General features: G+C 66.5%; 50 protein-coding genes and 1 pseudogene (1 of these 51 running past the window's edge). 29 read left to right on the top strand and 22 right to left on the bottom strand.

The annotated features are described in order from the left end of the window. On the bottom strand, positions 1–618 hold the 5' portion of the coding sequence (locus HAV18_RS21130) for an ABC transporter permease (RefSeq protein ID WP_166959782.1). The gene continues 228 nt to the left of window position 1, outside the view; the window shows 618 of its 846 coding nt (coding positions 1–618); it begins with the start codon at positions 616–618; its stop codon lies off the left edge, out of view. Between the two features lie 573 nt (positions 619–1191). On the opposite strand from HAV18_RS21130, the gene HAV18_RS21125 reads away from it, so the two are divergent. Then, positions 1192–1644 (top strand): GNAT family N-acetyltransferase, encoded by a 453-nt coding sequence (locus HAV18_RS21125; protein WP_166959306.1) that lies wholly within the window; start codon positions 1192–1194, stop codon positions 1642–1644. Positions 1645–1659: 15 nt separating this feature from the next. After that, positions 1660–2667 carry an AraC family transcriptional regulator gene (locus tag HAV18_RS21120; RefSeq protein WP_166959304.1) on the top strand — a complete coding sequence of 336 codons (1008 nt, stop codon included), beginning with the start codon at positions 1660–1662 and terminating at the stop codon, positions 2665–2667. A gap of 293 nt (positions 2668–2960) precedes the next feature. Here HAV18_RS21120 and HAV18_RS21115 read toward each other — a convergent pair whose 3' ends face one another. The 3 genes from HAV18_RS21115 to HAV18_RS21105 form a co-directional block, all read right to left on the bottom strand. After that, a complete protein-coding gene (locus tag HAV18_RS21115; protein ID WP_166959302.1) occupies positions 2961–3797 on the bottom strand; it encodes a M48 family metallopeptidase in 837 nt (278 codons plus the stop codon). Between the two features lie 528 nt (positions 3798–4325). Then, entirely contained in the window at positions 4326–5531 is a 1206-nt protein-coding gene (locus HAV18_RS21110; protein ID WP_166959300.1) for an MFS transporter, read from the bottom strand. Continuing rightward, positions 5528–5893, bottom strand: a complete 366-nt coding sequence (locus HAV18_RS21105; RefSeq protein ID WP_166959298.1) for a RidA family protein — start codon at positions 5891–5893, stop codon at positions 5528–5530. The genes HAV18_RS21110 and HAV18_RS21105 overlap by 4 nt, the downstream gene beginning before the upstream one ends. Before the next feature lie 133 nt (positions 5894–6026). On the opposite strand from HAV18_RS21105, the gene HAV18_RS21100 reads away from it, so the two are divergent. From HAV18_RS21100 to HAV18_RS21060, 9 genes and pseudogenes are all read left to right on the top strand, one after another. Beyond that, a complete protein-coding gene (locus HAV18_RS21100; RefSeq protein ID WP_166959296.1) occupies positions 6027–6845 on the top strand; it encodes a TrmB family transcriptional regulator in 819 nt (272 codons plus the stop codon). Positions 6846–6932: 87 nt separating this feature from the next. After that, a complete protein-coding gene (locus HAV18_RS21095) occupies positions 6933–7790 on the top strand; it encodes a PhzF family phenazine biosynthesis protein (protein WP_166959294.1) in 858 nt (285 codons plus the stop codon). Positions 7791–8042: 252 nt separating this feature from the next. Next, positions 8043–8720, top strand: a complete 678-nt coding sequence (locus HAV18_RS21090) for a hypothetical protein (protein WP_166959292.1) — start codon at positions 8043–8045, stop codon at positions 8718–8720. Positions 8721–9531: 811 nt separating this feature from the next. After that, positions 9532–9927, top strand: coding sequence for a hypothetical protein (locus HAV18_RS21085; RefSeq protein WP_166959290.1), 396 nt, complete (start codon positions 9532–9534; stop codon positions 9925–9927). A gap of 13 nt (positions 9928–9940) precedes the next feature. Continuing rightward, positions 9941–10618, top strand: a complete 678-nt coding sequence (locus HAV18_RS21080; protein WP_166959288.1) for an NUDIX hydrolase — start codon at positions 9941–9943, stop codon at positions 10616–10618. 181 nt (positions 10619–10799) lie between these two features. After that, positions 10800–10904, top strand: a pseudogene (locus HAV18_RS21075) (IS5/IS1182 family transposase); the annotation flags it as partial. 465 nt (positions 10905–11369) lie between these two features. Then, complete coding sequence (rbsK, locus tag HAV18_RS21070) at positions 11370–12296, top strand: ribokinase (RefSeq protein WP_166959286.1); 927 nt, start codon at positions 11370–11372, stop codon at positions 12294–12296. Between the two features lie 41 nt (positions 12297–12337). Beyond that, the gene (gene fucP / locus HAV18_RS21065; protein ID WP_166959284.1) at positions 12338–13711 is read left to right on the top strand and encodes an L-fucose:H+ symporter permease; all 1374 of its coding nucleotides are present in this window, start codon (positions 12338–12340) and stop codon (positions 13709–13711) included. 2 nt (positions 13712–13713) lie between these two features. After that, positions 13714–14766, top strand: coding sequence for an aldose 1-epimerase family protein (locus tag HAV18_RS21060; RefSeq protein WP_166959282.1), 1053 nt, complete (start codon positions 13714–13716; stop codon positions 14764–14766). A gap of 34 nt (positions 14767–14800) precedes the next feature. Here HAV18_RS21060 and deoR read toward each other — a convergent pair whose 3' ends face one another. Next, positions 14801–15571 carry a DNA-binding transcriptional repressor DeoR gene (deoR, locus tag HAV18_RS21055; protein ID WP_166959280.1) on the bottom strand — a complete coding sequence of 257 codons (771 nt, stop codon included), beginning with the start codon at positions 15569–15571 and terminating at the stop codon, positions 14801–14803. Positions 15572–15717: 146 nt separating this feature from the next. Between deoR and deoC the strand changes: the two genes are divergently transcribed. After that, a complete protein-coding gene (deoC, locus tag HAV18_RS21050; RefSeq protein ID WP_166959278.1) occupies positions 15718–16398 on the top strand; it encodes a deoxyribose-phosphate aldolase in 681 nt (226 codons plus the stop codon). Positions 16399–16492: 94 nt separating this feature from the next. Continuing rightward, positions 16493–17017 carry a DUF3592 domain-containing protein gene (locus HAV18_RS21045; RefSeq protein ID WP_166959276.1) on the top strand — a complete coding sequence of 175 codons (525 nt, stop codon included), beginning with the start codon at positions 16493–16495 and terminating at the stop codon, positions 17015–17017. 50 nt (positions 17018–17067) lie between these two features. Here the strand turns inward: HAV18_RS21045 and HAV18_RS21040 are convergent, their stop codons facing one another. Next, positions 17068–17979, bottom strand: a complete 912-nt coding sequence (locus HAV18_RS21040) for a LysR family transcriptional regulator (RefSeq protein WP_166959274.1) — start codon at positions 17977–17979, stop codon at positions 17068–17070. 141 nt (positions 17980–18120) lie between these two features. Here HAV18_RS21040 and HAV18_RS21035 point away from each other — a divergent pair, with 141 nt between their 5' ends. The 3 genes from HAV18_RS21035 to HAV18_RS21025 all read left to right on the top strand — a co-directional run bounded on the left by HAV18_RS21035 (position 18121) and on the right by HAV18_RS21025 (position 20588). Next, positions 18121–19332 (top strand): MFS transporter, encoded by a 1212-nt coding sequence (locus HAV18_RS21035; protein ID WP_407062435.1) that lies wholly within the window; start codon positions 18121–18123, stop codon positions 19330–19332. Between the two features lie 13 nt (positions 19333–19345). Next, positions 19346–19645, top strand: coding sequence for a helix-turn-helix transcriptional regulator (locus HAV18_RS21030; protein ID WP_166959272.1), 300 nt, complete (start codon positions 19346–19348; stop codon positions 19643–19645). A 76-nt stretch (positions 19646–19721) separates the two neighbouring features. Then, a complete protein-coding gene (locus HAV18_RS21025) occupies positions 19722–20588 on the top strand; it encodes a DUF2071 domain-containing protein (protein WP_166959270.1) in 867 nt (288 codons plus the stop codon). Positions 20589–20624: 36 nt separating this feature from the next. On the opposite strand, the gene HAV18_RS21020 is transcribed toward HAV18_RS21025, so the two are convergent. Then, entirely contained in the window at positions 20625–21551 is a 927-nt protein-coding gene (locus HAV18_RS21020; RefSeq protein ID WP_208102073.1) for an ATP-binding protein, read from the bottom strand. Between the two features lie 26 nt (positions 21552–21577). Beyond that, positions 21578–22486: a DMT family transporter gene (locus tag HAV18_RS21015; protein ID WP_166959266.1), complete on the bottom strand. Its 909-nt coding sequence runs from the start codon at positions 22484–22486 to the stop codon at positions 21578–21580. A gap of 90 nt (positions 22487–22576) precedes the next feature. Here HAV18_RS21015 and HAV18_RS21010 point away from each other — a divergent pair, with 90 nt between their 5' ends. Both HAV18_RS21010 and HAV18_RS21005 read left to right on the top strand, forming a co-directional pair. Beyond that, positions 22577–23377 carry a helix-turn-helix transcriptional regulator gene (locus HAV18_RS21010; RefSeq protein ID WP_166959264.1) on the top strand — a complete coding sequence of 267 codons (801 nt, stop codon included), beginning with the start codon at positions 22577–22579 and terminating at the stop codon, positions 23375–23377. 48 nt (positions 23378–23425) lie between these two features. Next, a complete protein-coding gene (locus HAV18_RS21005; protein ID WP_166959262.1) occupies positions 23426–24541 on the top strand; it encodes a hypothetical protein in 1116 nt (371 codons plus the stop codon). Between the two features lie 9 nt (positions 24542–24550). On the opposite strand, the gene HAV18_RS21000 is transcribed toward HAV18_RS21005, so the two are convergent. Both HAV18_RS21000 and HAV18_RS20995 read right to left on the bottom strand, forming a co-directional pair. Continuing rightward, positions 24551–25036, bottom strand: coding sequence for a DUF1772 domain-containing protein (locus HAV18_RS21000; protein ID WP_166959260.1), 486 nt, complete (start codon positions 25034–25036; stop codon positions 24551–24553). After that, positions 25033–25863: an NAD(P)H-binding protein gene (locus HAV18_RS20995; RefSeq protein WP_166959258.1), complete on the bottom strand. Its 831-nt coding sequence runs from the start codon at positions 25861–25863 to the stop codon at positions 25033–25035. Before HAV18_RS20995 ends, HAV18_RS21000 begins: the two co-directional genes overlap by 4 nt. Positions 25864–25958: 95 nt before the next feature. On the opposite strand from HAV18_RS20995, the gene HAV18_RS20990 reads away from it, so the two are divergent. The 8 genes from HAV18_RS20990 (at position 25959) to HAV18_RS20955 (ending at position 38947) form a co-directional block, all read left to right on the top strand. After that, entirely contained in the window at positions 25959–26624 is a 666-nt protein-coding gene (locus tag HAV18_RS20990; RefSeq protein WP_166959256.1) for a TetR/AcrR family transcriptional regulator, read from the top strand. 725 nt (positions 26625–27349) lie between these two features. Next, entirely contained in the window at positions 27350–29005 is a 1656-nt protein-coding gene (locus HAV18_RS20985) for an AMP-binding protein (RefSeq protein WP_166959254.1), read from the top strand. Further along, positions 29002–29889, top strand: a complete 888-nt coding sequence (locus HAV18_RS20980; RefSeq protein ID WP_166959253.1) for a hypothetical protein — start codon at positions 29002–29004, stop codon at positions 29887–29889. The genes HAV18_RS20985 and HAV18_RS20980 overlap by 4 nt, the downstream gene beginning before the upstream one ends. Next, positions 29868–30998: a 3-oxoacyl-ACP synthase III family protein gene (locus tag HAV18_RS20975; RefSeq protein ID WP_166959776.1), complete on the top strand. Its 1131-nt coding sequence runs from the start codon at positions 29868–29870 to the stop codon at positions 30996–30998. Before HAV18_RS20980 ends, HAV18_RS20975 begins: the two co-directional genes overlap by 22 nt. Next, entirely contained in the window at positions 30995–31993 is a 999-nt protein-coding gene (locus HAV18_RS20970; protein WP_166959251.1) for a ketoacyl-ACP synthase III, read from the top strand. Before HAV18_RS20975 ends, HAV18_RS20970 begins: the two co-directional genes overlap by 4 nt. A gap of 5 nt (positions 31994–31998) precedes the next feature. Continuing rightward, on the top strand, positions 31999–32895 hold the full coding sequence (locus tag HAV18_RS20965) for an MBL fold metallo-hydrolase (RefSeq protein ID WP_166959249.1): 897 nt from the start codon (positions 31999–32001) through the stop codon (positions 32893–32895). An 89-nt stretch (positions 32896–32984) separates the two neighbouring features. Further along, positions 32985–36803, top strand: coding sequence for an AMP-binding protein (locus HAV18_RS20960; protein ID WP_166959247.1), 3819 nt, complete (start codon positions 32985–32987; stop codon positions 36801–36803). Positions 36804–36814: 11 nt separating this feature from the next. Continuing rightward, positions 36815–38947: a hypothetical protein gene (locus HAV18_RS20955; RefSeq protein WP_166959245.1), complete on the top strand. Its 2133-nt coding sequence runs from the start codon at positions 36815–36817 to the stop codon at positions 38945–38947. A 141-nt stretch (positions 38948–39088) separates the two neighbouring features. Here HAV18_RS20955 and HAV18_RS20950 read toward each other — a convergent pair whose 3' ends face one another. Further along, on the bottom strand, positions 39089–41026 hold the full coding sequence (locus tag HAV18_RS20950; RefSeq protein ID WP_166959773.1) for a collagenase: 1938 nt from the start codon (positions 41024–41026) through the stop codon (positions 39089–39091). Positions 41027–41137: 111 nt separating this feature from the next. Beyond that, positions 41138–41365, bottom strand: coding sequence for a hypothetical protein (locus HAV18_RS20945; RefSeq protein ID WP_208102052.1), 228 nt, complete (start codon positions 41363–41365; stop codon positions 41138–41140). 44 nt (positions 41366–41409) lie between these two features. Between HAV18_RS20945 and HAV18_RS20940 the strand changes: the two genes are divergently transcribed. Next, the gene (locus tag HAV18_RS20940) at positions 41410–41685 is read left to right on the top strand and encodes a hypothetical protein (protein ID WP_166959243.1); all 276 of its coding nucleotides are present in this window, start codon (positions 41410–41412) and stop codon (positions 41683–41685) included. Positions 41686–41870: 185 nt separating this feature from the next. On the opposite strand, the gene HAV18_RS20935 is transcribed toward HAV18_RS20940, so the two are convergent. The 4 genes from HAV18_RS20935 to HAV18_RS20920 all read right to left on the bottom strand — a co-directional run bounded on the left by HAV18_RS20935 (position 41871) and on the right by HAV18_RS20920 (position 47505). After that, the gene (locus HAV18_RS20935; RefSeq protein WP_166959241.1) at positions 41871–42725 is read right to left on the bottom strand and encodes a 3-hydroxybutyryl-CoA dehydrogenase; all 855 of its coding nucleotides are present in this window, start codon (positions 42723–42725) and stop codon (positions 41871–41873) included. A gap of 37 nt (positions 42726–42762) precedes the next feature. After that, positions 42763–43956, bottom strand: coding sequence for a beta-ketothiolase BktB (gene bktB, locus HAV18_RS20930; RefSeq protein ID WP_166959239.1), 1194 nt, complete (start codon positions 43954–43956; stop codon positions 42763–42765). A 48-nt stretch (positions 43957–44004) separates the two neighbouring features. Then, positions 44005–45633 (bottom strand): electron transfer flavoprotein-ubiquinone oxidoreductase, encoded by a 1629-nt coding sequence (locus HAV18_RS20925; RefSeq protein WP_407062437.1) that lies wholly within the window; start codon positions 45631–45633, stop codon positions 44005–44007. A gap of 81 nt (positions 45634–45714) precedes the next feature. Further along, positions 45715–47505 (bottom strand): acyl-CoA dehydrogenase, encoded by a 1791-nt coding sequence (locus tag HAV18_RS20920; RefSeq protein WP_166959235.1) that lies wholly within the window; start codon positions 47503–47505, stop codon positions 45715–45717. A gap of 790 nt (positions 47506–48295) precedes the next feature. Here HAV18_RS20920 and HAV18_RS20915 point away from each other — a divergent pair. Then, positions 48296–48583, top strand: a complete 288-nt coding sequence (locus HAV18_RS20915) for a hypothetical protein (RefSeq protein ID WP_166959233.1) — start codon at positions 48296–48298, stop codon at positions 48581–48583. Between the two features lie 236 nt (positions 48584–48819). Here the strand turns inward: HAV18_RS20915 and HAV18_RS20910 are convergent, their stop codons facing one another. Then, positions 48820–49818: a S9 family peptidase gene (locus HAV18_RS20910; protein ID WP_166959231.1), complete on the bottom strand. Its 999-nt coding sequence runs from the start codon at positions 49816–49818 to the stop codon at positions 48820–48822. Positions 49819–50065: 247 nt separating this feature from the next. Beyond that, positions 50066–52315 carry a TonB-dependent siderophore receptor gene (locus HAV18_RS20905; protein WP_243771742.1) on the bottom strand — a complete coding sequence of 750 codons (2250 nt, stop codon included), beginning with the start codon at positions 52313–52315 and terminating at the stop codon, positions 50066–50068. A gap of 302 nt (positions 52316–52617) precedes the next feature. On the opposite strand from HAV18_RS20905, the gene HAV18_RS20900 reads away from it, so the two are divergent. After that, positions 52618–53325: a FadR/GntR family transcriptional regulator gene (locus HAV18_RS20900; RefSeq protein WP_166959229.1), complete on the top strand. Its 708-nt coding sequence runs from the start codon at positions 52618–52620 to the stop codon at positions 53323–53325. Between the two features lie 13 nt (positions 53326–53338). On the opposite strand, the gene HAV18_RS20895 is transcribed toward HAV18_RS20900, so the two are convergent. The 4 genes from HAV18_RS20895 to HAV18_RS20880 form a co-directional block, all read right to left on the bottom strand. Continuing rightward, positions 53339–54361, bottom strand: coding sequence for a methyltransferase (locus HAV18_RS20895; protein WP_166959227.1), 1023 nt, complete (start codon positions 54359–54361; stop codon positions 53339–53341). Between the two features lie 77 nt (positions 54362–54438). Then, entirely contained in the window at positions 54439–55539 is a 1101-nt protein-coding gene (locus HAV18_RS20890) for a 3-dehydroquinate synthase II family protein (protein ID WP_166959225.1), read from the bottom strand. A 49-nt stretch (positions 55540–55588) separates the two neighbouring features. Beyond that, a complete protein-coding gene (locus HAV18_RS20885) occupies positions 55589–56653 on the bottom strand; it encodes a 3-dehydroquinate synthase II family protein (protein ID WP_166959223.1) in 1065 nt (354 codons plus the stop codon). Between the two features lie 53 nt (positions 56654–56706). Then, the gene (locus HAV18_RS20880; RefSeq protein WP_166959221.1) at positions 56707–57507 is read right to left on the bottom strand and encodes a 2-amino-3,7-dideoxy-D-threo-hept-6-ulosonate synthase; all 801 of its coding nucleotides are present in this window, start codon (positions 57505–57507) and stop codon (positions 56707–56709) included. Positions 57508–57671: the final 164 nt, after the last annotated feature.

Here is a 57671-nt window from a genome sequence, read left to right as displayed (position 1 = left end):
CCCTGTTCCGGCCATGATGCCCGGACGGCAGCACGGCACGACGACATGGGCCAGTGCCGCCGACTTGTCAGCCCCGAGGTCGTAGGCCGCCTCGACCAGCCGCCAGTCGAAATCGTCGAGCGCGGCGAAGATCGGCACGACCATGAACGGCGTGAAGGCATAGACCAGGCCGATCAGCGTCGCGAGATCGGTATAGAGCAATCCGAGCGGGCCATGCATCAGGCCGGCGCCGGACAACAACCGGTTCAGAAGGCCATCGTCCGCAATGACGATGATCAACCCGTACATCTGGACGACGACGCAGGTCCAGAACGGGATCGTGATCAGGATCAGCAACATGGCCTTCCACTTCGGGGAGCGCGTCGCAATGAACAGCGCTGTCGGGAATCCAATCAGGAGACAACCCGCGGTGGTCAGGACGGCCATGATCATCGACCGGGCGAAAATGGCGAGATAGCCCCACTGAAGGACGCGCGCCCCATCCCAGTCCCGATCGAAGACAATCCGCTCGTATGCCCGGACAGTGAAGTCGCCCCACGACACGCCGCCGAAGTCGCGCGGCGCACTGAGCGACACAACCGCCAGGACGATCACGGGAAGGACGACGCCCACCAGCATGACGAGCGCCGTCGGGTTGGCCATCGGCCGCCACGACTTCAGTAGATTGAGCATGGAGACTTGGCGCACTGCCAACGACCTCAAATCATTCAGTTCGATTGGCAAGAAGCGTACCAAATCGACAGCCTCATTTATAGTCGGCGCATGTGCCGATTACGCCAATGTGTTACCCCTGTGCGCCATCATCATTATAAATTTGCGATACTGCATTTTTTTAGGAATTATTGCATATATCGAAATTTCCGATCTCGCGCCTTGCCGAAATCGCCGCCCCGGCATTTTAAGGCTGCCGATCACCGGGCTGAAATGACTGAATACGGCGCACCGGGCCATGCGCGGACACCGAGCCGGTAATCCGTGGCGCGCGATGTAGCCACCTGGCTCGCGATGCCGGATCGCACGCCTGGAAAGCAAGGGTTCCGACTGTGCCAACCGACCAGGGCGAACCGCCAGCGACACGACTTCGGCCGGCTCGAAAATCCTCAATCGTGGAGGGTTTGCAAAAATCGTGAGATAGTTGCGCAGTTTTTTGGCACGCAAATTTCACATAACGAGAAGAGAGGCAATAAAAACATGACCATTGCTGAGAAGCTGAAATACCGCCCGATGACCGAGCGAGATGTCGGCGCCTTTTATGATGTGCGATTCTCCGTGCGCGAGAATAGAATTCACCCCCACCAAGTCCATCTTCTGAACCGCGACCTCCTGATCGAGAAGATCAGGCAGGGAGGCGGCTGGATCTGTGAGCATGGTGACGAGGCAGTCGGGATCTGCCTGCCGGTCATCACTGAAAAGCCTTTCATCTCCGCCTTGTTCGTGTCACCGCGATTCCATGGCGCGGGCATCGGCCGCGAGCTGCTCGCCCGTGCGCTGACGTGGTTGAAGGACAAGGGCGTGGATCAGGTCACGCTTGTGACCGATCCCGGCTCGCGCGCCGATGGCTTTTACCAGCGTCTGGGCTGGAAGCGTGGCGATCTGGACGAGTACGGGTGTCAGGTCGTGTTTACAAAGTTGTTGGGGAACTAGAATCCAAGGGATCGAATGAAGCCGGTAGCCGACGCGGTTCGCCGCACTGCTGCACAATGTCCAGCGCCACTGCACACCATCTTCATCACGCTCGACTTGATGAAGCGCATGGGCGTTCCGGTCGACGTCGTGCTGAAAGGCACCGGCATTTCTCCATCAGACATCGAACGACCCGGCGCAATGGTGACGCATGCCCAGGAAATGGTTCTGTTCGCGAATGCGCTCGAGGCGACCGGCAACAGCGCGATCGGACTGCATATCGGCCATGCGATCCCGGTGACGTCGTACGGCCTGCGTGGCCACGCGATGCTGGTGAGCCCAACGTTGGGCGCCGCGCTGCGCCTGGGCTTCGAGCACCCGCTGCTCGGTATCAGCTATTTCAGAATACGGGTGACCACGGCGGGCGAGACCGCGAGAATCACGGTGGGCGGCTATACCTATCGCACCGATCTGCTCGTCGTCAATACCGACATGGTATTTACGGCGGTACGCCGACAGATACGCGACCTGATCGGATGCAATCCCGATTTCTCGAAAATAGGGTTTGTCTATCCCGAGCCGCCACACGCAGAGTCTTACTCGGAATATTTCGACTGCCCGATCGAGTTCGACGCCGACGAGAACTACCTCGAATTGAGTGCATCGACGCTGGAAATCGCGCTTCCGCTCGCACATCCACTCGAATTCGAAACGGCAAGGAAGGCGTGCGCCAAACGTGAATTTGAACTGGCGCACTGGGTTCCCTCCGACCTCATCGGGCGGCTGCTCGGCCTGATGTATGAGGACCCCACGTGCCAGGATGTCGCGGAACTATCTCAAAAACTCGGCATTTCGATGCGGAGCCTGCAGCGAAAGCTTCAGGAAATGGGCACGTCGTTTAGTGCTTTGTACGATATTGTCCGCCAGGACCTGACGTCGCGATATCTATCGGAAAGGGAATACACGGTGAAGGAGATAGCCGCGAGACTGGGGTACAAGAATACCTCCGCGTTCAGCCGGGCGATGAGGCGCTGGTCGAAATAAACCGGCTCGCGCGCAACGCGGCGAGCGGACGGTCCGGTGTCGGCATGCGCCCGCCTGCCGGCCACGGCGCGATCAACGTACTGGCCTGCAAGGCGGCCAGCACGTCATCGCGACGCCGGTCGTCGATCGCTTGCCCGATAGCTTGTTGGCCCACGTGAAGGGCACTGTGACGGCGGCGAAGGCCGCCGGCGTCATGGACGATACGTGGGCCTTGCCCCGCTCCATCGGGATCGACACGGCATCAGGATCGCCCGACGGGCCGGCAAACACGCTTTCAGCCGCAAGCCGCGCGACTACCGTTGCCCGGCCGGCAACTTCATGTCGAAGGTCGGTTCGCCGTCGCCCGCATATTTCGACCACGTATTGATTGCGGAGACACGTCGCGTCAGGCGCGGATGCGTTCTGCAAATCTCGACGATAAACCCGGAAATCTCGGGCACGCTGCCCTCTTGCGCGGCGAACGCATCGGCGTTCATGGAGTCGTTCAGCCGCTGACAGCCACATCCAAGCATTTGCAATGCGCTTCGAGATGCGCGGGCATCTTTCGACAGATACGCGCCGATGCTGTCGCAGGTGTACTCTCTCGCGCGCGAATAGGCCTTACCCAGAAATGGAACGATGTGCGCCGGCAGTTTAATGAAATTCATCCACGGGTTCAGGTGTCCGGCAGCATGATGTCCGATTTCATGGCCGATCACGAAGCGCACCTGCGCATTATTGTTTGCCTGCACGAGTGCCGATGTCAGAAAGACGTAACGACCGCCCAGGATGCGTCGGGCAAACGCATTGAACAATCCATTCGAATTGTAGATAAACGTTTTCGGCGTCTCGCCCAGCCCGATCTCCTTCGCTCCCGCCTCCACCATCGCGTAAATCTCGGGAAACTGGGACGGGCCAAGCAGCACCATGTTCCCGAACGCGATCGCGCGATACATCACACCGGCCACCCAGCGGAACGCCACGAACGCAACGGCGTATCCGACGTACAGATGGACCGTCGCGCCAAATTTCGGATGACCCCAGTAGTCCCACACCAGTTCCGCGATCGCCACCCACAGAATGACTCCGATCACCATCATGATCCAGTGATAGACATTTTCCTTTTTGTTGCGAAGCTCTCTCACGTTCATTGCAATTCCCTTTTTTATGCTTCAACTCCGGTCTTTTCGATTTCCGGTGACGCGTACCCGATGATGTCCCGGCGTTCGCCATCGACATCTTTCCTCGGTTGCGCTTCCCCCCGCGGTACGGGCCTATTTTGATTCGCTTCCCGCGATCCGGCAATGACACGCCCCTGCGATCGACCGACAGCCGCCGCATTCGACTATGCCTCGCACAATTGCCACGCGTGAATTCGCAACGGGCACGCCATCCTCACGCCGGCGATCTGCGGGCAGTACGGATGCATGTATGCGGACAGCGTAGCCGTCCGGTCGCCGCGCGGAATCGAATGGAAGCCGTTCGCCGTGCGAGCCGGCGCGCCTGTCGTCGGATTCGAGATACGCGCGCCCGTGCGCGACTGCCTGACCCGGCGCCGGCCTGTCCGCCGGCGTCGCAGGCAGGTGAATGGCGGGAGCGGCTCGCCGCCGATCGACGAAGCACCCGATCATGCGCGAAAAAGGGAGGTCCGGCGCGATCGCGTACGAACGTCCGCGCGCTCAACCGGCGGACGTCGGCTCGTTCCGCGCCGCGACGCCCGCCGCCGCGGACCCGATCCACCCGGCCGCCGCGATGGCCGCCGCCGTCACGATCATCATCGCGCCCCACCCGACCCGCGCGTTGAGCACCCCTGCCGCCACGGCACCGCCGGCGCCGGCCGCGTAGTACAGCGTCAGGTACGCGGCGCTCAATGCGCCGGCCCGCGCCGGCTGGATCGCGACGACACGCGTCTGGTTCGCGACCTGTGCGGCAAAGCAGCCGGCATCGAACAAGGCCAGCCCGACAGCCAGCCATCCGGGACGACCGAGCGCAACGCCGAGCAGCAAGGTCGACACGGCCGAGACGAAAAGTCCGCCCCGGATGACCGCGCGATCGCCGAATCGATCGGCGAGTTTTCCGGCCACGCGCGTCACGCCGAGGCCCAGCACGCCCGCGAGACTGTACGCACCGATCGCGGCGGCACCCAGGCCATACGGCGGCTCGGCCAGGCGAAGCGCGAGCCCCACCCAGACCAGGTTGAACGCGAAGAACCAGAGCATGCCGGCGCAGGTACGGCGCCTCAACTGCGCACTGTCGCGCAGCAACCGTGGAATGGCACCGATCGCGTTCGCCCGGCCGGGCACCCTCTCCGGCCGGCCGCCGGGCAACAGCACCGCCCCACCGATGGCGGCCAGCGCAACGCATCCGGCCAGCACAAGCAATGCGCCGCGCCAGCCGCACCATTGCGACAACACGCCGCCCACGAAACGGCTCAGCAGGATCCCGGCGGAAATGCCCGCCGACACGGCCCCCATCGCCACGCCGCGCCGTTGCGGATCTGCATGTTTGCCGGCGACGGCGCTGCATTGCGCCGCCACCGTGGTTGCCGCGCCCACCAGAAAAAAGCCGGCGTCGAGCGCGAGCGGCCCGGGCGACAACGACGCGCACGCCAGCAACAACGCGAGCGCGCCCATCTGCATCGAGACGAGCACGCGCGGACTGAAGCGGTCAACCAGCGGTACCAGCCATGCAAGGCCGACCAGATAACCGAGCATCGTCACGGAGGCGAGCGCCGCCATGCGCGACGCCGCCACGCCGAACTCGCTCGCGATGGCCGACAGCGACGGCTGCAACGCATAGCCGTTGGCGATCGCCACGCCCGCCGCCACTGCAAGCACCGCCGTCGCGGTGCGGGACAGCGGCACGCGGTTGCCGGCAACGGTCATGCCGTGGTCCTGACCGCGATCGCCTCGACTTCGACGAGGATCTCCGGATCGACGAACGGAAGCGCATGCACCAGCGAAAACGCCGGCCGGATATCGCCGTAGATCTCCCCGTGCGCGCGTGCCGCGGCTTCCCAGTTGTCGAAGTCCGCGACCACCAGGCGGCTCTGGACGACGTCCGACAACGAGAACCCGCTGTCCGCGAGCACACGGTCGATCGTCGCCAGCGCATCGCGTGTCTGCGCGTACACGTCCGCGCCTTTGCCGGCCGTCCCCGAAATGTAGATGGTGTTGTCGACGACCACCGCGCGCGAGTAGCCGACCTTGGGCTCCCACGGGGAGCCGGTGCTGATCCGTTTTCTCATCTTGAAGATCTCTCCAGTCAGGTTGAGAAGCATCGCCTACTACTTGGGTAGTAAGTTCGAGCGATTGTATACTACTCCGGTAGTTAATCAAGAAGCCCCAGGCAGGTCGTCGTGGGCGCAGGAGCCGAAACACATGAGCGAAAACACGGAGCTGATCACGTCGTTGATCCGGCTTGGATTCACCCAGTACGAGGCGCAGGCCTACGCGGCTCTCGTCGGGCAGGCTGCGCTGACGGGCGCGGAAGTCGGCCGGCGCGCCGGCATGCCGCCATCGAAGATCTATGAAACCCTGGGTCGCCTGGAAACGCGCGGTGCGGTGCTCGTCAACCGGTCCGAACCCGTCCGCTATGCGGCCGTGCCCCACCGGTCGTTGCTCGAGGATTTGCGCACGCGCTTCAATGCGGATCTTGAACTGGCCGCAGACGCGCTCGACCGGCTGCCGGTTCAACAGGAGCCTGGGCTCGTCTGGTCGTTGAGCGGGCGGGAAGCGATCGCCAGCGCGTTCGCGCGCGTCATCGTCAATGCGAAAACACAGATTTTCGCGGGTGTCTGGGACGAAGAGATCGACGACCTGGGGCCGCTGCTCGAGGCCGCCGCGGCACGGGGCGTCGACACGCACGTGGCGATTTACGGCAATCGCACGCTCAACGGGCCGCGCCACTACGACATGGCCAAATGCGGAGCGAGCGCGAGGCTGAGGCTGTCCGGCCGCCGGCTCGCCGTCGTCGTGGCGGACAACACCGAGGCAGTGGTGGCTGAATTCGGCGATCACTCGCTTGATCACGCTACCTTGACGACCAATCCGGTCATTGCACTGCTTGCCGTCGAGTACATCAAGGCGGACGTGAGCGGGCGCGTGTTGATCGACGCAATGAGTCCGGCGGAGTACAGGAAACTCCTCAAGCATCCCGACATGCAGGCGATGCTTGCGCCGCTCGACAAGCCGAGCTGACCCATGCGACCCTGCGCGGCTGCCGGCGCATCGAGCCGCGCGCACTTCACCCAGGTACGGTAATCACCATCCTCACGCGAGCGTCCAATGACCGCCTATGCCTTCCGCCTGCTCAATGTATTCGCCGAATCGACGTTCGGCGGCAACCCGCTTTGCGTATTCGAGGATGCGCGCGGCATGGACGACGCGACCATGCGGGCGCTCGCCGTGCAGTTCAACCTGTCCGAAACGACCTTCGTGCTGCCGTCGGAGCGCGCGCATGCGCGGGTTCGCATCTTCACGCCGGGCTACGAGATGGCCTTTGCAGGCCATCCGACGCTCGGCACAGCGCATGTCGTGCGCGACCTGCTGGGTGCGGACGACGCTCTCGCACTCGAATTCAAGGCCGGCGTGGTCGACGTCAACGCGCACGACGACGTGTGGACGTTTACCGCGCCGCATGCCGGCATGCCGAAGACGGCGGCATGCGAATTGTCCGATACCCGTATGGCGGCGCTGCTGGGGCTGACGGAAGACGATCTGCTCGCATCGCCGATCTGGGTCGACACCGGCGCCGATCAATTGCTCGTCGCGCTCAAAGATCCCGACGCCGTGCGCCGCGCGCAGCCCGACAGCGCGGGCCTCGACATCTGGCCGACCAGCAGCCTCGGCCGCAAGACCGCGTATGTGTTCGCGTTCGATGCCGAGCGTCCGGGCACGGTGGTGTCGCGCTACTTCTTCGTGAAGCAAGGCAGCGTATCGGAAGACCCGGGGACGGGATCGGCCTGCGCGAATCTGGGCGGGTGGCTGCTTGCGATGAACCGCGACCTGCCTGCCGCGTTTCAGGTCGAGCAAGGTGAAGCCGTCGGCCGGCCTTGCCTGCTGCGATTGTCGGTCAGTGCAAGCGGGAAGATCGGTGTCGGTGGGCGCGTGATCGAACTCGGGCGCGGCGTCGTCAACGTATAGACGCGCGAGGCGGAAACATCGCCGCGATTTTCACCATCGCGATGCGCGCGAGCAACCCGTTGCGATGACGAATCGGCCGCTACCGTCCGGCAACCGCCGGATCGGAAATGCGGTGCGGCCGCCCCGCCCGCCACGCCGCGATATGCTGACGACACGGTCCGCAGCTATTGCCGGATCGATACGCCGCCAGCACTGCACACGCCGCCGCGTTTGCTATGCTGCGCGCATCGCCAGCCCGAGCCGATCGCCGACATGAACGCCCCCGCCCCCGACCTCGCCCGCACGCTGCGCGCGTCCTGCGACGCCTGCTTCGGCACGGCCACCGTCTGGCCGCTCGTCGAGCGCGCGTATGGCGAGCCGCAACGCCACTACCACACGCTCGCGCACCTGGCCGAGCTGTTCGCGCATCTCGCACCATTCCGCGCGGAACCGCTGTGGCCGGTGATCGAGCTCACGGTATGGGCGCACGACTTCGTGTACGCGACGACGCTGCCCGATTATGCGGACAACGAAGCACTCAGCGCGCAATGGCTCGTGCAGGTCACGAACGCGCACTGCAGCGCATCCTGGTTGCGTGCGCACGCATCGCACGTGTCCGTTGCACACGATCTCGTGCTCGCGACGAAGTCGCACCGGCTGCCCGATGCATTCGCGTCCGCCCCCGACCTCCAGCGCGCCGGGCGGATTTTTCTCGATGCCGATCTCGCGATCCTCGCGGCTGCGCCCGATCGGCTGCACGAATACGACCGCGCAATCGCACGCGAGTGGGCGCAGGATCCCGATGCGCCGTCGGCTGCGTTCCGCACGGGCCGCAGGCAGGCGCTCGAACATCTGCGCGCGCAGGCCCCGCTGTTTCAATCGGCGGAATTCGCGGCGCTTACACCGCGCGCGCAGCGCAATCTCGATGCACTGATCGACGCGTACGCGTAAGCGCCGGGCAAGAACACGCGAACGCGCCTGTCTAGCCACCGCCGGGTCGGTCGAGCCGACCCGACACGCCCGGCGACCCTACGCGCCAGGGCGGCATGACTGCCTGCAGTAGCCCCCCGCAGCACCGGGGTCTCGCCTCGTCGCCGTCATACGGCATCACACGATAAAACGGCAGAAATCTCGATCTCCCGGAAAGCCCCCCGCGCCAGGCGCGGCGGTCGCCCCCTCCTGCGCGGCTCGGCGGACTACCCGCGAAGCTGTCAGATCGCGTTGCCGTTCCCCCCTTCGGCCCCCATCGTGACGCCCAAGCCAAAGGCCACGCGACGAGCGGCGGACCATCATTTTTTCGCGGCCAGCGTGAAGGCCACGAAAGAATTCCGGCGCGACGCATACGAGCTGGCCGATGCGCCCCGCTGCTAGCGGCATGCGCAACCTGCCGATTCATCCGGAGCGATTGCATAAATCGAGCGTGAGGACGAAGTGGCCGTCATGTTGATGACCTCGGGCAATGCGAACAGATTGCGGACGCACGAGGTTCTCCACGCGACTACCCGCAAGTCATAACAGAGACACCGAACCGGACTGTCATGCGTCAGCGCCAGCCGACCGCGGTCCCGCCCGATTTATGCAACAACGCCCCTGATCGGGGCAGCCTGGTTGTAGCGTCACGCCGTAATGGGATGTAATGGATTTGCTGTACGCGGCGGGATACTTATATCGGGCGCGGTATTTCACGCGTCGCGTCTAAAACCGATGTCACAGGAGCAATTAGATGGTTGCGCGCTGAAACAGGCCTTGTGCGAAGAACGGTGTGATTGCCTATCAGGAAAGCAAAACCATGTGGGCTGCCATCGGGTCACAGACCGACGTCACGCCGCCCCTCCTGAGCGACAGGATTTCCACCGCGCAGGGGCAAAACGGTTCCGCGATCGTCGCTAGGAATGACGCCGGCCAGTGGCGCATCTACGGCATTCATGTCGGTGGCCGTGCGGCCGCCAACATCGGCTGTCGAAGCAACGAGACGGTCAGGGCCAACATGGTGGGCTGGATCGATGGCCGGACGGCCGGTGATTTTGCCACCATCGCCGACGAGTGGATGCGGCGCCGGAATTGGCCTGAGTCCGGGCGCTCGCGAAGCAATGCGCTGTACCAGTCATGCCGCGCGACGCCGGTTGCGCACCGGGCGGCATTTCAATTCAGATCATAAATTGAGGGCGATCATGACTTCTGATCCGGTAGTTACGTACGATGAGGATGGTATGTCCGCTGCAAAGGCCAAACCTCCTGCTTATGCTGTCTTGTACGACAAGGTCGGTACATTTCTTATAGCCTGGAAACGGACGAGGGCATACTATTTTTTAAGTGAAAATGGACAAACGGTCAATTACAACGGAATTGATTTGACCCAAAAAAAGGGCGGCGGACTGAATGCGCTGCCTGGCGGTGCAAACGACGAAGGCGATACGGAGAAGTGCGCCAGGCGCGAATTCCTGGAAGAGACCGGCGTTAGCTTGCCGCCGATTGACGGATCTGACGGGATAAGAACACATTCCTTCGAAAACGATTTGTATTCCGCCGCATATTTTCGTGTGAAGGTTGGGGACGTAGCGAGCGCGTACACTGCGATCTCGTCGAAATCCATGCCAAATTCAAATAAGATCGTTGCCCAAATAATCAACGAAAAATATACGAAGCGATCGCAGGTCATGAATTATGTCAAGAATGAAAATATTTCACCGTGGCCGGAGGACAATGAGCTCGATTCAGTTGCCTGCTGGAATATCCAGAATGTAAATCAGTGGGCGGAGATTAAATCGTGGAAAGGGAATCAAACAATAGGCTGGTATTACGAGATACTCAAATATTTACGTGTCGACATCTTCCGCTTGACCGTTTAGGTACGTGACCTTGCGCGCGTTTGCCGTGCGCTCGGGTCTGGCGGCACTGGGCTGGCGTAGCGTTGTTGCATCAATCGGGTGGGCATGCCGCTGGCTGACGTTGACGCACAACAGCCCGGTCCGGCGGACCTGTCAACACTTCGGGTTCCTGCGCAAATTCTCGATTTCCGGTTTCGAGAAGATGCACAGGGGCACAAGCAAGACGTGCGAGCCGAGGGCCCGGTACCGTGTGAGGAACTGGCCGGCACACAACGCCAACCTGATCAATCGAGGTAACGTCACGGTGTGAATCGATGAAGCCGTCCTTGGCATCCCCCGCCGAGTCGATCGCATTGCCTGAGGCCGTCTACATGACGGCCACTTCGCCCTCACACTCGATTCATGCCACAGCTCCGCTTTGCGCTGATGGCGTATCGGCTTGCCGCCCCGTACTTCTTCCACGATCCGCCGCCGAATTCCGGGAATCACGTCTTTCACGAACGGGCGATCACAACCGCCGCGTTCGAGGGCATGCTCGTCACCCCTGTTTTGCCTGGCAGCTCGCCGATTGTCGCGAGGCCGACAGCGAAACAACCTGCGGCGATCACCGCGCAGCCCGTTCCGCACCCATATTGCGCCTCCCCTTCCCCACCAGGCGCAACCTTCCTAACTTCATATGATTGCATTTTCACACTGAATGTGATTTTATTATCACATTGTGCATGCCGCCACCCACGCGTGCAGCGCACCCCATACCAAGGAAGAGACGCAGATGGAGACAATCGCCGTCATCGGCAGCAACATGGTCGACCTCGTGACCTACGTCGCACGCATGCCCGCCCGGGGCGAAACGCTCGAGGCGCCGAATTTCGAGCTCGGCTGCGGCGGCAAGGGGGCGAACCAGGCGGTCGCGGCCGCCCGCCTCGGCGCGCGCGTCGTGATGGTCACGAAGGTCGGCGACGACGTATTCGCCGACAACACGATCCGCAACTTCGAGCGCGAAGGCATCGACACCACGCACGTGCGCAAGGTCGCCGGCGTGCCGAGCGGCGTCGCGCCGATCTTCGTCGAACCCGATTCGAGCAACAGCATCCTGATCGTCAAGGGCGCGAACCGCCACCTGACGCCGGCCGACATCGATGCGGCCGCGCCGCAGCTCGCCGAATGCGCACTGATCGTGCTGCAGCTCGAGATCGAGCTCGACACCGTCTATCACGCGATCGAATTCGGCGCGCGCCACGGCATCCCCGTGCTGCTGAACCCCGCGCCCGCGGTGGCCGATCTCGATTTCGAGCGGATCCGCACCGTCGAATTCTTCGTGCCGAACGAAACCGAGCTCGCGATCGTGTCGGGCATGCCGGTCGATTCGTTCGACACCGCAGCGCGTGCCGCCGAAGCGCTGGTCGCGCGCGGGCTGAAGCACGTGCTCGTCACGCTCGGCAGCAACGGTTCGCTGCTGGTTTCGCGCGACGGCGTGCGGCACGTGCCCGGCGTGCCGGTCGACGCGCGTGACACGACGGGCGCCGGCGATGCGTATATCGGCTGCTTCGCGCGCTGCTACGCCGCGTCGCGCGACGCGCTCGACGCGATGCGTTACGCGTCCGCGTACGCCGCGCATTCGGTCACGGGCCTCGGCACGCAGAAGTCGTACGCCGACACCGCGACCTTCGAACGCTTCCTCCGCGACGCCGGCATCTGAACGGCGCCTTCATCGACGAGACAATTGGGAAGGAGACACCCATGAGCCGAGCCAGGATCGAACACACCCCCGACGGCTATTACCTGAACCGCACGCCGCTCTTCGCATTCACGCTGCTGTGCTGCCTGTTCGCGCTGTGGGGCACCGCCGCGAACCTGAACGACGTGCTGATCGCGCAATTCAAGAAGTCGTTCTTCCTGTCCGATTTCGAATCGGCATTCGTGCAGTCCGCGTTCTATCTCGGCTACTTCTTCCTCGCGATTCCGGCCGCGACCGTCGTGAAGAAGTTCAGCTACAAGACGACGATCCTCGTCGGCCTGCTGCTCTACACGACCGGCTGCCTGCTGTTCTTCCCGGCCGCGTCGATGGCGAAATACGGGATGTTCCTCGTCGCGCTGTTCGTGATCGCGGCGGGCCTGTCGTTCCTCGAAACCGCGTCGAACTCGTATTCGACGCTGATGGGCCCGCGCGACACCAGCACGCGCCGGCTGAACATCTCGCAGACGTTCTATCCGTTCGGCGCGATGGCCGGCGTCTACATGGGCAGCTTGCTGATCTTCAAGGAAGGCGATGCGTCGCATGCGCAGCTCGCGGCGATGTCGGCGGCCGAAGCCCACGTGCACCAGCTCGCGATGATCCAGGCCACGCTCGAACCGTACAAGTGGCTGATCGTCGTGCTCGTCGCCGTGTTCATCGTGTTCGCGTTGACACCGTATCCGGCGTGCAAGGGCAACGGCCCGAGCGCGGCCACGCACAAGATCGACGCGCGCGGCACGCTCGCGCGCCTGTTCGGCAACCGGCGCTTCGTCGCGGGCGTGGTCGCGCAGTTCCTGTATGTCGGCGCGCAGGTCGGCGTGTGGAGCTTCACGATCCGGCTCGCGATGCAGATCGGCGGCCTCACCGAGCGCGGCGCGTCGCACTACCTGCTCGCGACGTTCTTCGCGTTCTTCGTCGGCAAGCTGATCGCCACGCTCGTGATGAAGCGCGTCGGCCCGGCCAAGGTGCTGATCGTCTACGGCATCCTGTGCATCGCGCTGCTCGCGTACACGATCAGCGTGCACAACATCACGGCCGTCTATGCGGCCGTGGGCGTGAGCGTGTTCCTCGGCCCGTGCTGGCCGACCATCTACGGCCTCACGATCGACGGGCTCGGCAAGGACACCGAATACGGCGGCTCGATCCTCGTGATGAGCATCGTCGGCGGCGCGGTCGTGCCGCTGATCCAGGGGCTGATCTCCGATCACACGGGCGGCAACATGCAGCTCGCATTCGTCGTGCCGCTCGCGTGCTTCGTCGTGATCGTCTACTACGGCTTCTACTGCCTGCGCCACCTGCCGGCCGCGACGCCCGACGCAGCCGCCGACGGCCACGCGCCCGCGCGCTACGCCGCCACGCGCAACACGTCGGGAGCATGAGCATGCGAGGCGAGATCGAACTGCGGCGCGACGACTTCCGCGACACGCCGCGCACGCTGTACCGCACCGACGGCGTGACCGTCACCGCGTTCGCGTATCCGTCCGGCGTCGAGGCGCTGAAGCTCGAGAACCGGCGCGGCCACCTCGTCGTGCTGCCGTATCTCGGCCAGATGATCTGGGCCGCCGCGTTCGACGGCCGCGACCTGACGATGAAGCACATGTTCCGGCAACCGAAACGCGCATCATCGATCATCGATACCTACGGCTGCTTCATGTTCCACAGCGGGTTGCTGCGCAACGGCTGCCCGGGGCCGGACGACACGCACGCGCTGCACGGCGAGATGCCGTGCGCGCCGATGGATCGCGCGAGCCTCGTCGTCGACGCGGATGCACGCGGTGCGATCGTCGAAGTGACCGGCGAGTACGAATACGTGCAGGGTTTCGGCAGCCACTATGCGGCGCGTCCGTCGGTGCAGCTCGCCGAGCACGATGCGCAGATGACGATCGCGATGGACGTGACGAATCTCGGCGGCGCGCCGATGGACCTGATGTACATGGCGCACCTGAACTACGCGTACGTGCCGGGCGGGCGTTTCGTGCAGTCGCTGTCGCACGGCGGGCTGCGGCTGCGCGACAGCGTGCCCGCGCACGTGAAGCCGACCGCCGCATGGCGCGACTACACGGCCACGCTCGCGCGCGAGCCGGAGCGGCTTCAGATGCTAGATGCGCCCGCGCTGTACGACCCGGAGATCGTGTTCTTCATGAACGGTGCGGAAACGGATGCCAACGGCGTCGCGCATTTCCGGCTCGAGCATCCGGATGGCGGCGCATTCCACACCGCGTACCGCCCCGAGCAATTCCCGCATGCGACGCGCTGGATCCTGCACAACGCGGACCAGCAGGTCGCCGCGTTCGCGCTGCCGTCGACCTGCGAGCCGGAGGGTTATCAGGCCGAACGCCGCAAGGGCCATGTCGCGACACTCGCGCCGGGCGCGACGCGCCGCTTCGAAGTCGTCACCGGCTACCTGAGCGCGGCGGAAGCACGCAATGCTTGATGCGATGCAAAGCGCGATGCCCGCCCGCGCGGCGTCAGGTCACGAGCGCGATCCCGTGTTCGCGGATCGTCGTTTCGTAGCGGCGGCTCAGTTGCCCGTCCGAGATCACGTAGTTGAAGTCGGTCAGTTCGGCGAAATAGGCCGCGCGCACTTCGTCGAACTTCGTGTGGTCGACGAGCAGGAAGCGGTTCTGCGCACGCTCCATCACCTTCTTCTTTGCGTCGACTTCGTGGAAGTTGAAGCAGGTCACGCCGCAACGGTCGCTCACGCCGGCCGCGGAGATGAACGCCTTCGACACGCGCACCGTGTCGAGGATGCCCGTCTCGGCCACCGACTCGAACACCATGTTCTTGCGGTGGTACGCGCCGCCGCACAGGATCACGCTGCAATGCGGCTTCTGCTGCAGCTTCGCGAACACGTTCAGCGAATTGCAGACCGCGGTGAATTCGAGGTCGTCCGGAATGAAGTCGACGACGAACGGCGTGGTCGAGCCGCAGTCGACGAAGATCGTGTCGCCGGTCGTCACGAACTGCGCGGCCAGCTTGCCGATGCGCCGCTTCTCCTCGGTCTGCCGGTTGTTCTCGGCGCTGACCACGTACTCGCCGATATCGCTGCGCTGCGCGGCGAAATGGCGGGTCACGTAGCCGCCGATCAGGCTGAGGCCGTGCGGGTTGTCCGCGAGATCGCGGCGGATCGTCATTTCCGATACGCCGAACAGCTCGGCGACTTCCTTCAGATGAATCGCGTTCTGCCCTTGCAGCACGTTCATCAGTGTCTTGATTCGTTCGCCCTTCTTCGTTTCCATGCCAGTATCCTGCGTGCGCGCCGCATCCGTCGCTTGTCGTGCCGGGCGCGCGGGCCCGGCCGGAATGTCGTATTTGTAACAAACCGATGTGAAAACATCAACTTTACGTGTGCCCTTCCGGCACGCGATCCGTGGAGTCCTGAAACATGCCGCTTTCCAACGCCCAACTCGCTCAAACCATCGATCACACGCTGCTCGCGCCCGACGCGAGCGACGCGCAGATCCGCGACCTCTGCCGCCAGGCGGCCGAGCATCGTTTTTACTCGGTCTGCGTGAATTCGGCGAACGTGCCGCTCGCCGCGCGCGAGCTGTCCGGTACCGGCGTGCTCGTCTGTGCCGTGGTCGGGTTTCCGCTCGGCGCGGGGCTGTCGGCCGCCAAGGCATTCGAAGCCACCGCCGCGATCGCGGCGGGCGCCGGCGAGATCGACATGGTGATCAACATCGGCGCGCTGAAGAGCGGCCGCGCCGACGACGTGAAGGCCGACATCGAAGCCGTGCACCGCGCCTGCGGTGCGGTGCCGCTCAAGGTGATCCTCGAAACGGGGCTGCTGACCGACGACGAGAAGGTGCGCGTGTGCGAGATGTGCCGCGACCTCGGTGTCGCGTTCGTGAAGACGTCGACCGGGTTCGGCCACGGCGGCGCGACGCTCGCGGATGTCGCGCTGATGCGCCGCACGGTCGGCCCCGTGCTCGGCGTGAAGGCATCGGGCGGCGTGCGCGACCGCGCGGCCGCGCTGGCGATGATCGAGGCCGGCGCGACGCGGCTCGGCACGAGCTCGGGCGTGGCGATCGTCACCGATCAGGGCAGCAGCGAGTCGGCGTATTGACGACGCGGACTACCGACGGCCGCGCTGATGCGGCCGCGGTGGTACGCTTGGCGCTCCCGCGCGCCGGTTCGTGCGCCGCTCCTTCGCCCGTCCGATGAGAACGTTCTCCGTCTGGTTGAGATCCGGCTTCCTGCTCGCGATCGGCATCGCGGTCGTGCTGTGGGGCGGCTTCACGTTGACCGATGCCGTGATCCTGCGACGCGCGCAGGCATGGCCGCGCGTGCCGGCGACCATCGAGCAATGCACGGCGACGCTGCAATACGGCCGGCACTCCGCGTACTGGGAAGTCAGCGCGCGGTTCCGCTACGGCGCCGGACGAGAATATTCCACCGTGTGGCAGCCCGCCGATGCGCTGACGGACGAGCACGACCCGACGCCTGCGCGCGTCGACGCGCAGACGGACACGTATTGCGGCGCGCTCGCGCAGGACGGGCTGCGCGTGTCGCCGGCCTTTCCCGGCATCGCGCGCCTCAATGGCGCGGTGATGTCGGACGAATGGGAATTCAGGCTGATGCTGGGCGCGGGGCTGCTGCTTGCCGGGCTGCTCAACGGCTTCGCCGGCATCTGGCTGCTGCGCAATGGCGATCCGCCGCCGCGGCGCCTGTTCTCGCGAGAATAGCGCGGCGATCGACGCACGGTGGCCGTCCACCCGCTGCCTTGGCCGGTCGATCAACCACCGGGCGCCAGCCCCGCGATCCGTTCGCGCAGCCGTGGCGCAACGAAATCGAGGAATGCGCGCAGCTTCAGCGGCATCGGCGCCTGCCCCTTGTGCACCAGGCTGACCGGCAGCGGTTGCGATTCGAACGTGTCGAGCACCACCTCCAGCGTGCGATCGCGCACCGCCTGCGCAACCTGGTACGACAACACGCGGATCAGCCCGACGCCGAGCACGGCTGCATCGATGGCCGCCTCGGCCGTATTCACCGCGAAGCGCGAGTGCACGGGCACCGTCAGCTCGCCCTTCTCGCCATCGAACACCCACGCGCGCCGCGACGCCAGCACCTCGAACGTGATGCATTGATGCCGCGCCAGATCGGCCGGTTCGACGGGTGTGCCATGCGCCGCCAGGTAAGCCGGGCTTGCGCAGATCACGCGGCGCACGCTGCCGACGCGGGTCGCCATGAAGCTGCTGTCGGGCAACTCGCCGATCCGCAGCGCAACGTCGATCTGCTCTTCCATCAGGTGGGTGACACGGTCGGTCAGCACCAGCCGCACGTCGATCTCGGGATACTGCGCGAGAAACGCAGCCACCACCGGCACGACATGCAGACGCCCGAACACGATCGGCGCCGTGACGATCAGTTCGCCACGCGGCGCAGCGTATTCGCCGGTGGCGGCGCGCTCGGTTTCCGCGATGTCGTCAAGGATGCGCCGGCAACCCGCGACATAGGACTCGCCCGCCTCGGTCAACGACAGTTGACGCGTCGTGCGATGCAGCAGCCGTGTATTCAGGTAGGACTCGAGCTCGGCGACCTTGCGGCTCACGGTCGCCAGCGGAATGCCGAGCTGGCGCGCGGCAGCCGACATGCTACCGGCATCGATCACCGCCACCAGCAGGGACATCGACTCGAGGCGGTTCATGTTGCCTCTCGAATTTCGGAAAGATGATTCCAGATTCTGGTGGATTATCTTTTCCAGAGCAAGGACGTACGCTGCTTTCACGTCGTCCCGCCGGCCGCCTCCGCAGCCGGCGGTGGCGGATCGCCATGAAAGGAGCCTGCCATGAACGAATTGCCCCTCGCCTCCGGCATGCCGCCCGTCGCGGCCACCGCAGAGCATGCCGCCGCGTCGCGCGGCAGGATCGTCGCGATGGCCGCCATTGCCGGCGCGGTCGTGACCAACATCTATTGCACGCAACCGATCCTGCCGCTGATCGCGCGGGATCTGCATGCCGACCCGGCGACGGCCGACCTCGTGGCCGGCGCGGCGCTGCTCGGCTTCGCAACCGGGCTGGCGCTGCTGCTGCCGCTCGGCGATCGCTACGACCGACGCAAGCTGGTGCTCGGCCAGATCGTGCTGGCTTTCGCGTTCGCGGTGGCATCCGCGCTCGCGCCGGGGGTCTGGGCGCTGATCGGCGCCGCATTCGGGCTCGGCGTGGTCAGCTGCGTGCCCCAGCAACTGGTACCGTTCGCGGCCGCGATGTCGGCGGCCGGCGAACGCGGACGCAATGTCGGCACGGTCGTCACCGGCATCATGGTCGGCATCCTGCTCGGCCGCGCGGTCAGCGGCCTGATCGCCGCGCACGCCGGCTGGCGCGCGGTGTACGGCGTCGAGGCTGCCGCGATGGTGCCGGTTGGAGTCGCCGCCGCGTGGCTGCTGCCGCGCGGCGTGCCGAGCACCACGCTGCCGTATGGCCGGCTGCTCGCGTCGCTCTGGACGCTGGCGCGCGCGCATCGCCCGATCCGTGAATCGATGACCGTACAAGCGCTGCTGTGGGCCGCGTTCAATGCATTCTGGGTCAATCTCGCGGCGCTGCTTGCCGACGGCCCGTGGCATCTCGGCAGTGCGTGGGCCGGCGGCTTCGGCATCATCGGCGCGGCAGGCGCGCTGGCCGCCACGATCGGTGGCCGGGCGTCGGATCGCATCGGCACGCGGCGCGTGATCGGCCTGGGCATCGCGATCGTTACCGTCTCCTACCTGATCCTCGCCGGCGCCGGCAGTTCGCTCGCGCTGCTCGTGATCGGCGTGGTGGTGCTCGACATCGGCGTGCAGGCCGGTCTGGTCGCGAACCAGACACGCGCGTTCGCCGCCGATCCGAACGCACAGGGCCGCATCAACAGCCTCTACATGACCGCAACGTTCGTCGGCGGTGCGCTCGGCGCGATTGTCAGCGGTGCGCTGATGGCCCGCGTCGGCTGGCCTGGCGTGGTCGCGTTCGGCATCGCGGCCGGGCTCGCCGCCGCGCTCGTGCATCGCTGCGGGGGGCGGCGCTGAGCCGGCGCGCACCATGGTCGACGACACGCTCGCCCACAAGGCGCTTGCGCATCCGTTCCGGCGGGACGTGCTGCGCTGGCTGAAGTCGCCCGACAGGCTTCCGGGTGACGTACGCCTGCACGCGTGCCACGGCGTGCCGCTCTCGGCGATTGTGGCGCGCAGCGGGTTGTCGCAATCGACCGTGTCGGCACACATCGCCGTGCTGCGCGAGGCCGGCCTGATCGTGGCGACGACGGTCGGCCAGTGGCGCTTCGTCGCCCGCGACGACTCGGCCATCGCGGCGTTCGTCGCGCGGGCCGCGCGCGATCTCTGACCGGCAAAGGCAGGCACTGACAGATTCGACAGGGGCGCCGCGATACCGCTTCCGCCCGCTCCGCGACATCGGCACAATGCCGCTCATGCGCCAAGACAACGCCTTCGTGTACCCATCCGCCGGCCCCATCGGCCGCCTCGCCAACCGGCTCGTCGCGAACCGCCCGCTGCTGCGCACCCGCCGCGCGCTGCTGTCGCGGCTGCCGTTCCTGCAGCTCGCTAGCGACGTCGAGAACGTCGTGTACTGCACGTGGCTCGTCGAGGTTGCCGCCGTCGCGCACCTGGTGCCGCGCGGCGTCACGCTCGCGAGCCGCGACGGCCGCACGCCGTTCACGATCCTCACCTATGCGCACCGCCATTTCGGCCCGCGTATCGCGGGCCCGCTGCGACGCCTGTTCCCGTCGCCGCTGCAAAGCAACTGGCGGCTTTACGTCGATGCGCTGCCGGGTGGCGTACCGGCCGATCGCACGGTGCTGTTCGTGAAGAACGTGTTCGATCATCCGCTCTATGCGCTCGGCAGCCGGCTCTTCAGCGACGCGCTGCCGTCGCATCTTGCCGCGCGCTTCACGCATGCCGCGCAGGACGGACGTTATCGAACGCTGCTGTCCGGCGGGACAGGGAGCGCGCCTGATTTTCACTGCTCGGCGGGCGTGTCGAGCGACTACGCGCTCCCCGCGGCATTCGCGCCGTTCTTCGGAAGCTGGCGCAATGCCGTCGCTTACCTGTCGCTGCAGCACGCGGCCGTCGCGCATGTCGCGGACTGCGACGGCCTCGCCCATGCGTCGATCGACCTGCCGATCGACATCGATGCGGTCCGGCCGCTGAAACCGGTCGAACCGGTGGGCGGCGGCGAGTTCCTCGCGCGCATCGGCGCGACCGGCGAACCGCTGTGCTTCGTCGTGCCGGATGTCGCGTTTCGCGTGTTGTCGGAACGGGTGTTGTAACGCCCTGCTCAACCCGCTCGCCGCGCGCGTGCGCGTTCATTTTTCATCCGCGTCAGGTTCGTCCGCCAGCCGCCCGATGTAATCCCGCACGAACTGCGCAGCAATCCGCCCCGACCGCGCACCGCGCTCCAGCGCCCACTGCAGCGCCGGTTCGCGCGCCGCGCGGATCTGCTCCGCATCGAACCCGGCTTCGACGAGCCGGCTTTCGACGACGGCCAGATACGCATCCTGCGTGAACCCGTAGAACGTCACCCAGATCCCGAAGCGTTCGGACAACGAGATCTTCTCCTCCACCGCGTCGCCCGGATGCAGCTCGCCGTTCTCCGCGCGCGACACATTCGCGTTGTCGCTCGCCTGCTCGGGCATCAGGTGGCGGCGATTCGACGTCGCGTACACGAGCACGTTCGACAGGTCGCTCGCGACCGAGCCGTCGAGCACCGTCTTCAGTTCCTTGTAACCGGTCTCGCCTGCCTCGAACGACAGGTCGTCGCAGAACACGATGTACCGCTCGGGCCGCGCCCGCACCAGCTCGACGATCGCCGGCAGGTCGCTCAACTGCTCCTTGCCGACTTCGATCAACCGCAGCCCGTGCGGCGCAAATGCGTGCAGGCACGCCTTCACGATCGACGACTTCCCGGTGCCGCGCGCACCGGTCAGCAGCACGTGATTGGCCGCGAACCCGCGCACGAACCGCCGCGTGTTCCGTTCGACGATCGCCACCTGACGCTCGACGTTGCGCAGCGCCTCGAACGCAATCAGCGCAGGCGCGGCGACCGGTTCGAGCGGCGCCATCCGCGGCCCGCCGCCGAAACCGCGCCAGCGGAATGCAACGGCCGCGTCGAAATCGACGGCCGCCGGCCGGCCGGTGCCCGCGAGCGCTTCGAGCGCGGTCGCGATCCGTTCGAGCTGATGCGCGAGCGCCGGCCCCTCGACGGATGCGCACGCATCCGGCAGCGCGGCCATCAGGTTCTGCAGGTCGCGATCGCCGCTCATTGCCGCACCCCTTGCGACGCACTCGCCTGAAACGGAAACCGCTGTGCGATCGCCACGCCGACGAGCGCCACGCCGCCGCCGATGAGGTGATACAGCCGCAGCGATTCGCCGAGCAGCACGATCGCGCCGCCGGCCGTCATCAACGGCAGCAGGTTCATGAACATCGCGCAACGGCTCGGGCCGAGCAGCCGCACGCCCTGCATCCACAGATACGGCAGCACCACCGACGCCAGCACGCCGGCATACAGGATCAACGGCACGCTCGCGCGCGTCGGCCACGCCGCCTGCGCGGGCAGGCGCAGCAGCATCGGCACCATGAAGACGAGCGCGGCGAGCGCCTGCACGTAGGTCGACTGCCACGCCGGCAGCGCACCGATGCGCCAGCGCTTGAGCAGCACGCCGTACAGCGCATACGCGGCCGAGGCGGCCAGCATCAGCAGGTCGCCCGTATGCACGCCACGCGCGGCGATCGTCGTCGGGTGCCCCTCGGCGATCAGGTAGACGACGCCCGCGAGCGACAGCACCCCGCCGCCGACCATGCCGGCGCCAGGCGGATCGCCGAGCAGCAGCGAGCTGAGCAGCATCGTCATCAGCGGCACGAGTGCCGTGATGATCGCCATGTTGGTCGCGCTCGTCGTCTTCGCGGCCTCGTAGGACAGGCTCTGGAACAGCGCCATCGCGAGAAAGCCGAGCACCGCGAGCTTCGGCAGGTGCGCGACGAGCGCCGCACGGTTGCGCCACGCGGGGCGCAACGTGAACACGCTCATCAGCGCGACGGCGAGCAGCAGCCGGTAGAACGTGATCGCCGACGGGTCGATCGTCGACGCGGACAGCTTCGACACGACCACGTTGCCGGCCCACAGCGCGATCGCGCAGAAGGGAAACAGAAAAGGAGGCTTGTTCATCGCGTTTGACGGATTAATATCGTGACAGGGTGCAGGCGTGAATCGGAACGCCATCGTGCCCGCCCGCCCAACTGCCTGTCTCACGCCAAAATGTCAGGACTTATCGCCAATCGGACACTCGTGCCCACCCCGCCGCTTGCGCACCTGCGCTACGAATCGACGCCGATGCCCGTGTCGGCAATGGCGGCGGCGTACCCGCACGGCACGTCGATCGCGACGCACAGCCATCGCCGCGCGCAACTGCTCTATGCGATCGAGGGCGTGATGCACGTGCAGTCCGAAGGTGCGTCGTGGGTCGTGCCGCCGACGCGCGGCGTGTGGCTCGAAGCCGGCCTCGACCATACGGTGCAGATGAGCGGCGACGTGCAGATGCGCACCGTGTTCGTCGAACCGGGCACGGTCGAGCACCTGCCCGCGCGCAGTTGCGTGGTGGAAGTGCATCCGCTGCTGCGCGAGCTGATCCTCGCCGCGGTCGACGTACCGCTCGACTACGCGCCGGGCTCGCGCCACGACCACCTGATGCACCTGCTGCTCGCCGAGGTGACGGTCGCGCCGCTGCTGCCGCTGTACCTGCCGTGGCCGCACGACGCACGGCTGCGGACGATCTGCGACACGCTCGTCGCCGCGCCCGACGATCCGCGCACGATCGCCGAATGGGCCGACCGGCTCGGCCTGTCGGTCCGTACGCTGCATCGCGCGTTCCGGCGCGAGACGGGGCTCAGCTTCCGCCGCTGGCGGGAGCAGGCGCGACTGCTGCTCGCGCTCAAGCGCCTCGCGCACGGCGAGAAAGTGCTGACCGTCGCGATGGATCACGGCTACAGCAGCCAGAGCGCGTTCTCCGCGATGTTCAAGCGGCATTTCGGCGTGTCGCCGTCGGCGTTTTACGCGTAGCGCGTGGTCGGGCGCGCCACGGGCGCCGTGGGCGATAGAATCGCGGCCATGAACACGATCAGCCCGCACCGTTCGTCAGCATCGACGCACGCAATCCAGACCGTCGATACGCTCGCGTGGGAACACGCGCCGATCGTCGACATCTGCGCCGTTCAGGCCGACTACGGCCCTTTGCTCGTGTTGACGGCGGACGGCTCGCTGCACGGCGTCGATCTCGATACGCGGCATCGCACGGGGCTCTGTCCGGTGCCGTTGCCGCCGCTCCCGCCTGCGACGGGTCACACGGCGTTCGGCACGGCCGCTTATCGCCTGCACGCGTCACCTGACGGCCGATACGCGGCGATCGTGACCGACTACGGGCGGCACGGCCTCGTCGTCGACGTCGCCACCGGCAAGCCGACGATGCAGCTCGACGGCGGCGACTACTACGCGCATACCGTCCCGTTCAGCGCATGCTTCCTTCGCCATCGCGATCGCACGATCTTCGTGCACCGCACCGCATGGAACCGGCTCGACGCGGCCGACCCGGCCACCGGCGCATCGCTGACCCCGCGCGACATCGCGCCGTACGCCAACCACGACCGGCCCGCGCATTACCTCGACTACTTCCACGGCCGGCTCGTGCCGAGCCCTGACGGCAGCCGGCTGTTCGAGGACGGATGGGTATGGCACCCCGTTTCGATCCCGCGCGCATGGTCGGTCGATGCCTGGCTCGACGCCAACCCCTTCGAAAGCGAGGACGGCGCATCGGTGGTCAGCCTGACCCAGCGCGACGACTGGGACACACCTGCCTGCTGGATCGACAACCGGCACGTCGCGTACTGGGGGCTTGCCGACTGGGACGAGGATGAATTCGCCGAAACCGGGCAGGATGCCGGCGTGCGCATCCTGGATGTGAACGAAGCCCTGCAGTCGCACGACCGGCGCATCCCGATGGCGACCGAACCCGAGCGGATCGGCGACCTGTTCAGCGACGGCGCATCGCTGTACGTCGCCACGCCCGCCGGCACGACGATCTGGAGCCTGGCGTCGGGCACGCCGCTCGGGGCGCTTCCTGGCTTCATCGCCCGGCGGCACGATCCGGTACGCGGTGCGCTGATCGCCTTCGACGCCGGTACGATCGCCGAATACCGGTTGCCCGCGCAGGCCGCGCGCACCGCATGACGCACGGCGCTACCGCGCCGCAATCCCCACGATGAAAAACACGCATGCGGCGGCCGACGCCACCGTGCGCACGTGATTCCACATCGTCCAGTCGTGCACGTAGCGCGTCCACAGCGCGGCGCCATGGGCGGTCGACGGATCGGCCGCGGCGAGCGCATCGTTGAGCGGCACGTTGACGGCCATCGTCACCGCGAACATGCCGAACACGTACAGCACGCCGCCCGCGACCGCCGCCATCGCGCCCGGCTGGTCGCGATCGAGCAGCGCGAGCACGACCAGTGCCAGCGCCATCAGCGTCGTCACGAGGAACAGCGGCATGAACGGCGAACGCACGATGTCGACGTTGATCGCGTTCATCGCGGCCACGCCGGCATGCGGCGCGATCCGTCCGAGCGACGTCATCACGAACGTCGAGAACGCGAAGTACACGCCGGCCATCAGCCCGCAGCCGATGGCCGAGCCCCACAGCAACGCGGGCGTCACGAACGCGATCATGATCGTGCGCTCCACACGCCGGTCGCGGCCGTCGCACGCGCATAGTCGGCGAAGTCGCGGGCCGGGCGCCCGAGCGTCGCTTCGATGCCGTGCGTTACCGCGCTGTTGCGCCCGTCGAGCACCACGCTGAACAGATCGTCGAGCAGCGCGACGACCGGCTCCGGTACGCCGACCTCGCGCAATCCGGCCACGAACGCATCGGCCGGAATCTCGCGATAAACGACCGGCCGGCCAGCGGCCCGTGCGATTTCGCCGACCGCTTCGGCGAACGTCAGCGCGCGCGGGCCCGTGACCTCGATCACGCGGTTCGCGAAGCGCGCGTCGGTGAGCGCGGCCACCGCGACGTCCGCGATGTCGTCCGCATCGACGAACGGCTCGCGCACCGCGCCGGCCGGCAGCGCGACTTCGCCGGCCAGCACGCCGTCGATCAGGTAGCCCTCGGAGAAGTTCTGGTTGAACCAGCTCGCGCGCACCACGCCCCAGCCCACGCCCGACGCCTGCAGCGCGGCCTCGGCGGCCTGCGCACGGGGCTCGCCGCGCCCGGACAGCAGCACGACGCGCTCGACGCCGCTTTCCCGCGCAAGCCGCGCGAAGTCGGCGATCGCGTCCACTGCGCCCTCGACCGCCAGATCGGGCTGGTAGGTCACGTACGCGGCCGACACGCCATCAAGTGCCGCAGGCCACGTCGCGGGCTCCGTCCAGTCGAAGCGAACGGCCGACGTGCGCGACACGGGCCGGGTCGCGATGCCGCGCGCGCGCAGCCGTGCTTCGACGCGGGCGCCCGTCTTGCCCGAACCGCCGACGATGAGGGTGGGAAGTGCCGACATGACCGTCTCCTTTGACTAAAATGCGAGAGTGTCTCGCGTTTCAGAAAACACGATAGACTCTCGCATTAGCAAGGTCAAGTTTTTCCGGAGGCGGCATGGGCCGACATAAATCGGGGCAGAACGACGAGCCCGACGCGGCGGCAGCGGATGCGCCGGCGCGCGCGCGGCTGGTGCCGACGCAGCAACGCAGCCGCGAGCGGTTCGAGCGCATCCTCGCGTGCGCGTCGGAGGTGATGATCGAGAAAGGCTGCGACGCGTTCCGGATGAGCGACATCGTCGAACGCACGGGCATCTCGTTCGGTTCGCTGTACCAGTACTTTCCGGACAAGGCGGCCGTGATCGGCACGCTCGCGGAGCGCTACAACGAAGCCGGGCACGACTGCGTGCGGCGCGACCTCGCCGCGATGAAGACGCTCGACGACCTGCACGCCACGCTCGCCCGCATCACGGACAGCTATTACCGGATGTTCGCGGACGAGCCGCTGATGCGCGACATCTGGCGGGCCACGCAGGCCGACCGCGCGCTGCAGGCCCTCGACCAGGCGGACGGCGAGTTTCTGGCGGGGCTGTTGGCGAGTGCGTTGCAGGATCTCGCGCCGGCAGTGCCCGGCGCGCAGTTGGCGGCGTTCTCGGAATTGACGATGGTATTGATCGCCGCGGCGGTGCGACATGCGATCGAGTTGCCGCCGAAGGCGGCGCGCAGGATTCTCGCGATGTTCAAACGAACATTGCCGGAGAATCTATCCGTGCTTGACAGCTAGGATGCGCCCGAATCCTCGAATGGCGAATATCCGACTCCCCGTCTGAAACAAAATATTCGTTAATACAATCAAAAGAAACCATATGGGCGCAACCCGAGACCCCGGCGCCCGTATCCCTGACTCTCCATCCAAATCGACCCAAGCCCTGCTGCTCCTCGGAGTGCAGGTCTTGCTCCTTTTCGCACGGGCAATCCGCTTCGTGGAGCGACGTGCGTTTCGCCCCGGTGAACTTCGCGGCGCTTTATTCAGCGCCCCGGCAGCCAGGCTCCACCGGAGTCAATAAATTGCGAGATGATTTACCGAAATCGATTAATTCACAAAATACCGATGATTAATGGAATCGATTTCAGTCAATAATTACAATCAGCCGTCAATTTTTCCATTTACTTTTCAATATCGCCTCCGCTAAGCTTGCGGCAAGCATTTTTAGACACCCATCCAATTGATCGATTAATTTCAAATTCAAATGGATTTGCATTAAACCGGTCAATTATTGTTTATTTAGAAAATGAAATGAGACGGTATACCTCCATAAAAGCCGGCCAGCCATCACCTGACTGACCGGGCTCTCCGTGCGTCGCTCGGCGACAGGTGCCTGCCGCTCCGACCACATCTCTTTGGCATCGCGATTCAGGCTGCGCGGCCGGGCCCGATGATGGGCCCCGGCCGCGCAGCACCGCACCGCCTTCGCGAACTTCGAACTCACACTCTTGCGAGCGTTGACGATGGACGACTTTTGCCGCGCGAATTTGCCCCCTGCCGAGGATTGGCCGACGTTTGTCTTCGAGTTGCCGGGGCTGCAGTTTCCGCCGTTTCTCAATTGCGCCGCCGCGCTGCTGGATACCGCAGTCGAGGAACGGGGCTGGGGCGATCGCGTGGCGATCACGACCGAGTCGGGCATCACGTGGTCGTATCGCGAATTGCGCGATGCCGCCAACCGGATCGCCAACATGCTGGTCCGCGATGCGGGCCTCGTGACCGGCAACCGGGTGCTGTTGCACGGCGCCAATCACCCGATGCTGGCCGCCGCGTGGTTCGGCGTGGTCAAGGCCGGCGGCGTGGCCGTCGCAACGATGCCGAAGCTGCGCGCGGGCGAACTGTCGACCATCATCGGGCGGGCCCGGGTCACGCACGTCATCTGCGAGGCCGGGCTGTCCGCCGAGCTCGACGCGGCGATGGCGCGCATGCAGTGGCGCGGCGAAGTGCGGCGCTACGAGACGGACGACACGCATCCGAACGCTCGCTGGCTCGCCGGCTATCCGGCGGCATTCGCGGCTGCCGAAACGCGCGCGGACGATCCTTGCCTGATCGCGTTCACGTCGGGAACGACCGGGGAACCGAAGGCCACCGTCCATTTTCATCGCGACGTGATGGCGGCCTGCCACTGCTTTCCGCAGCACGTGCTGAGGCCTACGGCCGATGACGTCTTCTGCGGATCGCCGCCGCTCGCGTTCACGTTCGGCCTCGGCGCGCTGCTGCTGTTTCCGGTCAGCGTCGGTGCGAGCGTCGTGCTGTTGCCGAAAGCGGGCCCGGAACAGTTGCTGGCCGCGGTCGAGCGGCATCGGGTCAGCATCCTGTTTACGGCGCCGGCGGCCTATCGGGCCATGCTCGACCATCTCGACACGCGTGACGTGTCGTCCCTGCGCAAATGCGTGTCGGCCGGTGAGGCGCTCCCGCCATGGACGCGCGATGCATGGCAGATCCGCACCGGCCTGCACCTGATCGACGGCATCGGGTCGACCGAGATGCTGCACATCTTTGCGTCGACGGGCGACGCCGGCGCGAAGGACGGCGCGATCGGCAAGGCGGTGCCCGGTTACCGCGTTGCCGTCGTGGACGAGCACGGCCACTGCCTGCCGCCCTACGAGATCGGCTACCTGGCCGTGCAGGGGCCGACCGGATGCCGCTACCTGAACGACGCGCGGCAACGCGACTACGTCAAGCACGGCTGGAACCTGACGGGCGACAGCGCCTACCTGGACGAGGACGGCTATCTGTTCTACCAGGCGCGCGCGGACGACATGATCATCACCTCCGGCTACACGGTGTCGCCCGGCGAAGTGGAGCAGGCGCTGCTGCGCCATCCCGATATCGCCGAATGCGGCGTCGTCGGACAGATCGACGAATGGGGCGGCACGCTCATCTGCGCGCATGTGGTGCTGCGCCCCGGTGTCGACGGCTCGGACGCATTGACGACGCAGTTGCAGCAGCATGTGAAGAGCGTGATTGCGCCGTACAAGTGTCCGCATCGCGTGGCCTATCACGCCGCCGGTTTGCCACGCAACGAATCGGGCAAATTGCGTCGCGCCGTGCTCCGTCAGGCGGGTCATGGCGCGCTGTGCCCTCTGAATCAAGCAGTCCTTAACGAGCATACGCTATGAAAATTCTCGGCGCCGCGGCGGCCATTCCGGACCCCGCGACCACCGCGCAATCCTGCGCGAACGACTACGCGGTCAAGGCGGCCAGGCAAGCGCTGCAGCAAGCCGGTTGCCTGCCGTCGGAACTGGATCTGATCGTCAGCCTGTCGATTTCTCCCAGCCGGATGGCGGACTCGCCGTCGATCGCCGGGCCACGGCTGGCGCACCCGGTGCAGCGCGACCTGCGTGCGCGACATGCGGCCGTGTTCGATCTGCTCGACGCGGACTGGACGCTCGCACTCGATCTCGCACAAAGCCACTGCCGGCAGCTCGGCTATCGGCGCGCGCTTGTCATTCGTGCGGAAGCGCTCGCGGACGTCGAACAGGTGGCCACGAGCGGCTTCGCCGACGGTGCAGGGGCGATCGTGCTGACGCCGTCCGGCCATGACCGTGCTTATGCGAGCCGCTACGCGGACCTCGACTCGCCCCCGTTCGCGACACTCGACGCACTTGCGCCCCGGCGCGTGAACGGCGGCCTGTCGCTGGCCCGCTTCGAGAGCCGGTTCGATCGCGCCACCGGTCGATTCGACGCCGAACCGGCCAATGCGGCCGCGGCGGTCAACGCGATGCTCGACGCGGCGCAAAGCCGCATCGACCGGCGCGCCGCCACGCTGTTCTGCGAATCGTGGCTGAGCGGATGGACATCGATCGCCACCAACGTGGGTCGTGATTTCCACGTCGATGTCGTCGCCGGTTCGACGGACGTCCCGAACCCGTTCCAGCTGCCCGCGTGGCTCGCGTCGCGCGTCGCAGATTCGATTTCGTTGCGTGACGATGAACGTACGGTGATCGCCATGACACTGGATCCGTTCAGGCCGCGCATCGCCTGCAGCACGATGGAGGTCTGACGGTGCACAACGTCCGAATCGCAAGTCTCGCCTGCCGCCTGCCGGCACGCCAGGTACCCAACGACGATCCCGTCTTCGCGGGCGTCGAACCCATTCCGTCGGAATGGTGGCAATTCTGGGGCATCGAATCGCGCTACATGATCGATCCCGATGCCGGCGAATCCGAGCTGGCGCTGGCCGAGCGCACGGCCCGCGACGCCCTCGCCCGTGCCGGCGTGGAACCCGCCGAACTCGACCTGGTGCTGTTCAACATGACGTCGCCGTTCGTGTCGCTCGCCGACGGCCGGCGCCGTTTCGCGCCGCGGCTGTCGCGCGCGCTGCGCGACCGGCTCGGCGCCACGCGCGCGCTCGACGCCGATATCGAGATGGAATGCGCGAGCTTCGTGCTGCAACTGCAGCTCGCCGCCAACCTCATCAAGCAAGGGCGCGTGAAGCGGGCGCTGGTGTGCTCGTCGGAGCGCATGTCGGCGGTGGTCGACTACACCAGCAAATCGTCGACGAACTTCGGCGACGGCGCGGCCGCAGCCGTGCTCGTCGCGGCGCCGGCCGACCCCGATGGCGCCGATTGGCTGGATGCCGCGTATCACAGCGACGCCACCCGCTACGACCTCGTGACGATGCAGTGGCGCAACGCGCAGGCCGCGGCCGACGACGACGCGGCAACCAGCACCGATAACCCGTTCGGCGTGTATTTCACGCTCAAGCCCGAAGCGCAGGAGGCCATCTCGCGCTTCATGCCGGTGGCCATTCCCGATATCGTCGAGCGCCTGCTGCACCGGAGCGGCACCGGCATCGCCGACGTCGATGCGATGGTGTTCCACCAGCCGTCCGCGCTGCTCGTGCGCGCATGGGCGCAGCGCCTCGGGCTCAAGCCGGATCAATACGTGATTCGCGTGGCCGATTGCGCGTGCCTCGTGTCGGCCGCCGTGCCGTTTGCGCTGGCCGAGTCGATCCGGCAAGGCGTGATCCGGCCGGGATCGTTGGTCGTGATTGCCGGCGCGGGCGCGGGCTGGGGCTTCGGTGCGCAATTGTGGCGCTGGGGCGAAACCGTCGTGTCCGATGCGGGCGATGCGGTCGCCCCCGTGACGGAACAGGAGGGTCAGGCATGAGCGCCCGCCTCGTCATCGCCGGGTTCGGCCATGCGCTGCCGGAGCGGATCGTCGGCAACGACGAAGTCGCCGGCATGATCGACACCAGCGACGCGTTCATTCGCGAGCGCACCGGCGTCGTCGCGCGACGCTATCTCGGCCCCGATCAACATCTGGCGGATCTCGCATGCCCGGCCGCGGAACGCGCAATGGCCGACGCGGGCGTGACGGCACACGACGTCGACCTGCTGATCGTCAATACGCTGTCGCCCGATCATCACGATCCGTCGCAGGCGTGCTACATCCAGCCCCGGCTCGGCTTGCGGGAGGTGCCGTGCTTCGATATCCGCGCGCAATGCAGCGGCGGCCTCTACGGGATCGAGATCGCGCGCCACTTCCTCGCGAGCGGCCTGTATCGCAACGTGCTGCTGATCTGCGCCGAGGCCCTGTCGCGGCGGATCGACACGAGCAACGCCGGCCGCAACCTGTCGATCCTGCTGAGCGACGGCGCCGCCGCGCTGCTGCTGCAGGCGACGGACGACCCGGCGCACGGGCTGATCGACCTGACGCTCGGCGCCGACGGCACCCAGTTCGACCTGCTCAGCACCGAAGCGCCCGGCGCGCGACGCCCGCACTTCATCGACGCAGACGACATCGCGGCCGGCCGCCACCACTTCCGGATGAAAGGCGCGCCGATGTTCGAGGACGCGACGCGGCGCATCGTCGACTCGTGCCGGCAGATGCTCGACAAGCACCGACTGACGATCGGGGATATCGGGCTGGTCGTGCCGCACCAGCCGAACCTGCGCATCCTCGACGCGGTCATCGAGCGACTCGGGCTGCCCCGCGAGCGCTGCATGATCTCCGTCGACCAGCTCGGCAACATGGCGAGCGCGGCGTTTCCGGTTGCGCTCTCCCTCGCGCGCGAGCAAGGCCGCATGCCGGCCGGGCAGCTCAACCTCCTCGTGACCTACGGCGCCGGCGCGACATGGGCCTGTGCGCTCTATCGGAGCTGAACGACATGCTGAACGCATCTCCCGGGTGGATCGATTCGCGGCTGGCCCTCGTCGGCACGGCCGACGTGCCGCTGTACGTGATCGTCAATGACGAGGCCGCGACGCTGATCGAGGGCGGCCTGAGCGGCATGACGGCGCTCGTATGGCAGCAGCTTCACGATCTGCTAAGGGACTTCGGCGGCATCCGGCATTTGCGCTACTGGCTGATCACCCACTCGCACTACGACCATTGCAGCCTGCTGATGACGCTCAAGTCGCGCATGCCGTGGCTCCATGTATCCGGTTCGCCCGACGCGTTCGATGCGTTCCAGAGCCCGTCGGCCTGCCGCACCATCCGTCAGCTCGACGCGCACGCGTCACGGTCGTGGGCGCCCGCCGTCGACGCCGATTTCACCGAGTTGTCCGACCTGCCGTTCTACCCGGTCAATCCGGGCGCACAGCTCGATATCGGCGCCGGGATGCAGATCCGCACGATCGCGCTGCCGGGCCACAGCCGCTGCCAGTTCGGCTACTACTGCCCGCAGCTGGACATCGGTTTCGTGTCGGATGCGCTCGGCGAGTTTCACGGCGCCACGCACTGGCTGCCGCTGGTCTTTCAGGATCTGTTTGCGTATCGGCACTCGCTGGACGTCATCGAGCAGCTGCATGCGCCGAGGCTTGCCTTGGGGCACCACGGCATCCTCACCGGCGAGCTCGCCCGATCGGCCGCGCGGCATGCGCGTGCGTGTCTCGATGCGCGCGAGGCCGACGCACGTGCGGTTCGCGGCAACGCCGCCGCCACGCAGGAACTGGCCCGCCAGTGGACGGCCCGTTACGCGGCAAGAAGCGAAAAGGTCGTGCCAAGCTTCCTGCATCTCAAAAGCATGACGCACATGATCGACCTGTTCCATCGCGCCGAATAGCCGTACCCGGATGTCCGCCGCGGCAACGCACGGGCGCCGGCCGGCGCCAGGCCGCTGCTCGCTGTTTTCATTCCTCTTCCGACGACATCATGACCACTGCGACCTTGCCGACTACGCTCAGCGAATTGCTTCAGAACCGGGCCGCCACACTCGGCGACAAAACCGCCTACGTGTTCCTGAGCGGGCCGCCCGAGCAGGAACGGGCCGAATCGATGACCTTCGCGGCGCTCGACGCACGCGCCCGCCGGGTCGCCGCGCTGCTGCGTCAGAACGCGGTCGACATCGGCGACCGGGTACTGCTGCTGTGCCGGCCGGGGCTCGATTACGTCAGCGCCTTCATGGGATGCCTGTATGCGGGCGCGATCGCGGTGCCCGCCTACCCGCCGCGCAACAGGCAGCACATGGTGCGGATCGCCGGCATCGTCGAGAACGCGGGCGCGAACACGATCCTGTGCTCGGCCGAGGACCATGCGCGCTGCACGACCTGGCTCGCCGATACCGACGCGTCCGGCAGCACACTGCTCGACGTCGGCGGCGCGCAGGCGCTGGCTCCCGTGGATTCGCCCGCCGCCGTGCAGCCGTCCCACATCGCGTTTCTGCAATACACGTCGGGCACCACCGGCAGCCCCAAGGGCGTGATGGTGTCGCACGGCAACCTGATGCACAACCTGGGACTGATGCGCGAATGGCTCGCCTATGACGAGTCGAGCACGATCGTCAGCTGGCTGCCGCCGTATCACGACATGGGCCTGATCAGCGTGATCCTGACGTCGCTCTATGGCGGCTTCCGTAGCGTGCTGATGGCCCCCGAACGCTTCATCCAGCATCCGTACCTGTGGCTTCGTGCGATCAGCCAGCACCGCGCGGACCTGACGGGCGCGCCCGATTTCGCGTACCGGATGTGCTGCCGGCGGATCTCCGACGAACAGCTGGCGACGCTCGACCTGTCGTGCCTGCGGGTCGCCTACAACGGCGCCGAGTCGGTGCGCGCCAGCACCCTGACGGATTTTGCGCAGCGCTTCGCGGCAGCAGGCTTCGCCGCCGACGGTTTCCTGCCGTGCTACGGGCTCGCGGAGGGCACGCTGTACGTCGCCGGCTGCACGGAGAAGCATCCGGTCCGCACGCTGTGCGTCGACCAGGCCGCGCTCCAGCGGCAATCGGTGGTGTTGCGCAGCGCGTTCCTCGGCGTGTCGCCGCAGCCGCTGGATCGCCCCGGCGAGCGGGTCCTGGTCAGCGTGGGCCGCACCGACGGCGAACAACAGGTGATCGTGCGCGACCTGGAAACCAACGCGCGATGCGACGGCCGGACCATCGGCGAAATCTGCGTGGCCGGCCCGAGCGTCGCCGCCGGCTACTGGCGTCTGGACGAGCAGACGCATGCGACCTTCACGCACACGCTGGCCGGCGACCGCAATCAGGCGTTCATGCGCACCGGCGATCTCGGCTTCATTCTGGATGACGAACTGTACGTCACCGGCCGGCTCAAGGACATGGTGATTCTCGCCGGCCGCAACTACTACTCGGAAGACATCGAGTACGCGCTGATCGTCGGCGTGCCGGAACTGGTGCCGAACGGTTGCGCGGCCTTCATGGACGATCAGGTCGACGCGGAGCGCCTGATCGTCGTGGCGGAGGTCGAGCGCACGCAGCGCAAGGGCAATCTCGACAGCTTCATCGACGCGATTCGCGAGGCGATCTGGAACCGCCTCGACATCGGCCCGAGCCGGATCGTGCTGGTATCGCCCGGCAGCGTGCCGAAGACGTCGAGCGGCAAGGTGCGCCGCAGCACGTGCCGCACGCAGCTGCACGATGGCGCGCTGACGATCCTCGCGCAGTGGGACGTCGAGGGCAGCACGCAAACGCCGGCACCCGACTCTCGGCAGCCCGCGCGCCCGGCAGCCGATGTCGACAAGCCGGCGGCCAACGATCGCCGGCGCGATGACGGCGCCACCGTCGACGAACTGAACGACTGGCTCAGGCACTACGCCCGCACGCGGATCGATTCACGAACCATCGACGAGCGACGCACCATTCCGCCGCACATCGTGCTCGATTTCGGGAACCGGGGCCTGCTCGGCATGCCGATCGATCGTTCGCATGGCGGCCTCGGCCTTGGCCAGCGCGACATGTCGCGCGTGTATGCGCAACTGGCCGCGATCGATTCGACGCTGGCTTTTTTTGTCGCCCTGAACAACACGCTCGGCATCGTGCCGATCATGCAGCATGCGCAGCAGCCGTTGCGCGAGGAACTGCTGCCGAGCCTCGCGAGCGGCCGGATGCTCGCCGCATTCGCGATCACGGAGCCGGCCGCGGGCTCGCATGTGCGTGCGATCGCCTCCCGCGCGCAGCGCATCGAGTCCGGCGACTGGCTGGTCACCGGAACCAAGCGCTGGAGCGGCTCGTCCGCGTGGGCGGGGATCATCAACGTGTTCGCGAAGCAGGCCGACGGCGCGGGGATGGTCGGCCTGGCGGTGCGACCCGGCACGCCGGGCGTGCGGATCGGCGCCGAGGAGCTGACGATGGGCGTGCGCGGCATGATCCAGAATTCGCTGCATCTGGATCAGGCGCGGATCAGCGACGCGTACCGGCTCGGCGACATCGGGCAAGGGATGTCCGTGGCACAGCACGCGATGAACATTGCGCGCCTCGGCATCGCTGCCGTCTGCGTGGGCGGAATGAAACGCTGTGCGCAGCTGATGCATCGCTACGGGGCGCGGCGCGAGGTCGGCACCGGGCTCCTGCTGGACAATCCGTTGAGCCGCCTGCGCCTGGGCGAGCTGCGGAACCGCATCGACGCGCTCGACGCGCTGGTCGGGCACCTGGCCACCGAACTGGACCTCGGCGTCGCGCTGCCTGAAGACTGCCTGCTGATTGCGAAGATTCTCGGCTCCGAGCTGCTGTCGCAATCCGCCGACGAGCTGATGCAGTTCCTGGGCGGCCGCGGCTACATCGAGACCAACTTCGCGCCGCAGATCTTCCGCGACGCGCGCCTGACCCGCATCTTCGAGGGGCCGACCGAAACGCTGCTGGTTCACCTCGGCAGCCGCCTGCTCAACGGGAGCGACGATCTGCCGCGCTATCTGGAAAGTGCGCTGGGCGCCGGCGTGCTAGCCACGGAACTGCGCGAGCTGGGCGCACAGCTGTCGCAGGAAGGGCTCGCCAATGCGGCGAAACTCGGCGGCGCCGCGCATGCCGCCGTCTGGGTCAATTACTGGCTCGGCACGGTCGCACAATGGGGATTGCTGCTGGCGGTAATCGAACGTGCGGCTGCGCAGCAGCGCATCGGTGACGGCGCGCTGCGCTGGGCGCAGAGCCGGTACGAACTCGCGATCGAAGCGGCGCAGCGGCAGGTCGGCCTGCGATCCGCACTGTCCACGTCGGTGGAATTGAACGACTGGGCAGCGCACATCGGGTTCGAGATCGGCTCGATCGAGCAAACGATCCCGGGCGCAAGCCAACACGTCGATCCGTTGCTGGACCCCAATGGCGACGCGTATTCGGCCTCCCGCGCGCCCGACGCGCCGGCCGGCGAAGACACCGCTTCGGCGGCGGCCCCGATCGTGAGCGAGCCGGCGAGCCTCATCGATCGCCAGCATATTCATGCCGTCGAACAATGGCTCATCGCGTGGCTCGGCGAGCGCCTCAAGCACCGCAAGCTTCGCTTGACGCGCGAGTCGACGTTCGCCGAGATCGGCTTCGACTCGATCCTCGCCGTCGAAATGACGATCGTATTCAGCGAGACGTTCAGCGTGAGCGTCGATCCGTCCGCGGTCTGGGACTACCCGTCCATTCGCGCGCTGGCCGCCCATCTCGCGCCCCGGACCCGCGGCACCGCGCCGGCGGTTGCCGCGGCGCACGCCGATCCGGATACACCTTCACCCGTTGCAGCCCAACCTTCGAACCTGTGAGACCGCCCAACATGCATGCCCGATTCGACCTTGGTGATTCCACCACCGCACTGGCCCGGCAGCTCGAACACTATCTCGACGCCTATCCCGACGAAACGCGCACGTTGCTCGGCCTGCCGGCCGGCACCGCGATCGGCGTCGAGGTGCTCGACATGGCGCTGCCGGTCAAGCTCGAACGACACACCCATGCGGCCACGCTGCGCATCGGCCGGCACGACGCACAGCGCGTGATGGCCTATACGCGCAGTTGCAACTGGGCGAACGGCATCGTGCTGGTGCCGACGCTGGCGCGCCTGGTGTTTGCCGGCGCATTCCACGGCCTGCGGGCCGGCGCGCCGCGCGCGATGCGCGCGTTCGCGGAGTCCCGCCAGCCCGACCCGACCCGTAACCTGGGGATTCTGTGGGGCGCCTTCAACCTGCTGAGCCTCGCCGGCTGGCTGACCCTCGATCGCGGCGACGAAGACGCCGACTATGCGCTCACCCCGGCCGGTGAATATGTCGTCGCGTGCGTCGAGCACGCCCGGCCGCTGTTCGAACAACTGGCGAATGCAACCTCGGTGCTCCAGCATCTGCACGCGCTGTTGCATCGAACACGCGTAGCGGCCGAAGACAGCCTGCTGTATGCGCGGCTCGCGCGGACCTGCGTGGCGGGTTGGCCGGAGCTTGCGCCCCCGGCCACCGACCTGGAACGCCAGGCGAATGGACAGCTGCGCACGGCGATGGACGGCCTGCTGCTGGGCCCGACCTGGGTCGCGCTCGATATGCCGGTGTTCGACAGGCAGCCGGGCGGCCAGTACGCGCAGTCCGCTCCCGGCATCCTCGGCAAGCTCGACGAGCAGCCCGGCGGGGTCGCGTTGCGCGCCTGGGCACAAGCCGATCCTGTCGTCCTGGACGCGGCATGGGCGCTGATGGGCAAGTTCGGCATGGCGGAAATCGATCGCGAGAAAGTGCGCCTAACCGAGTCGGGCCGGATTCACCGGCCGATCGCCGCCCCTTACGCGGGGCTGCCCGCGTCGTATCTGCGTTCGTATGCGCTGCTCGACGATCTCCTGTTCGGCAACCCAGATCCGCTCGATATCGACAGCGACGGCCACATCGATCGGGTGATGAACGTATATGCGTCGAGCGGCGCCGGGTCCGGGCCGGCGTCGCAGGAAATCACGACGAAAATCCTGCGCGCGCTGTTCGACGACACGCCGCTGGATCGCCAGCCGGCCGGCATCGCCGACATGGGCTGCGGCGACGGCAGCGCGGTGAAGCGCCTCGCGGAATACGTCATCACGTCGACACGGCGCGGCCGGCACCTCGCGGACTATCCGCTGCTCGTGATCGGCGCGGACTACAACGAATCCGCGCGCGGCCGCGCCGCCGCCACGCTATCCGCGCTGAAGGACATCCCCGGCGTGCAGGTACGCGTGATCGCCGCCGACATCTCCCAGCCCGACCGCTACGACGAAGCCGTGGCCGAAAGCGGCCTGACCGTCGGGCAGCCAGACGGCAGCGTGCGCCCGGTGCGGCTGAGCGACCTGCTGCACACCTTCATGTTCCTGGTCCACAACCGCCGGTTGAGCATCCGGCGCAAGGACGCCGCCGAAGCGATCCTCGAGCGCCATCTCCGCACCGTCGACCGGGCACGCCTGCACGCGGTTGTCGATCAGCACTATGCGGGTGTCCTGACGGTATCGAATCAGGCCGAGTTGCCGATTACGCTCGACCAGATCAAGCGCGCGTTCAAGGTGGCGTACAGCGACGCGGAAGGCCTGGTTCCCGGTTACGTGGCGGCTGCGGACCTGATCGATTTCCTGACCCGCTGGAAGCGCCACGCCAAGCATGGCTTTCTCATCGTGGAAGGACATAGCCCGTGGGCGGAGAACCTGTGCGCGCGTGCGCCGGGCGGGCCGGACACGTGGTTGCGCACCGAGCAGCTTCCGTCGGTGTTCAACTGGGGCATGCATTTCGTGTCGCGTCAGTTCATGGCGCCGTTCAACGAATTCACGCTCGCGTTGACCCTGGCCGGCCTGCGCCCCGACAGCCCGATTTACGGGCGGATTCATCCGGAGGGGTTCCCGGCGCCGGATCTGCTGAGCGACTATCGTTTCTTCAGCATCGCGAACTATGTAGCCGATACCGGCATGGATCGCTAGCGCGGTGGCGGCGCGTCATGCCGACGCGCCGCGGCCCTCGAACGCCCGTTCGAGGGCCGCTTCCTGCTCCCTGCCCTGGTGGGCTGGGCGCCACGGCGGCCGGTGGCCGGCGTCCGGTCACGCGGCGCCGGCCCGTGCCGGTCAGCGCTTCGCCGGCACCGGCGGCTCGCCCGCCGTCGTCGCGTTGCGCGCCCAGTCGGCGAACTCGGTGTCGTAGCGATTGCCGATGTACGCGACATAGTTTGCGTAGCCGTCGTAGTCGCCCACCCGGAAGCGCGACACGATCGTGTCGACGTCCGCGCGATGGCGCTCGAACATGAAGCGCGTCGCCATATAGCCCCACCGGTACGCGCGGGTGACGTAGTCACTCGACGCGTAACGCGTGCCGAGCACGTCCGAGAACCGGTACGCGCCCGCGCGCGCCGCGTCGATCGACTCCTGGTTGTCGTTCTTTCTCGACAGATACTCGGCAACGCCTTCGATCCACCACACGGTCGGCTTCGCCGTGCTCACCGAGAAGTCGCCCGCCATGTCGTAGCGGCCGTCGAGGTAGTGCGTGAACTCGTGCTCGAGGTTCCACACCTTGAACTCGGGCCGCAGCCACGATGCCTCGTGCGCGATGAAGCGCGCCTGGTTGCCGGGCGCGGACGGATCGCCCTCGAGATACATGCCGCCGTTGTCGGTGCTGATGCCGTAGATCACCGACGCGTATTTTCGATAGTTCGCGTAGTCATCGAAAATGACGAGTTCGATCGTATCGTTGCGATCGCCCGCGACCGGCTTGCGCCCGGTCTTCATCATCCGGTGGAAGTAGTCGTCCTGCCGCGCGACCGCCGTGCAGACCGACTGCAGCTGCGGCATCGTCATGTCCTGCGCGAGAATGCGCACGCCCGCGTTGCAAGCGTAGCGATTCGAGAGCACCGTGTCGGCCAGCCACTTCTTGTAGTCGCAGGTGCCGTAATCCGCGCAGTTGCCCGAATCGCCGTAGTCGACCGCTTCCGCCGCCGCGAGCCAGAGATCGCTGTCCGCGCCCGTCATGCTCGTCGACGCGAGCATGTCCTGGATCATTTTCTTCACGCGCGGCTTCTGCGTCGGATAGCGGAGGAAGCGAAACGTTTCGCGCGCTGCGTCGGCCAGCTGATAGGCGGCGCTCGTGTTCGACAGGCTCGCGCGGTTCGCGGTGACGAAGCGGTTGAGCGTCTCCGGGAGCGTTGCGTCGCTGTCGAGCATCGGCTGCGCGCCGCTGCGCTGGTGCGCGTAGAAGAACACCGTGAGCAAGCCGGTGAAGCCGCCCGCCGCACTGCGCTGCAACAGCGGCGCCGCCGCCTGCGGATTCGCCGCGCTCACGGTGTACGACGCGATGCGGTTCTTCAGCGTCGGCAGGTAGTACGCTTCGTCCCGCATGTTCGTGACGAGCTTCATCAGCTCGTTCGCGGTGCTCGGCGCACGCGAATTGTCGCGATAGAGCGCATCGCCCTCCAGGCTTTGCTTGATATACGGGCGCAGCGACACGGCGAGATCCGGAATCGGGTTCGCAATGCCCGATACATCATATTGGTAATAAGCGGCACGCAGGTAAATCAGCAAATTGACCAGAATCAAATTGCTCGCATCGTATTTATAGATTTCCTGCACGAAACGACCCGCGACGGCGTGCACGTTTTCGGCATTGAAGATCTGTGTGGCCTGCGCTTTATCGACCGAGAACAGGCCGTAATGGCATTCGTAATCGGGAAGATTCGCGATGTAATCGGCGAGTGCCGCGCCGCGATACTGGATCATTACCGACATGTCACGGCAATCGGCGCCCGACGTGCTGCGCTTGTTGCGCGTGGCCGGCTGCTTGAGCGGCGAAGGCTTGGTCAGTGCCGCACGATCCTGCTCGCTGAGCGGCAGGTTGTACTGCGCCTGCTCGGGCGACACGGGCAGATTCTGCGGCACGCGAGGCATGCGCGCCTGCCTGGGTTGCGTCTGCTGCGCCGGCTCGGTATTGGCCGACGCGGCGCCGGCCAGTCCGGCGAATACCGACCACGCGACGATGGCCGACCAGCGGCGGCTTTTTTGAAGCACCTCGTTTATTGCCACTTTATTTTCTCTCGATTGTTTTTGGGCAACCAAGATATAACATTACATATTGAAACGTCAATTTAATCGATATGAAAGATATCCTCGTTAATTAGCTTAACTATTTTATGATTTAAATCGATTAGAGAAACAATTCAGCCGGCCGACACGGCACGCCTGCATCCGGTCGAGCGACAAAGCGCATGCCCCACTGCCCGGCGGACAGTATTCGGCGAGCCGTTTCCGTGCGCTGTCGTAGTCCTTCCGCTGGTCAGGCGTCGGGTTCTCGATCCCCTCGCGTTCATACGCCTGCGTCAGCCCGAAATACGCCCAGCCGTTGCGTTTGAAATTCATGTACAGGTTGCGTCGGGTCGTCGCCGCCGATCGACGCGCGGAGCGTGTCGATCGCGCTGTCGTATCGGCGCGCGGCAGGCGAGGGATACGGCGAACTACCTGAGCGTCCATTCGGGCGCCACCGCGATTCCCGAAACGGTGGTGTTCGATCCCGTCACGCCGGCCAATGTGATGAACACGATCCAGACCTGATCGGCGTGTGCGTCGGATCGGCACCGGGCGCCTCGATGGCGCCCGATGCCGCACTCATCGAATCCGCGATCAATCACGGTGCTTCCTCGCCCATTGAACTCGAAACGAGGAGAAAACAGTCAGGATAACGAACTCGATCCACGGCATCCTTTTGTCTCTTTTCATCGACAGTGGATCTGCTTGAGCCGGCATCGGAAAACGTGAGGCTCCTCCACCCGCTCCAAATGAAAAACGCGGGTGGTGAACCACACCGGATGAACTACACCATCCGGCACGACTCGCCACCCGCGTTGAAGACTTTCCGGTCCTCTGCTTACTTGCTGTAGTCGTACACCCCGCGCCCGGTCTTGCGCCCGAGCCTTCCAGCCGTCACCATCTCGCGCAGCAGCGGGCACGCACGATACTTCGGATCGCCGAAGTCCTTCACGAACACGTCCATCACCGCGAGGCAGACGTCGAGGCCGACGAGGTCGGCCAGCGCGAGCGGCCCGATCGGGTGGTTCGCGCCGAGCTTCATCCCCGCGTCGATCTCCTCGGCCGACGCGATGCCTTCAGCCAGCACGAAGAACGCCTCGTTGATCATCGGCACGAGAATCCGGTTCACGACGAAGCCCGGCGAATTGCGCACGCCGATCGGCGACTTGTCGAAACGCTCGGTCAGCTCGCGCACCGCCGACGCGGTCGCGTCGCTCGTCTGCAGCCCGCGGATGATCTCGACGAGCGGCATCAGCGGCACCGGGTTGAAGAAGTGCATGCCGACGAAACGCGCCGGATCGGCGAGCGGCGCCGCGAGCGCGGTGATCGAGATCGACGACGTGTTGGTCGCGATGATCGCGTCGGGCCGTGCGACGGCCTCGATCTGCTTCAGGATGCGCCCCTTCAGCTCGACGTTCTCGGTCGCGGCTTCGATCACGATATCGGCCGACGCGAGCTTCGCGTAGTCGGTCGACGTCGTGATGCGCGCCAGCGCCGCGTCGCGTGTGGCTGCGTCGAGCTTGTCCTTCGACACGAGCCGCTCGAGGCTGCCCTTCAGCGTCGCGATGCCTTTCTCGAGCGCGGCGTCGCTGACGTCGATCATCACGACATTGAGTCCCGCAACGGCGGCGGTCTGCGCAATGCCGTTGCCCATGGTTCCGGCGCCCACGACGCCGACAATTTCGATGGCCATGTAGTTCCTGTGTGTTCGGGTGCTGAGCGTTCGATTATCAGATGTTCTCGAAGATCGCCGCAATCCCCTGGCCGCCGCCGATACACATCGTCACGAGCGCGTAACGCCCGCCGATGCGCTTCAGTTCGTACAGCGCCTTGACCGTGATCAGCGCACCGGTCGCGCCGATCGGGTGACCGAGCGAGATGCCCGAACCGTTCGGGTTGACCTTCGCCGGATCGAGGCCGAGCTCCTGCGTGACCGCGCATGCCTGGGCGGCGAACGCCTCGTTCGCCTCGATCACGTCGAGATCGCTGATCTTCAGGCCCGCGCGTTCGAGCGCCTTCTGCGTGGCCGGCACGGGGCCGATGCCCATGTACGCCGGATCGACACCCGCGTGCGCGTACGCGACGAGCCGGGCGAGCGGCTTCACGCCCTGCGCGCGTGCGGCGTCCGCGCTCATCATCAGCACGGCCGCGGCCGCGTCGTTGATGCCCGATGCGTTGCCGGCCGTCACCGTGCCGTTCTCCTTCTTGAACACCGGGCGCAGCTTCGTGAAATCGTCCGCGCTCGCGTCCTGACGCACGTGCTCGTCGGTGTCGAACGCGACCTCGCCCTTCTTCGTGCGGATCGAGATCGGCAGGATCTGGTCCTTGAAGCGCCCTTCCGCGATCGCGCGCGCCGCGCGACGATGCGATTCGAGCGCCAGCGCGTCCTGCGCGTCGCGCGAGATGCCGTACTTCTCCGCGACGTTCTCGGCGGTCACGCCCATGTGGATCGTCTGGAACGGGTCATGCAGCGCGCCGAGCATCATGTCGACGAGCTTGCCGTCGCCCATGCGCTGGCCAAAGCGCGCGGCCGGCACCGTGTACGGCGCGCGGCTCATGTTTTCCGAGCCGCCGCCGATCGCGACGTCGGCGTCGCCGAGCATGATCGTCTGCGCGGCCGACACGATCGCCTGCAGGCCCGAACCGCACAGGCGGTTCACGGTCAGCGCGGGCGTGTGCTGCGCGACGCCGCCGTCGATTGCTGCGACGCGTGCGAGATACATATCCTTCGGCTCGGTGTTCACGACGTGGCCGAACACGACATGCCCGACCGCATCGCCCGGCACGTTCGCACGCGACAGCACTTCGCGCACGACCTTCGCGCCGAGGTCGGTCGGCGAGAAATCCTTCAGGCTGCCGCCGAAATCACCGATCGCGGTACGGACACCGCTCACCACCACGACTTCTTTCGCTGCATTGCTCATCGTCTCACTCCGGTTCGTTCGCGCCCGCAGGCGCGGGGATGCATTGCGTTACATGTTCGGGTAATTCGGCCCGCCGCCGCCTTCCGGCGTGACCCACACGATGTTCTGCGTCGGGTCCTTGATGTCGCAGGTCTTGCAGTGCACGCAGTTCTGCGCGTTGATCACCAGCCGATCGCTGCCGTCGTCGTTCTTCACGAATTCATACACGGCTGCCGGGCAGAAACGCCCCTCCGGCCCCGCGTACGTGTGCAGGTTCACGTTCACCGGCACGTTCGCATTCTTCAGCGTCAGGTGCGCCGGCTGGTTTTCTTCATGGTTCGTGTTCGAGATGAATACCGACGACAACCGGTCGAACGTCAGCTTGCCGTCCGGCTTCGGGTACTCGATCGGCTCGCACTGCGATGCCGGCTTCAGCATCTCGTGGTCCGCATGCTTGTGATGCAGCGTCCACGGCACGTTGCCGCCCATCACCTTCTGCTCGAGCCCGACCATCAGCGTGCCCAGGTACAGCCCCTTGGCCATCCACTGCTTGAAGTTGCGCGCACGGTACAGCTCCGTGTACAGCCACGACTGCTTGAAGGCGTCCGGGTACGCGTTGAGTTCGTCCGACTGGCGGCCGGCCTGCACCGCGTCGAACGCGGCGTCGGCCGCCAGCATGCCGGTCTTGATCGCCGCGTGGCTACCCTTGATCCGCGATGCGTTCAGGAAGCCCGCGTCGTCGCCGATCAGCGCGCCGCCCGGGAACACCGTCTTCGGCAGCGACAGCAGCCCGCCCGCCGTAATCGCACGCGCGCCGTATGACACGCGCTTGCCGCCTTCGAGGAATGCGCGGATCGACGGGTGCGTCTTGTAGCGCTGGAATTCCTCGAACGGCGACAGGTACGGGTTCGTGTAGCCGAGGCCCACCACGAAGCCGACCACGACCTGGTTGTTGTCCATGTGATACAGGAACGAGCCGCCGTAGGTATCGGACTTCAGCGGCCAGCCGGCCGTGTGGATCACGAGGCCCGGCTTGTGCTTCGCGGGATCGATTTCCCACAGCTCCTTGATGCCGATCCCGTAAGCTTGCGGCTCGGCGTTCGCGTCGAGCTTGAACTTCGAGATCAGCTGGCGACCGAGGTGGCCGCGGCAGCCTTCGGCGAACAGCGTGTACTTCGCGTGCAACTCCATGCCGAGCTGGAAGTTCTCGGTCGGCTCGCCGTCCTTGCCCACGCCCATGTTGCCGGTGGCGACGCCTTTGACCGAGCCGTCGTCGTTGTACAGGATCTCGGCGGCCGGGAAGCCGGGGAAGATCTCGACGCCCAGCGCCTCGGCCTGTGCCCCGAGCCAGCGCGTGACGTTGCCCAGCGAAATCACGTAGTTGCCGTGGTTCTGGAAGTTGGCGGGCAGCGCCCAGTTCGGCGTCGTGACCGCGCTTTTCTCGGACAGGAACAGGAAGCGGTCTTCCGTCACCTCGACGTCGAGCGGCGCGCCGCGTTCCTTCCAGTCGGGGAACAGTTCGTTGATCGCGCGCGGATCCATCACCGCGCCCGACAGGATATGTGCGCCGATCTCGGAACCCTTCTCGAGCACGCACACGCCGATCTCGGTGCCTTTCTCGGCGGCCAGCTGCTTGAGCCGGATCGCCGCCGACAGCCCGGCGGGGCCGCCGCCGACGATCACGACGTCGTATTCCATCGATTCGCGCGGGCCGTACTGCGCGAGCAAGTCCTGTGTGGTCAAAATCCTGTCTCCTCCTGCGTCCCGACCGTCAATCGGTCAGAACTGGTCTTCCGTCAACGCGAGCACGCCTGCGTTGCCCTTCGTGCCGACGATCGACGCTTCGAGCCCGCCTGCCTGCACCAGCACGTGCTCCGCATAGAGCTGCGCGATCGCGATCTTCGCATCGAAGAACGCCGGGTCGCTCGAGCGGTTCGCCTGCGCCGCCACCAGCGCGCGGCCCATCTGCCACCCGCACAGCACCACGCCCGCCAGCTTCAGGTACGGCACGCTGCCCGCGAACACCGCGTTCGGGTCCTGCTTCACGTTCGCCACCACGTAATCCAGCACCGACGACAGCGCCTTCGCACCCTTCTCCAGCTGCGCCTTCATCGACGCGGCCGCCGCGCCGTCCAGCTTGTCCAGCGCCGCGACCGTCTCGCCGATCTCCGCGATCAGCGCCTTCGCCACCGCGCCGCCGTCGCGCATCGTCTTGCGGCCCACCAGGTCGTTCGCCTGGATCGCCGTCGTGCCTTCGTAGATCGCCAGGATCCGTGCATCGCGGTAATACTGCGCCGCGCCCGTCTCCTCGATGAAGCCCATCCCGCCGTGCACCTGCACGCCCAGGCTCGCCACGTCGTTCACCATCTCCGTGCTCCAGCCCTTCACCACCGGCACCAGATACTCGTAGATTGCCTGATGACGGCCACGCGTCGCCTCGTCCGAATGGCGGTGGGCAATGTCGCTGTGCGCGGCGGCCACGTAGGCCAGCGCCCGCGCGCCTTCGGTCAGCGCGCGCATCGTGCCGAGCATGCGGCGCACGTCCGGGTGATGGATGATCGTCACCGACTGCTTGGCCGACCCGTCCACCGGGCGGCTCTGCACACGTTCCTTCGCGAACTCCGCGGCCTTCTGGTACGCGCGGTCGGCCACGCCGATCCCCTGCATCCCGACGCCGAAGCGCGCCGCGTTCATCATGATGAACATGTATTCGAGGCCGCGGTTCTCCTCGCCGATCAGGTAGCCGATCGCGCCGCCGTTGTCGCCATATTGCAGCACCGCCGTCGGGCTCGCCTTGATCCCGAGCTTGTGCTCGATCGACACGCAGTGTACGTCGTTGCGCGCGCCCAGCGAGCCGTCGTCGTTGACCATGAACTTCGGCACGATGAACAGCGAGATGCCCTTCACGCCTTCCGGCGCATTCGGCGTGCGCGCCAGCACCAGGTGGACGATGTTGTCCGCCATGTCGTGCTCGCCCCACGTGATGAAGATCTTCGTGCCGAACACCTTGTACGTGCCGTCGCCCTGCGGCTCGGCGCGCGAGCGCACCAGCGCGAGGTCGGAGCCCGCCTGCGGCTCGGTCAGGTTCATCGTGCCGGTCCATTCGCCCGAGATCAGCTTCGGCACGTAGCGCTGCTTCTGCTCGTCGGTGCCGGCCGTCAGCAGCGCCTCGATCGCGCCGTCGGTCAGCAGCGGACACAGCGCGAACGACAGGTTCGCCGCGTTCAGCATCTCGATGCACGGCGTCGCGATCAGCTTCGGCAGCCCCTGGCCATCGTATTCGGACGGGTGCTGCAGCCCCTGCCAGCCGCCTTCGACGAACTGGCGGAACGCTTCGCCGAAGCCCGGCGTCGCGGTCACGACACCGTCCTTCCAGCTGCTCGGATTGCGGTCGCCTTCGACGTTCAGCGGCGCCAGCACCTCGCCGCAGAATTTCGCGGATTCGTCGAGCACGGCCTGCGCCGTGTCGTAACCGGCATCCTCGAAACCGGGCAACTGCGCGACGGCGTCGATGCCGGCCAGTTCCTTCAGCACGAACAGCATGTCCTTGACGGGGGCGTTATAGCTCATGGTCGATGTTCCAATCAGGCGGTGAATGAGGCGCGCTACGGGGCCGATACGGCAAAACCGGCCAGCTCCGGGCGGCGAGGTGACCCATCCTAATGCCGGGCGAGCCGGTTTCCATTGTCATATTCGGCCCACCTGGTGACAAAACCGGCCACGGGATGTGGGGGCGGGGGCGGAAGCTGACGGCTGGATGCGGGTTTGGCTGGAGTCGGGTTTGGGCGGGAGCGGCGAGCAAGCGACTGGGCGGCCGGTGTGATCCGGTGGGCGGATTCGGATTCGGGTGGCGGGTGGCGAGCGACTGGTGGCGAGCGACTGGCGGCGGGCGGCGGGCGGCGGGCGGCGGGCGACTGGCGACTGGCGGTGGGCGGTGGGCGGTGGGCGGCTGGTGGCTGGTGGCTGGTGGCTGGTGGCTGGTGGCTGGTGGCTGGTGGCTGGTGGCTGGTGGCTGGTGGCTGGCGGCTGGTGGCTGGCGGTGAGCGGTAAGCCGTGGGCGGTGAGTACCGTTCGCTGTCGGACGATTCCGCCGCGAAACGGGATACGGCGTTCCCGGTAACGGTCGTACCGTGCTCGGATCGGTCCAGGATTCCTAAAGCGGATCAACCGTAATCGAGTGTAATTGATCGTTCAGCACGCCCAGCCTACTTTCATGCGTGGGCAAGCCGCTTCGCGCATGACTCGCCCCGAGCCGTCACGAAGATCGGGATGAACGTTGTCGATGCCGAAATCGCGCAGGACGGATTCCGGCCATACCACCCGGGTTTTCGGTTTATCAACTCACATCAGGAGAAGGATTATGTCGAACGTGAAACTCGGCGAAATTCGCCGGTTTGCGGAAACTGCGAACGATTGGAAACGCGTGGAGGTCGAGTCCATCCAGGTGGGCTATTGGGAGAGCTCGAGCAGCTTTCCTTTCATGCTCAATAACGAGGGCGGAAATTCGTTCGAAGTCGACGCCTCGAACACGGCCTTGCTGATCCAGATCGGGAACGCGCTTACGGCACTTGGCCAGAAGCGGAAGGTCGTGGCCTATCTGGGAGACCTCAGCCACGGCGGCACCCTCAAAGTGATCTATACCGATTGATTCGCGATTGGGGCCGCCGCGTTGCTTGCGCCAGAACCTCGCGCAAGCGACGCGGCAGCCTCACGACTGCCTGTTCGCATCAAGATTATTTCGAATTCCAAACTACTCCCCCACTCATCGGGATGCTGGATCGAAGCGGTCTCGTCCGATGCATGAGATGGACGACTCCCCCTTTACGGTCGTCAACGGCCATTTCAAAAACCCTTGGCCCGATTCGATCTGTTCACCCAACCCACCTACTTCATCGCAACAAGCGGCCCGACAAACTGCTCGAAATGCGGCAGCCAGATCGGAATCGCCTCCTTGACCGCGAACATCCCGTGGCCGTTCTTGCCGAACGGCGGCTCGACGATCATTTCGCCGTGCCCGCCGGCCGCCTGAAACGCGGCAAACCACGTCGCCACGACTTCCGGCGCGAAATACTTGTCGTTCTGCACGTAATGCCAAAGCACCGGCACGCGCGTCGTGCCCGCGAAATGCCCGATCGTGGCGGCCATCTGCTGCGGATCGCACGGCATGCCGGGATGCGTCGTGGGATTCCCGCCGCGCCCGCCCGAGAAGTTCACCACCGCGACCACGCCCGGCGGCGCGTAGCTTGCCGCCGCCAGCGACGCGAAGCCGCCCGCCGATTGCCCGACCAGCACGATGCGGCTTCGATCCACCTGCGGCAACGTCTGCGCATACCGCACGGCCGCGAGCACATCGCGGGCGGCCTGCTGGCCGGCAGTGAGGTAATCGGGATGCCGGCACGAACCCGCATCCTCTTCGTCGACACCGCCCGTCGCACCGTACCCGCGGCGGATCGGAACGATGACCGCGAAACCGTGCTGCACGAACGTCCGGATCTGCGGCAACGCGCGGTAGCGGCCCACCTTCGGCCGTGCGCGCGGATCGGGCGGGCTGCCATGGCTCAGCACGATCAGCGGAAAGGGCCCAGGGCCGTCCGGCATATAGGTGGTGGCGACGATGTCGCGTGTGCGCCCCCCTTCGTCGACCGGGATCTTGACGACGGTTTCATGCAGTTCGGGGGCAATGGCAGTGTCTTCGACTGCCGTCGCCGCGCAACCGGCGACGGAAGCGATCAACGCACCCGGGATAAGCACCCGGCACAGTTGGATAACGATCCGGTTTCGACGAACGACGATGCTCATGGGCGATCTCTCCACGAATCCAGGGATGACGGGCGAGGCTGTGGCGATGCGTGCTGCGAAGGCGACAGTGTATCCGGGCGGCATCGCGGCCGGGCCAGCGCATGCGCACTGGCCGTACAGGCCGTACAGGCCGCACTGGTCGCACTGGCCGCACTAGCCGCACTGGTCGCACTGGTCGCACACGCCGCACTGGTCGCACACGCCGCACTGGTCGCACACGCCGCACTGGCCGCACTGGCCGCACACGCCGCACCGACTGCACCGACTGCACCGACTGCACCGACTGCACCGACTGCACCGACTGCACCGGCATCATGATCGTCCCCCTCCCTCACCACCGGTAACTGACATCCCCCGTCACCGTCAGCCGCGTGCCGTAGAAACACCCTCCCGCCGAAAAACACGACGAGACATAAGTCCGGTCGAACAGGTTGTTCACGTGCGCCGCGACGCGCCACCCCTTCCACGCGGGCCGTTCGACACCCAGGTCATACGACAGCCCGAGATCGAAGAGCACGACCGCCGGCACATCGAACGTATTGACGTTGTCGCCCGCGCTGCGCCCGACGTAGCGCACGCCGCCGCCCACCCTCAGCCCGCGCAGCCCGGGCCGCTCGACCGCATAGTCCAGCCACAGCGACGCAAGATGTCGCGGCACTGCCGCCACGCGCTTGCCGACGACGGTCGGATCCGTATCGGCCTGCACCGTCGTGTCGAGATACGTGTACGCGGCGATCACGTCCAGTTGCTTCCAGACGCGCGCACGCCCTTCCAGCTCGATCCCGCGCGAGCGCACCTCGCCCGTCTGCACGCTGAAGAACGGATGCTCGGGATCGGCGGTCAGCACGTTGCGCTGTCGAATGTCGAACGCGGCGATCGACGCGTTTTGCAACCGGTCCGGCGACTGGTAGCGCAGCCCGAACTCGAACTGCTTCGCCTTCGTCGGCGTGAACGGCTGGCCGTCGAAGCGCGTGCCGAGCGCCGGCTCGAACGACGTCGAATAGCTCAGGTATGGCGCGAAGCCGCTGTCGAACAGATAGACCGCCCCCGCCCGCCCGGTGAACGCACGCGTGCTCTGCCGCACGCTCGCGGATCGCAGCAGGTCGTCGGTCGTCGTGCGCGACCATTCCTCGCGCCCGCCGAGCGTGAAGACCCAGCGATCCCAGCGCACCTGGTCCTGCAGGTAGACGCCGATCCGGTCGGGGGTCTGGCGCGTCTGCTGCGCAATCGGCGGCGCCGTGAATGGCTGCCCGTAATCGGGCGCACGCGTGTCGAGCGGCGGCGCCGCACCGAAGCCCGACCCGACGAGGTTCGCCACCGCATGCTCGTACGACAGCCCGGCCAGCACCGTATGCTCGACGGGCCCCGTCATCACGCGCATCTCCGCCTGGTTGTCGAGCGCGAGATGGTTCACGTGCTCGCGCGACCACGACAGCGAACGGTTCAGCACGCCCGGCGCCACGTAGGGCGCGACGAAGTTGACGGCCGCGCCCGCGAAGTCGACATCGAGATGCGTATAGCGCACGTTCTGCCGGACTTTCCACGTCGAATCGAAACGATGCTCGAACGCGTAGCCGATCATCGCCTGCGTGCGGTCGTACGTGTCGAAACCGGGCAGCCCCGGAAAGAAGTGCGTCGGAATCCGCCGGCCCGCGTCCGGCCACAGCGTGCCGAGGGCCGGCAGCCAGCCCGCGAAGTTGTTGTGCGGATCGCGCTGGAACGAACCCAGCAGCGTGAAACTCGTATTGGCGTTCGGCTGCCACGTCAGCGACGGCGCGACGACGATCCGCTGCTGCCGCGAATAATCGATCTGCTCGTCCGCGCGGCGCGCGAGGCCGTCGATCCGGTAGCGCCACGTGCCGTCCTGCGTCACGGGCCCGCTGAAATCGAACGCCAGCTGCGCGCGATCGCGGTTGCCGGTCTGCACGGCGAGCAGGTGCTGCGCGTCGCGCGTCGGCCGCTTGCTGACCATGTCGACGATGCCGCCGGGGCTCGCCTGCCCGTACAGCACCGACGCCGGGCCGCGCAACACGTCGATACGTTCGAGCGTCCACGGATCGACGACGCTCGCGGCCCAGTTCACGCCTTTCGGCAGCGGCAGGCCGTCGAGCATCTGCGGATTGATCGCCGCCGCCGCGAAGCCGCCGAAGCCGCGCAGGAACACGCTCTCGAGCACGCCGCCGGGGCGCGAGTCCGCGTACGCGCCCGGCGTGTAGCGCAGGCTGTCGCCGACGCTGTGCACGTCCTGCCGGTCCATCTGCTCGCGCGTGACGACCGACAGGCCCTGCGGCACCTCGACGATCGCCGTGTCGGTCTTGGTGCCCGCGCGCGACACGTCGGCCGCGATACCTTGCACGGGGCCGACGCCCGTCTCGCGCCGCCCGTCGACGACGATCGGCGCGAGCAGCGGCGCATCCGCGGGCTCGCCCGCCTCGGGCGCATCCTGCGCCGCAGCCGCCGCGGCGATCGGCATCGCGGCCGCACAGGTCAGTGCGGCCGCCCAGCCCGGCGCGCGCCGCAACGCCGCGCGCGGCAACGGAAATCCAGGCCGCGCACGGCGGCCGGTGTGTGATCGATTCATGTCGGGTTATCCGGAAAGCGGAAACGGACGTCGGCGAATACACCGCGCCCGCGAGTAGGGAGACGGGCCGCTCATGCAACGGCGACCTCGACTGAACAGCGAATGGGAATCATTTACGCCGACGCGTCGCGGGTAAATGCCGGTGGACGCAATCGACGAATGTGCGGCACGCATCGATCGGCCGCAGTTTTATTCGTCTGACATTAACAAAATGTCACGTTTGAATATCGTTATCCTGAACGACCAAATGAATGATCGGATGATAGGATAGTGACACCCTCTAGTTTCAAGCGACACACGTAATGTCAAGCCTGCCCCCGGCCACACGACACTCGCTCGTCGATTCGGCGATCGAGATCCTGAAATCCAATATCACTTCCGGCATCTGGCGCGTCGGTCAACGCATTCCGACCGAGCTCGATCTCGCGAAGCAGCTCGAGGTCGGACGCAACACGGTGCGCGAGGCGGTTCGCACACTCGCGTATTCCGGCGTGCTCGAAGTGCGCCAGGGCGACGGCACCTATGTGCGCCGCAACGTCGATCCGGCCGAAACGATGCGCAACGTCGATCGTGCCGCGCGCAGTGACCACCTCGAACTGCAGTGCATGCTCGAAACGGAATGCGCGCGCTACGCGGCGCGCCGGCGCACCGACGAGGATCTCGCGACGCTGCGCAAGCTGCTGAAGGCACGCGGCGAGCGCGAAGCGGCGCGCGACGTGAAGAAGTTCGTCGAGCGCGACCGCGCGTTTCACATCGCCGTGGCCGCGGCCTCGCACAATCACGCGCTCGAAGCGCTGTATCGCTACTTCTCGGGCTCGATCCTCGCGAACGTGGAAGACATCCTCGTCGAACTCGACGAGGCCGAGATTCCCGAGCCGGACATGCGAGCGCACCAGGCGGTGCTCGACGCGATCGAACAGCGCGACGAGAACAAGGCAGTGCGCGCGACGCTCGCGATCCTCAAGCCGCAAATGACCTGGCTCGAGACCCGCGAGACGCCCGCCGCCTGACGCGCCCGGTACGCTACGCCGCGACGGCCTCGATCACGTCGATCTGCCCGTCCGGCGCGGAGCGGATCCCCGCAGGTCGCCAGCCGGCGGCGGCGAGCAGCGCGTCGTATTCATCCCGCGTGCGCTCGCGGCCGCTGCCCCAGCACATCATGTGGATGTCGTAGAGCTTCGAGAAATGCGCGACGCCCGGCGCCGGCACGACCCGTTCGATCACGAACACGCGCGCGCCGTCCCGGGCGCTTTCGCGCGCCCGCTTGAGGATCGCCACACACTCGTCGTCGTTCCAGTCGTGCAGGATCAGCTTCAGCAGGTAGACATCGGCCGCCGGCACCGCGTCGAACATGTTGCCGCCCGCCTTGCTGCAGCGCGCGCTCACGCCCATCCGTTGCGCCCAGCCGTCCGCGTCGCCGTCGATCACCTCCGGCAGGTCGAACACGACGCCGGTCAGCGCGCCGAACCGCCGGAGCAGGCTGCACAGCATGTGCCCCTGGCCGCCGCCGATGTCGCACGCGTGCGTGCCCGGCGCGAACGCGACGTCGCGCAGCGCATCGACCACTTGCTCCGACTGCACGGTCGAGAAGCTCGACATCGCGCGCTTGAAATCGCTCCGGTAACGTTCGTGATCCTTCGCATAGTCGAACGCCATCGCGCCGAACTCGCGGACGAAGCCGTTCTGCTGCCCCTCGCGCACCATGTCGGGCAGGTGCGCCCAGATCGCGTAGTGCTCGGGGCCTTCCTGCAGCAGCACGAAATCGCGCAACGTACTCGGGGCGTCCGCATGCAGCAGCGCGCCCGACGCGGTGGCCCGGAAGCCGCGGTGCGTGTCCTCGTCGAGCAGGCCGAGCGACGCGAGCGCACGCAGCAGCCGGTACAGCAGCGGCTCGTCGACATCGAGCTTCGCCGCGAGCGCGGCCGACGATACCGGCACGTCCGTCGTGACCGCATCGAACACGCCGAGTCGCGTGCCCGCATACAGGATCCGGCTGCGCCACCGCCCGAACAGCGTATCCAGCACCTGTTTTGCCGCATTTTCCATAAAGCACTCCTGAACAGGGTTCGACCGCGCCGGCGCGTAACGCACCGGGCGATCGCATCGTCAATGAAGCAGGCGGATCACTGCTCGTGCAGGAATTCCCGGATCGGGTAGCCGACGTGGCGCTGCGCATCGAGCGTATAGCCGAGGATGCGGTCGCCGCGCTTGAGCTCCGTGATGTTGTGCACGCTGCCTTTCGGCCCGAGCACACGCACGTGCCAGTCGTCCTGCGCAATGATGTTGATCGCGCGATTGGCGGCATTCTTCGCCTCGATCAGCAGCAGCGGCCGCGTCTCGACCTTCGCGCGCCCGACCACGACGCGGCGCGCCTTGCCCTGCACGTTGACCGCGAGGATCTCCGCGCCCGATTCGAGTTCGGCGAGATAGCGGGTACGGTTGTCCGGCGCGACGACGTACGAATGGAGCGCGGCCGCGTTCACGCGGAACGGGCGCGTCGGCATGTACGGCAGCGGGTGCGTCTCGCTGCTGATGAGGATCATGCCGGTCGAATACGAACCGACGAGGATGCCCTCGTCCTGCTCGAAGCGCGAGCACGTATCGACGCACACGCGTTCGCCCGGCCCGAGGTGCGTGAGCCCGATGATCTCGATTTCCTCGAGTTCCAGATCCTCGACCGTGTCGCTGCAGATCGACACGAGCTGCGTGGCCTGCCCGACCTGCGTCGGCGTGAGCAGCACGCCCTCGGGGCCGCGCTGCAGCACGTTCAGCGTCACCTCCGCATCTTCCAGGTCGGCGACGACGGTGATCAGCTCGCCGGTCGCGCGATCGGCGGCTGCCAGCAGGATCTCGAGCGGGATCTTGCTCGGGTCCTGCAGGAATTCGACGAGCAGCCACGGCGTGGACACCGACAGCTCGCACGCGCGCGTGAGCGTCGCCTCGCCCGTCACCTCGATGAACACACCGAGCTCGACACCGTCCGGTACCGCGAAATCGACCGGCAGGCCATCCTTCACGAGGACGATCTGCACCTGCTCGAGCAGCGCGGCGTCGGCCGGCTGCCGATCGACGACCGCGACCTTGCACGCGCTCGGCGGCAACCGCCCGGCCTGCTCCGCATCCTTCACGACGAATGCGGACACGCCGACATGCAGCGCCTCCTCGGTGATCTCGTCCGCGAGCTCGCCGATGTTGCGCAGGTCAATCCAGGAAAGCTTCTTCAAGGCCAATCTCCTTCGAAGGGGATAACGCAGGTTGAATGACAGATTGAAACTAGCGGTTGACGGAGACGACCGAACGCGACGCGGCGGCCCTCATCCGGCAATCCACCCAGCCGGCGCCCGGTTCGTAGCCGGCAAGCCGGACGCCGGGCGCGACATCGGCGAGACCGACGGCCGCGCCGCCGTCGGTCCGGAACCGCACCGCGCGGTCGCCGCGCAGCACGACGCGTGTGCTCGCGCCGGATGCGCTGCGCGTGTGCAGCGCGACGAGCGGCGCGGATTCGATCCGCACGCGGCCGACCACGATCGCGCGCGTGTCGCCCGCCGCGCCGACCGTCAGGATCCGCTCGCCCGAACGCAGCAGCGAAAGCTGGCGCGCGCGGTCGCCGCCGCAGAACACGAACGAATCGGCCGCGCCCGCGTCGATGCCGAACACGAGCGGCCGGCCCGGCGGGTGCGCGGCGCCGGCCGCGACGACGAGCAGCATGCTGGTCGCGCTCGCGCCGGCCAGCACGCACTCTTCGCCGTCAAGCTGCGAGCAGCCGTCGATCACCGCATGCAGCCCGACGCCGAGCGGCTCGACGCGCTGCACCTCGAACGCTTTCAGCTTCAGCGGCTCGCGCGGGCGCAGCTCGCCGCACGCGGCCAGCACATTGCGCCACGCGGCCGCATCGCGCGGGGCGAACGCGATGTCGACCGGCGACTGCGCATGCTTGCGCGCGAGGTAGGCCGCGCCGTGCGGATCGGCCAGCGAAACGACGATGCGGCACGCGGCATCGCGGACATCCGCGAGCAGCCGCTCGAGCGGCATCGTGGTCGCGAGCGCGTAGTCGAGCAGGACGAGCGCGTGCCGCGCGATCGCGGTGCGCGCGGCATCGAAATCGGCCGCGCCGTCGATCCTCACGCGAACGCCTGCGAGCGGCGCATGCGCGTCGTCAACCAGCGTCGCGACGCCCGCCGCCGACACGGCCAGTTGCGCCGCCGCGCCGGCCGCGCACGTGTCGCGATCAGCCTCGGCCACCACGACGCGGCACGCGCCGGCCCTTGCTGCGTCGGCCGCGACGGCGCCTGCCTGCGCGCCGAGCGCGCGCAGGTCGATCCACGGATAGCGATGCATGGAAACCCTCGATGATCGAAAAAATGCCGGGCACGACGGCCCGGCGCACCGGATCAGGCGGCCAGGTGCGCGGCGCGCCGCTCGACGCCGTGCACGGCGTCCGACAGGCGGCGGATCAGCGGTGCGGCCTTCGGCGCGGCGAACACGTTGCGGCCGGCCGCGATGCCGAGCGCGCCCGCGTTCATCACGCGCGACGTGAACGCGACGAACTCGTCTTCCGGCAGCTTCGCGCCGCCCGCGACCAGCACCGGCAGCGACGAGCCGGCGATGATGTCGGCCATGCTCGCGGCGTCGCCGCTGTACGGCAGCTTGACGATGTCGGCGCCGAGATCCGCCGCGACGTTCGCCGCATGGGCGATCAGTTCGGTCTGCGGACGATCGCCGAGGCCCGGGCCGCGCGGATAGATCATCGCGAGCAGCGGCAGCGACCAGCGCGCACACTCGGTCGCGATGCGGCTCAGGTCGAGCAGCTGCTGGGATTCCGTCTTCGAGCCGAGATTCACGTGCACGCTGACCGCGTCCGCGCCGCTCGCCAGCGCGTCCTCGACGCTCGCGAACAGCGTCTTCGCGTTCGCATCCTCCGCGTAGCGCGTGCAGCCGTTCAGGTGCACGACGAGCGCGAGATCGCTCAGCACGTCGGGCGCCAGGAAGCGCGCGCGGCCCCGATGCACGACGATCGCGTCGCCGCCGTGCGCGGCGATGTCGCCGACCAGTTGCCGCAACTGCTGCGGATGGGCGATCGGCCCGTCCGCGAGCGAATGGTCGAGCGGCACCATCAAACACTTGCCCGACGCGGCGCGTACCACTCGCCGCATCCTGAGCGCCTTGCCAGATACCGATAGAAGAGAGTTCATCCGTGATTCCTCGCCAGAAATGGAGAGGCCGGCCCGTTCACTTCAGCCTGCCCTCGGGGTGCCCGCTTGCGGGCGGAACTGGAGCAACAACCGAGCAACGCTTGCAGCAAATCTTGCGACGTGTAAGACTTGCATAGACCCAATCATCCTATGATTGGATCATC

This window comes from Burkholderia sp. D-99, from assembly GCF_011605345.1.
GTDB lineage: Bacteria > Pseudomonadota > Gammaproteobacteria > Burkholderiales > Burkholderiaceae > Burkholderia.
The sequence above is the reverse complement of the archived record's forward strand: the minus strand, read 5'-3'. Positions and strand labels throughout refer to the sequence as shown.

Excerpts from the sequence above, each read along its gene's own strand:
- HAV18_RS20955 (WP_166959245.1), top strand. The coding sequence starts at position 36,815 with ATGCATGCCCGATTCGACCTTGGTGATTCCACCACCGCACTGGCCCGG.
- bktB (WP_166959239.1), bottom strand. The coding sequence starts at position 43,956 with ATGAGCAATGCAGCGAAAGAAGTCGTGGTGGTGAGCGGTGTCCGTACC.
- HAV18_RS21110 (WP_166959300.1), bottom strand. The coding sequence starts at position 5,531 with ATGACCGTTGCCGGCAACCGCGTGCCGCTGTCCCGCACCGCGACGGCG.
- rbsK (WP_166959286.1), top strand. The coding sequence starts at position 11,370 with ATGGAGACAATCGCCGTCATCGGCAGCAACATGGTCGACCTCGTGACC.
- HAV18_RS21125 (WP_166959306.1), top strand. The coding sequence starts at position 1,192 with ATGACCATTGCTGAGAAGCTGAAATACCGCCCGATGACCGAGCGAGAT.
- HAV18_RS20980 (WP_166959253.1), top strand. The coding sequence starts at position 29,002 with ATGAAAATTCTCGGCGCCGCGGCGGCCATTCCGGACCCCGCGACCACC.
- HAV18_RS21030 (WP_166959272.1), top strand. The coding sequence starts at position 19,346 with ATGGTCGACGACACGCTCGCCCACAAGGCGCTTGCGCATCCGTTCCGG.
- HAV18_RS20965 (WP_166959249.1), top strand. The coding sequence starts at position 31,999 with ATGCTGAACGCATCTCCCGGGTGGATCGATTCGCGGCTGGCCCTCGTC.
- HAV18_RS21040 (WP_166959274.1), bottom strand. The coding sequence starts at position 17,979 with ATGAACCGCCTCGAGTCGATGTCCCTGCTGGTGGCGGTGATCGATGCC.
- HAV18_RS21025 (WP_166959270.1), top strand. The coding sequence starts at position 19,722 with ATGCCGCTCATGCGCCAAGACAACGCCTTCGTGTACCCATCCGCCGGC.
- HAV18_RS20925 (WP_407062437.1), bottom strand. The coding sequence starts at position 45,633 with ATGGAATACGACGTCGTGATCGTCGGCGGCGGCCCCGCCGGGCTGTCG.
- HAV18_RS21090 (WP_166959292.1), top strand. The coding sequence starts at position 8,043 with ATGAACGCCCCCGCCCCCGACCTCGCCCGCACGCTGCGCGCGTCCTGC.
- HAV18_RS20945 (WP_208102052.1), bottom strand. The coding sequence starts at position 41,365 with ATGAATTTCAAACGCAACGGCTGGGCGTATTTCGGGCTGACGCAGGCG.
- HAV18_RS20970 (WP_166959251.1), top strand. The coding sequence starts at position 30,995 with ATGAGCGCCCGCCTCGTCATCGCCGGGTTCGGCCATGCGCTGCCGGAG.
- HAV18_RS20910 (WP_166959231.1), bottom strand. The coding sequence starts at position 49,818 with ATGCCGCCCGGATACACTGTCGCCTTCGCAGCACGCATCGCCACAGCC.
- HAV18_RS21020 (WP_208102073.1), bottom strand. The coding sequence starts at position 21,551 with ATGGCCGCGCTGCCGGATGCGTGCGCATCCGTCGAGGGGCCGGCGCTC.
- fucP (WP_166959284.1), top strand. The coding sequence starts at position 12,338 with ATGAGCCGAGCCAGGATCGAACACACCCCCGACGGCTATTACCTGAAC.
- HAV18_RS21105 (WP_166959298.1), bottom strand. The coding sequence starts at position 5,893 with ATGAGAAAACGGATCAGCACCGGCTCCCCGTGGGAGCCCAAGGTCGGC.
- HAV18_RS20905 (WP_243771742.1), bottom strand. The coding sequence starts at position 52,315 with ATGAATCGATCACACACCGGCCGCCGTGCGCGGCCTGGATTTCCGTTG.
- deoC (WP_166959278.1), top strand. The coding sequence starts at position 15,718 with ATGCCGCTTTCCAACGCCCAACTCGCTCAAACCATCGATCACACGCTG.
- HAV18_RS20995 (WP_166959258.1), bottom strand. The coding sequence starts at position 25,863 with ATGTCGGCACTTCCCACCCTCATCGTCGGCGGTTCGGGCAAGACGGGC.
- HAV18_RS20900 (WP_166959229.1), top strand. The coding sequence starts at position 52,618 with ATGTCAAGCCTGCCCCCGGCCACACGACACTCGCTCGTCGATTCGGCG.
- deoR (WP_166959280.1), bottom strand. The coding sequence starts at position 15,571 with ATGGAAACGAAGAAGGGCGAACGAATCAAGACACTGATGAACGTGCTG.
- HAV18_RS21035 (WP_407062435.1), top strand. The coding sequence starts at position 18,121 with ATGAACGAATTGCCCCTCGCCTCCGGCATGCCGCCCGTCGCGGCCACC.
- HAV18_RS21010 (WP_166959264.1), top strand. The coding sequence starts at position 22,577 with ATGTCAGGACTTATCGCCAATCGGACACTCGTGCCCACCCCGCCGCTT.
- HAV18_RS21080 (WP_166959288.1), top strand. The coding sequence starts at position 9,941 with ATGACTTCTGATCCGGTAGTTACGTACGATGAGGATGGTATGTCCGCT.
- HAV18_RS21005 (WP_166959262.1), top strand. The coding sequence starts at position 23,426 with ATGAACACGATCAGCCCGCACCGTTCGTCAGCATCGACGCACGCAATC.
- HAV18_RS20920 (WP_166959235.1), bottom strand. The coding sequence starts at position 47,505 with ATGAGCTATAACGCCCCCGTCAAGGACATGCTGTTCGTGCTGAAGGAA.
- HAV18_RS20935 (WP_166959241.1), bottom strand. The coding sequence starts at position 42,725 with ATGGCCATCGAAATTGTCGGCGTCGTGGGCGCCGGAACCATGGGCAAC.
- HAV18_RS20915 (WP_166959233.1), top strand. The coding sequence starts at position 48,296 with ATGTCGAACGTGAAACTCGGCGAAATTCGCCGGTTTGCGGAAACTGCG.
- HAV18_RS21060 (WP_166959282.1), top strand. The coding sequence starts at position 13,714 with ATGCGAGGCGAGATCGAACTGCGGCGCGACGACTTCCGCGACACGCCG.
- HAV18_RS20990 (WP_166959256.1), top strand. The coding sequence starts at position 25,959 with ATGGGCCGACATAAATCGGGGCAGAACGACGAGCCCGACGCGGCGGCA.
- HAV18_RS21015 (WP_166959266.1), bottom strand. The coding sequence starts at position 22,486 with ATGAACAAGCCTCCTTTTCTGTTTCCCTTCTGCGCGATCGCGCTGTGG.
- HAV18_RS20960 (WP_166959247.1), top strand. The coding sequence starts at position 32,985 with ATGACCACTGCGACCTTGCCGACTACGCTCAGCGAATTGCTTCAGAAC.
- HAV18_RS20880 (WP_166959221.1), bottom strand. The coding sequence starts at position 57,507 with ATGAACTCTCTTCTATCGGTATCTGGCAAGGCGCTCAGGATGCGGCGA.
- HAV18_RS21115 (WP_166959302.1), bottom strand. The coding sequence starts at position 3,797 with ATGAACGTGAGAGAGCTTCGCAACAAAAAGGAAAATGTCTATCACTGG.
- HAV18_RS20885 (WP_166959223.1), bottom strand. The coding sequence starts at position 56,653 with ATGCATCGCTATCCGTGGATCGACCTGCGCGCGCTCGGCGCGCAGGCA.
- HAV18_RS21100 (WP_166959296.1), top strand. The coding sequence starts at position 6,027 with ATGAGCGAAAACACGGAGCTGATCACGTCGTTGATCCGGCTTGGATTC.
- HAV18_RS21045 (WP_166959276.1), top strand. The coding sequence starts at position 16,493 with ATGAGAACGTTCTCCGTCTGGTTGAGATCCGGCTTCCTGCTCGCGATC.
- HAV18_RS21120 (WP_166959304.1), top strand. The coding sequence starts at position 1,660 with ATGAAGCCGGTAGCCGACGCGGTTCGCCGCACTGCTGCACAATGTCCA.
- HAV18_RS20985 (WP_166959254.1), top strand. The coding sequence starts at position 27,350 with ATGGACGACTTTTGCCGCGCGAATTTGCCCCCTGCCGAGGATTGGCCG.
- HAV18_RS21000 (WP_166959260.1), bottom strand. The coding sequence starts at position 25,036 with ATGATCGCGTTCGTGACGCCCGCGTTGCTGTGGGGCTCGGCCATCGGC.
- HAV18_RS20895 (WP_166959227.1), bottom strand. The coding sequence starts at position 54,361 with ATGGAAAATGCGGCAAAACAGGTGCTGGATACGCTGTTCGGGCGGTGG.
- HAV18_RS21095 (WP_166959294.1), top strand. The coding sequence starts at position 6,933 with ATGACCGCCTATGCCTTCCGCCTGCTCAATGTATTCGCCGAATCGACG.